The 55,910-nt window shown below is 68.8% G+C and carries 54 protein-coding genes and 1 pseudogene (1 of these 55 running past the window's edge); 29 read left to right on the forward strand and 26 right to left on the reverse strand.

Annotation, left to right across the window (positions count from 1 at the left end):
• From ACWGIG_RS04635 to ACWGIG_RS04650, 4 genes are all read right to left on the reverse strand, one after another.
• The coding region (locus ACWGIG_RS04635) for an ABC transporter family substrate-binding protein (RefSeq protein ID WP_453320043.1) at positions 1–1,678 on the reverse strand (1,678 nt) is incomplete at its 3' end.
• An 85-nt stretch (positions 1,679–1,763) separates the two neighbouring features.
• Positions 1,764–3,899, reverse strand: a complete 2,136-nt coding sequence (locus tag ACWGIG_RS04640; protein WP_453320044.1) for a dipeptide ABC transporter ATP-binding protein — start codon at positions 3,897–3,899, stop codon at positions 1,764–1,766.
• Entirely contained in the window at positions 3,896–4,795 is a 900-nt protein-coding gene (locus ACWGIG_RS04645) for an ABC transporter permease (protein ID WP_453320045.1), read from the reverse strand. Before ACWGIG_RS04645 ends, ACWGIG_RS04640 begins: the two co-directional genes overlap by 4 nt.
• A gap of 1 nt (position 4,796) precedes the next feature.
• The gene (locus ACWGIG_RS04650; protein WP_453320102.1) at positions 4,797–5,765 is read right to left on the reverse strand and encodes an ABC transporter permease; all 969 of its coding nucleotides are present in this window, start codon (positions 5,763–5,765) and stop codon (positions 4,797–4,799) included.
• An 875-nt stretch (positions 5,766–6,640) separates the two neighbouring features.
• On the opposite strand from ACWGIG_RS04650, the gene ACWGIG_RS04655 reads away from it, so the two are divergent.
• From ACWGIG_RS04655 to ACWGIG_RS04670, 4 genes are all read left to right on the forward strand, one after another.
• Entirely contained in the window at positions 6,641–7,120 is a 480-nt protein-coding gene (locus ACWGIG_RS04655) for an Hsp20/alpha crystallin family protein (protein WP_453320046.1), read from the forward strand.
• 278 nt (positions 7,121–7,398) lie between these two features.
• Complete coding sequence (locus tag ACWGIG_RS04660) at positions 7,399–7,572, forward strand: hypothetical protein (protein WP_453320047.1); 174 nt, start codon at positions 7,399–7,401, stop codon at positions 7,570–7,572.
• Between the two features lie 237 nt (positions 7,573–7,809).
• Positions 7,810–8,550, forward strand: coding sequence for an ANTAR domain-containing protein (locus ACWGIG_RS04665; protein ID WP_453320048.1), 741 nt, complete (start codon positions 7,810–7,812; stop codon positions 8,548–8,550).
• Between the two features lie 259 nt (positions 8,551–8,809).
• Positions 8,810–8,989: a hypothetical protein gene (locus ACWGIG_RS04670; protein ID WP_453320049.1), complete on the forward strand. Its 180-nt coding sequence runs from the start codon at positions 8,810–8,812 to the stop codon at positions 8,987–8,989.
• Positions 8,990–9,582: 593 nt separating this feature from the next.
• Here ACWGIG_RS04670 and ACWGIG_RS04675 read toward each other — a convergent pair.
• Positions 9,583–10,716, reverse strand: a complete 1,134-nt coding sequence (locus tag ACWGIG_RS04675) for an amidinotransferase (protein WP_453320050.1) — start codon at positions 10,714–10,716, stop codon at positions 9,583–9,585.
• Positions 10,717–11,227: 511 nt separating this feature from the next.
• On the opposite strand from ACWGIG_RS04675, the gene ACWGIG_RS04680 reads away from it, so the two are divergent.
• Positions 11,228–11,692, forward strand: coding sequence for a DUF4279 domain-containing protein (locus tag ACWGIG_RS04680; RefSeq protein WP_453320051.1), 465 nt, complete (start codon positions 11,228–11,230; stop codon positions 11,690–11,692).
• Positions 11,693–12,238: 546 nt separating this feature from the next.
• On the opposite strand, the gene ACWGIG_RS04685 is transcribed toward ACWGIG_RS04680, so the two are convergent.
• The 3 genes and pseudogenes from ACWGIG_RS04685 to ACWGIG_RS04695 all read right to left on the reverse strand — a co-directional run.
• Entirely contained in the window at positions 12,239–12,550 is a 312-nt protein-coding gene (locus tag ACWGIG_RS04685) for an NIPSNAP family protein (RefSeq protein ID WP_453320052.1), read from the reverse strand.
• Positions 12,547–13,032: a hypothetical protein gene (locus tag ACWGIG_RS04690; RefSeq protein WP_453320053.1), complete on the reverse strand. Its 486-nt coding sequence runs from the start codon at positions 13,030–13,032 to the stop codon at positions 12,547–12,549. Before ACWGIG_RS04690 ends, ACWGIG_RS04685 begins: the two co-directional genes overlap by 4 nt.
• A gap of 113 nt (positions 13,033–13,145) precedes the next feature.
• Positions 13,146–13,481 (reverse strand): annotated as a pseudogene (locus ACWGIG_RS04695) (alpha/beta hydrolase); the annotation flags it as partial.
• Positions 13,482–14,002: 521 nt separating this feature from the next.
• Between ACWGIG_RS04695 and ACWGIG_RS04700 the strand changes: the two are divergent.
• Positions 14,003–14,368, forward strand: coding sequence for a hypothetical protein (locus tag ACWGIG_RS04700; protein ID WP_453320054.1), 366 nt, complete (start codon positions 14,003–14,005; stop codon positions 14,366–14,368).
• Positions 14,369–14,402: 34 nt separating this feature from the next.
• Here the strand turns inward: ACWGIG_RS04700 and ACWGIG_RS04705 are convergent, their stop codons facing one another.
• From ACWGIG_RS04705 to ACWGIG_RS04720, 4 genes are all read right to left on the reverse strand, one after another.
• Positions 14,403–14,534, reverse strand: a complete 132-nt coding sequence (locus ACWGIG_RS04705) for a hypothetical protein (protein WP_453320055.1) — start codon at positions 14,532–14,534, stop codon at positions 14,403–14,405.
• A gap of 586 nt (positions 14,535–15,120) precedes the next feature.
• Entirely contained in the window at positions 15,121–15,324 is a 204-nt protein-coding gene (locus tag ACWGIG_RS04710; RefSeq protein ID WP_453320056.1) for a cold-shock protein, read from the reverse strand.
• A 294-nt stretch (positions 15,325–15,618) separates the two neighbouring features.
• Entirely contained in the window at positions 15,619–16,095 is a 477-nt protein-coding gene (locus tag ACWGIG_RS04715) for a carboxymuconolactone decarboxylase family protein (RefSeq protein ID WP_453320057.1), read from the reverse strand.
• 30 nt (positions 16,096–16,125) lie between these two features.
• Positions 16,126–16,956 (reverse strand): NmrA/HSCARG family protein, encoded by an 831-nt coding sequence (locus ACWGIG_RS04720; RefSeq protein WP_453320058.1) that lies wholly within the window; start codon positions 16,954–16,956, stop codon positions 16,126–16,128.
• 97 nt (positions 16,957–17,053) lie between these two features.
• Here ACWGIG_RS04720 and ACWGIG_RS04725 point away from each other — a divergent pair, with 97 nt between their 5' ends.
• On the forward strand, positions 17,054–17,713 hold the full coding sequence (locus tag ACWGIG_RS04725) for a TetR/AcrR family transcriptional regulator (protein WP_453320059.1): 660 nt from the start codon (positions 17,054–17,056) through the stop codon (positions 17,711–17,713).
• A gap of 1,430 nt (positions 17,714–19,143) precedes the next feature.
• On the opposite strand, the gene ACWGIG_RS04730 is transcribed toward ACWGIG_RS04725, so the two are convergent.
• The 4 genes from ACWGIG_RS04730 to ACWGIG_RS04745 all read right to left on the reverse strand — a co-directional run bounded on the left by ACWGIG_RS04730 (position 19,144) and on the right by ACWGIG_RS04745 (position 24,035).
• Positions 19,144–19,593 carry a hypothetical protein gene (locus ACWGIG_RS04730; RefSeq protein WP_453320060.1) on the reverse strand — a complete coding sequence of 150 codons (450 nt, stop codon included), beginning with the start codon at positions 19,591–19,593 and terminating at the stop codon, positions 19,144–19,146.
• A 350-nt stretch (positions 19,594–19,943) separates the two neighbouring features.
• A complete protein-coding gene (locus ACWGIG_RS04735; protein ID WP_453320061.1) occupies positions 19,944–20,951 on the reverse strand; it encodes a right-handed parallel beta-helix repeat-containing protein in 1,008 nt (335 codons plus the stop codon).
• Between the two features lie 120 nt (positions 20,952–21,071).
• Entirely contained in the window at positions 21,072–21,902 is an 831-nt protein-coding gene (locus ACWGIG_RS04740) for a chitosanase (protein WP_453320062.1), read from the reverse strand.
• Positions 21,903–22,778: 876 nt separating this feature from the next.
• Positions 22,779–24,035, reverse strand: a complete 1,257-nt coding sequence (locus ACWGIG_RS04745) for an MFS transporter (protein ID WP_453320063.1) — start codon at positions 24,033–24,035, stop codon at positions 22,779–22,781.
• 131 nt (positions 24,036–24,166) lie between these two features.
• Between ACWGIG_RS04745 and ACWGIG_RS04750 the strand changes: the two genes are divergently transcribed.
• The 9 genes from ACWGIG_RS04750 (at position 24,167) to ACWGIG_RS04790 (ending at position 38,693) form a co-directional block, all read left to right on the forward strand.
• Complete coding sequence (locus ACWGIG_RS04750) at positions 24,167–25,051, forward strand: winged helix-turn-helix transcriptional regulator (RefSeq protein ID WP_453320064.1); 885 nt, start codon at positions 24,167–24,169, stop codon at positions 25,049–25,051.
• 314 nt (positions 25,052–25,365) lie between these two features.
• Entirely contained in the window at positions 25,366–27,618 is a 2,253-nt protein-coding gene (locus ACWGIG_RS04755) for a bifunctional glycosyltransferase/CDP-glycerol:glycerophosphate glycerophosphotransferase (RefSeq protein ID WP_453320065.1), read from the forward strand.
• Between the two features lie 22 nt (positions 27,619–27,640).
• A complete protein-coding gene (locus ACWGIG_RS04760; protein ID WP_453320066.1) occupies positions 27,641–29,869 on the forward strand; it encodes a bifunctional glycosyltransferase/CDP-glycerol:glycerophosphate glycerophosphotransferase in 2,229 nt (742 codons plus the stop codon).
• Positions 29,870–29,920: 51 nt separating this feature from the next.
• Positions 29,921–32,164 (forward strand): bifunctional glycosyltransferase/CDP-glycerol:glycerophosphate glycerophosphotransferase, encoded by a 2,244-nt coding sequence (locus tag ACWGIG_RS04765; RefSeq protein ID WP_453320067.1) that lies wholly within the window; start codon positions 29,921–29,923, stop codon positions 32,162–32,164.
• A gap of 139 nt (positions 32,165–32,303) precedes the next feature.
• Complete coding sequence (locus tag ACWGIG_RS04770; protein ID WP_453320068.1) at positions 32,304–33,857, forward strand: hypothetical protein; 1,554 nt, start codon at positions 32,304–32,306, stop codon at positions 33,855–33,857.
• A 28-nt stretch (positions 33,858–33,885) separates the two neighbouring features.
• Positions 33,886–35,367, forward strand: coding sequence for a hypothetical protein (locus ACWGIG_RS04775; protein ID WP_453320069.1), 1,482 nt, complete (start codon positions 33,886–33,888; stop codon positions 35,365–35,367).
• Positions 35,368–35,461: 94 nt separating this feature from the next.
• Positions 35,462–37,513 (forward strand): N,N-dimethylformamidase beta subunit family domain-containing protein, encoded by a 2,052-nt coding sequence (locus tag ACWGIG_RS04780; RefSeq protein ID WP_453320070.1) that lies wholly within the window; start codon positions 35,462–35,464, stop codon positions 37,511–37,513.
• A gap of 47 nt (positions 37,514–37,560) precedes the next feature.
• On the forward strand, positions 37,561–38,013 hold the full coding sequence (locus tag ACWGIG_RS04785) for a hypothetical protein (RefSeq protein ID WP_453320071.1): 453 nt from the start codon (positions 37,561–37,563) through the stop codon (positions 38,011–38,013).
• Between the two features lie 56 nt (positions 38,014–38,069).
• Positions 38,070–38,693, forward strand: a complete 624-nt coding sequence (locus ACWGIG_RS04790; RefSeq protein WP_453320072.1) for an acyltransferase — start codon at positions 38,070–38,072, stop codon at positions 38,691–38,693.
• A gap of 35 nt (positions 38,694–38,728) precedes the next feature.
• Here the strand turns inward: ACWGIG_RS04790 and ACWGIG_RS04795 are convergent, their stop codons facing one another.
• The gene (locus tag ACWGIG_RS04795; protein WP_453320073.1) at positions 38,729–39,697 is read right to left on the reverse strand and encodes a glycosyltransferase family 2 protein; all 969 of its coding nucleotides are present in this window, start codon (positions 39,695–39,697) and stop codon (positions 38,729–38,731) included.
• On the opposite strand from ACWGIG_RS04795, the gene ACWGIG_RS04800 reads away from it, so the two are divergent.
• A complete protein-coding gene (locus tag ACWGIG_RS04800) occupies positions 39,599–40,234 on the forward strand; it encodes a GtrA family protein (protein ID WP_453320074.1) in 636 nt (211 codons plus the stop codon). The two genes, ACWGIG_RS04795 and ACWGIG_RS04800, sit on opposite strands and share 99 nt — an antisense overlap.
• Positions 40,235–40,327: 93 nt before the next feature.
• On the opposite strand, the gene ACWGIG_RS04805 is transcribed toward ACWGIG_RS04800, so the two are convergent.
• The gene (locus ACWGIG_RS04805; RefSeq protein ID WP_453320103.1) at positions 40,328–41,320 is read right to left on the reverse strand and encodes a Gfo/Idh/MocA family oxidoreductase; all 993 of its coding nucleotides are present in this window, start codon (positions 41,318–41,320) and stop codon (positions 40,328–40,330) included.
• Between the two features lie 41 nt (positions 41,321–41,361).
• Positions 41,362–42,459 (reverse strand): DegT/DnrJ/EryC1/StrS family aminotransferase, encoded by a 1,098-nt coding sequence (locus tag ACWGIG_RS04810; RefSeq protein ID WP_453320075.1) that lies wholly within the window; start codon positions 42,457–42,459, stop codon positions 41,362–41,364.
• A gap of 131 nt (positions 42,460–42,590) precedes the next feature.
• Here ACWGIG_RS04810 and ACWGIG_RS04815 point away from each other — a divergent pair, with 131 nt between their 5' ends.
• Positions 42,591–42,785 (forward strand): hypothetical protein, encoded by a 195-nt coding sequence (locus ACWGIG_RS04815; protein WP_453320076.1) that lies wholly within the window; start codon positions 42,591–42,593, stop codon positions 42,783–42,785.
• 62 nt (positions 42,786–42,847) lie between these two features.
• On the opposite strand, the gene ACWGIG_RS04820 is transcribed toward ACWGIG_RS04815, so the two are convergent.
• Positions 42,848–43,417 (reverse strand): DinB family protein, encoded by a 570-nt coding sequence (locus tag ACWGIG_RS04820; RefSeq protein ID WP_453320077.1) that lies wholly within the window; start codon positions 43,415–43,417, stop codon positions 42,848–42,850.
• A 407-nt stretch (positions 43,418–43,824) separates the two neighbouring features.
• Between ACWGIG_RS04820 and ACWGIG_RS04825 the strand changes: the two genes are divergently transcribed.
• Positions 43,825–44,049 (forward strand): hypothetical protein, encoded by a 225-nt coding sequence (locus tag ACWGIG_RS04825; protein ID WP_453320078.1) that lies wholly within the window; start codon positions 43,825–43,827, stop codon positions 44,047–44,049.
• A gap of 301 nt (positions 44,050–44,350) precedes the next feature.
• Here the strand turns inward: ACWGIG_RS04825 and ACWGIG_RS04830 are convergent, their stop codons facing one another.
• Entirely contained in the window at positions 44,351–44,920 is a 570-nt protein-coding gene (locus ACWGIG_RS04830; protein ID WP_453320079.1) for an EF-hand domain-containing protein, read from the reverse strand.
• A gap of 364 nt (positions 44,921–45,284) precedes the next feature.
• Here ACWGIG_RS04830 and ACWGIG_RS04835 point away from each other — a divergent pair, with 364 nt between their 5' ends.
• From ACWGIG_RS04835 to ACWGIG_RS04845, 3 genes are all read left to right on the forward strand, one after another.
• Entirely contained in the window at positions 45,285–46,676 is a 1,392-nt protein-coding gene (locus tag ACWGIG_RS04835) for a Mucin-2 (protein WP_453320080.1), read from the forward strand.
• A 236-nt stretch (positions 46,677–46,912) separates the two neighbouring features.
• Entirely contained in the window at positions 46,913–47,527 is a 615-nt protein-coding gene (locus ACWGIG_RS04840) for a calcium-binding protein (RefSeq protein ID WP_453320081.1), read from the forward strand.
• A gap of 190 nt (positions 47,528–47,717) precedes the next feature.
• Positions 47,718–49,166, forward strand: coding sequence for an SMI1/KNR4 family protein (locus ACWGIG_RS04845; RefSeq protein ID WP_453320082.1), 1,449 nt, complete (start codon positions 47,718–47,720; stop codon positions 49,164–49,166).
• A gap of 660 nt (positions 49,167–49,826) precedes the next feature.
• Here the strand turns inward: ACWGIG_RS04845 and rpsN are convergent.
• Together rpsN and rpmB are read right to left on the reverse strand one after the other, a co-directional pair.
• Complete coding sequence (gene rpsN, locus ACWGIG_RS04850) at positions 49,827–50,132, reverse strand: 30S ribosomal protein S14 (protein WP_453320083.1); 306 nt, start codon at positions 50,130–50,132, stop codon at positions 49,827–49,829.
• Positions 50,132–50,368 carry a 50S ribosomal protein L28 gene (rpmB, locus tag ACWGIG_RS04855; protein ID WP_453320084.1) on the reverse strand — a complete coding sequence of 79 codons (237 nt, stop codon included), beginning with the start codon at positions 50,366–50,368 and terminating at the stop codon, positions 50,132–50,134. The genes rpsN and rpmB overlap by 1 nt, the downstream gene beginning before the upstream one ends.
• Positions 50,369–50,438: 70 nt before the next feature.
• On the opposite strand from rpmB, the gene rpmG reads away from it, so the two are divergent.
• The 7 genes from rpmG to ACWGIG_RS04890 all read left to right on the forward strand — a co-directional run bounded on the left by rpmG (position 50,439) and on the right by ACWGIG_RS04890 (position 54,533).
• Complete coding sequence (gene rpmG / locus ACWGIG_RS04860; RefSeq protein WP_453320085.1) at positions 50,439–50,603, forward strand: 50S ribosomal protein L33; 165 nt, start codon at positions 50,439–50,441, stop codon at positions 50,601–50,603.
• A gap of 46 nt (positions 50,604–50,649) precedes the next feature.
• The gene (locus ACWGIG_RS04865; RefSeq protein WP_453320086.1) at positions 50,650–50,895 is read left to right on the forward strand and encodes a type B 50S ribosomal protein L31; all 246 of its coding nucleotides are present in this window, start codon (positions 50,650–50,652) and stop codon (positions 50,893–50,895) included.
• The gene (locus ACWGIG_RS04870; RefSeq protein ID WP_453320087.1) at positions 50,895–52,043 is read left to right on the forward strand and encodes a CobW family GTP-binding protein; all 1,149 of its coding nucleotides are present in this window, start codon (positions 50,895–50,897) and stop codon (positions 52,041–52,043) included. Before ACWGIG_RS04865 ends, ACWGIG_RS04870 begins: the two co-directional genes overlap by 1 nt.
• A 39-nt stretch (positions 52,044–52,082) precedes the next feature.
• Positions 52,083–52,364, forward strand: a complete 282-nt coding sequence (rpsR, locus tag ACWGIG_RS04875) for a 30S ribosomal protein S18 (RefSeq protein ID WP_453320088.1) — start codon at positions 52,083–52,085, stop codon at positions 52,362–52,364.
• Positions 52,365–52,496: 132 nt separating this feature from the next.
• Positions 52,497–52,667: a 50S ribosomal protein L32 gene (rpmF, locus tag ACWGIG_RS04880; RefSeq protein WP_453320089.1), complete on the forward strand. Its 171-nt coding sequence runs from the start codon at positions 52,497–52,499 to the stop codon at positions 52,665–52,667.
• Positions 52,668–52,673: 6 nt separating this feature from the next.
• Positions 52,674–53,858 carry a GTP-binding protein gene (locus tag ACWGIG_RS04885; protein ID WP_453320090.1) on the forward strand — a complete coding sequence of 395 codons (1,185 nt, stop codon included), beginning with the start codon at positions 52,674–52,676 and terminating at the stop codon, positions 53,856–53,858.
• 270 nt (positions 53,859–54,128) lie between these two features.
• Entirely contained in the window at positions 54,129–54,533 is a 405-nt protein-coding gene (locus ACWGIG_RS04890) for an FKBP-type peptidyl-prolyl cis-trans isomerase (RefSeq protein ID WP_453320091.1), read from the forward strand.
• A gap of 87 nt (positions 54,534–54,620) precedes the next feature.
• On the opposite strand, the gene ACWGIG_RS04895 is transcribed toward ACWGIG_RS04890, so the two are convergent.
• The 3 genes from ACWGIG_RS04895 to ACWGIG_RS04905 all read right to left on the reverse strand — a co-directional run.
• The gene (locus ACWGIG_RS04895; protein WP_453320092.1) at positions 54,621–54,788 is read right to left on the reverse strand and encodes a hypothetical protein; all 168 of its coding nucleotides are present in this window, start codon (positions 54,786–54,788) and stop codon (positions 54,621–54,623) included.
• Between the two features lie 199 nt (positions 54,789–54,987).
• A complete protein-coding gene (locus ACWGIG_RS04900; protein WP_453320093.1) occupies positions 54,988–55,365 on the reverse strand; it encodes a MerR family transcriptional regulator in 378 nt (125 codons plus the stop codon).
• Between the two features lie 22 nt (positions 55,366–55,387).
• Positions 55,388–55,910, reverse strand: partial view of an MDR family NADP-dependent oxidoreductase gene (locus ACWGIG_RS04905; RefSeq protein ID WP_453320094.1) — the 3' portion only. Its footprint extends 497 nt past the window's final position; the window shows 523 of its 1,020 coding nt (coding positions 498–1,020); its start codon lies beyond the right edge, outside the window — the gene reads right to left on this strand; its stop codon occupies positions 55,388–55,390.

A 55,910-nucleotide genomic window follows, 5' to 3' on the forward strand; every position in this document is an offset into this window, starting at 1 on the left:
ACTTCTCCCAGCCCACCGTCTCCGGCAGCGGGTTGTGGAAGATGGTCGCGCCCACGTTTGCCAGGCCCTTCTTGACGCTGTACGTCGACGGGCCGCTGAACATCGGGAGACGGGCGTAGTTCTGGAGGGCCTTCTGTTCGACCTTGTTCGCCGCAGCCGCCTGCCCGGGGAGATCGGCGATGTCTGCCGTGGCGCGGATCTCCTTGTCCAGCTCGGGGGATCCGGCCCCCGTGAGGTTGGAGTCGCGGTCCGAGCAGTAGATCTCGCACAGGTAGCGGGCCCCGAAGGGGTCCATGGAGCGGTTGCCGGAGAGGAAGATGTCGAACTTCCGCTCGCTGAGGATGCTGGAGAAATCCGCCACGTCGGCCTTCTTGATGGTGAGCTGTACGCCGATCGGCTTCAGCATCGCCGTGAGCGCGCCGGCGGTGGCCTTCTCCAGCGGGTCGTCACCCAGCAGCGTGTAACCGATGTCGAGCTTCTTGCCGCCCTTCTCCCGGATCCCGTCGCTGCCGGGCTTCCAGCCCGCCGCGTCGAGGTCCTTCTTCGCCTGGTCGGGGCCGTACTTCAGGACGGCCGACACGTTGTCCTCGTACCCCTTCTGGAAGCTGTAGAGCAGGCCCGAGCCGGGCAGCGGTTCCTTGTGGTCCAGGCCCTGGAACTGGATCTTCGCGATCTGGCTGCGGTCGATGCTCTCCTGGATCGCCTTGCGCACCGCCTTGTCCGCGAGGACCGCCGACTTGGTGTTGAAGTTGAGCGAGTACACGAACGGGCTGCCCCCGCTTCGGATTTCGGTGCCCTTGAGTCCCTTCACCTGCTTCAGGCTCTCGGCGTCGACCGCGGAGACGTAGTCGAGCTGACCGTTCTTGTAGGCGTTGATTCCCGCGGTCGACTCCAGGTTCACGTAGACGCGCTTGTCGAGCTTGCCCTTCTTGCCCCACCACTTCGCGTTGCGGACGAAGGTGACGTTGCCCGACTGCGCGTCCCACGTGCCGACCGTGTACGGGCCCGTGCCCCACTCGGGGTGCGCCTTCTTCACGTACGCCTTGTTGAAGTTGTCGGCCTCCGCCGCCTTCGGGTGCAGGAACGTGGTGAAGAGGCTGGACCAGGAGGCGTTGACGCCCTTGAAGGTGAGGACGGCCTGCTTGTCGTCCTTGCCCCGGGCGACCTCGGTGATCTGGTCGTAGCCCTCCGTGGCCCCGACCGCGTACGCCTTGTCGGAACCGTTGTTGGCCTTCCAGGTGGCCTGGATCGCGGTCCAGTCGATCGGCGTTCCGTCGTTGAAGGTGGCCTTCTCGTTGATCGTCAGGACGACCTTCTGGTTGCCGTCCTTGACGGAGACCTTCACGTCGCTGAAGTAGTCCGGGTTGTACTGCACTTCACCGGTCGGCGAGAAGGTGATCGCGACGGCGTTGTACCAGGCCCACACCCGGGACGACACCAGCGTGCCATTGACGTTGAACGGGTTGCCCTGGTCGTCGAACGTCCCCGCCGTCGTATAGGTCCCGCCGTCCTTGAGCTTGTCGTACGCCTTCGGGTTGTAGTCGGCGGCACCCGAAGCGGCGGCCGGGGTGTCCTTCGCGCTTGAGCCCGCGCCGTCACCGGCCGAGGACTGGCACGCGGTGGCGGTGACGGAGATGGCGGCTATGAGGGCGATGGGCAGGGCCAGTCGTGCACGCATGGGAAAGGGTCCTTGAATGGAAGGTGTGAGTGGAGGTGTGGCGTGGAGTGGGCATGGGCCGTCGGCGGGCCCGTGGGGTGCCGAATTACCCGGCGTGGCAGGCGAACTCGTGGCCCGGCTGCCCCGGCACCGGCCTGGGCGCGGGGCGCTCGGTACGGCAGCGTTCCCGTACGTCCTCGTCGGCGAGCCGGTACACGGGGCAGCGGTCGATGAACACGCAGCCGCCGGGAAGGTTCGTGGCGCTGGGCTGCTCGCCCTCCAGGACGATGCGTTCGCGGGTGCGTTCGCGCTCCGGGTCGGGTACGGGGACCGCCGAGAGGAGTGCCCGGGTGTAGGGGTGCTTCGGGTCGGAGAAGAGCTCTTCCGTGTCGCCGGTCTCGACGATGTGCCCCAGGTACATCACCGCAATGCGGTCGCAGACGTAACGGACCACGGCGAGGTCGTGGGCGACCATGAGACTGGCGAGGCCCAGTTCGCGCTTGAGCCGGCCGAGGAGGTTGATCACCCCGGCCTGGACCGATACGTCCAGGGCGGAGAGCGGTTCGTCGAGAGCGAGCAGCTTCGGTTCCGTGGCCAGGGCGCGGGCGATGCCGATGCGCTGGCGCTGGCCTCCCGAGAGCGCGGCGGGAAAACGGTCGCTCACCGAGGCGTCGAGACCGACGAGCGTCAGCAGCTCGTGGACGCGGGAGCGGATCGCGTCGCGGTCGCGGCCGACGACCCGCAGGGGTTCGGCGAGCAGTTGGTAGACCGGAAGGCGTGGGTCCAGGGCGCCCAGCGGGTCCTGCATGACGATCTGCACGTCGTGCCGCAAGGGGCGCACGCGCCCGCTGGAACCAGACGGAGTGGCAGTGGCGCCGACCGCAGGACCGGTGTCCGTGCCCTGCGTCGCCCCGACCTCCCTGCCCGCGATCTCGATCCGGCCGCCCTCCGGTCGTCTGAGCCGCAGGACCTCCATCAACGTCGTCGTCTTGCCGCTGCCCGACTCGCCGACCAGCCCGAGTGTCTCTCCGGTGCGCAGTTCGAAGCTGACGCGGTTGACCGCGTGCAGCGTTCCGACCCTGCGTTTGATGAACGCGCCCTTGGTGACGGGGAAGGTCTTGACGAGGTCCTCGACGCGCAGCACCACGTCGCCGTCCTCGGCACGGCCCGTGCCCACCTCCCGGTCCACGGGCGCGACACCCCCGGTGGGGTCCAGCGTGCCCTCGGCCGTCTCGGTCGCGCGCAGGCAGGCCACGTCGCCGTGTCCGGTCACCAGGCGCAGCTCTGGTTCCTCCGAGCGGCACGCGTCGAGTGCCACGGCGCACCGGCTGGCGAACGGGCAGCCGACCGGCAGGCCGGTCAGGGCGGGCGGCTCTCCGCCGATCGGGACGAGGGGGCGGCGGACCCCGCCGTCCACGGTCGGCACCGCGGCCAGGAGCCGGGCGGTGTAGGGCATCGTCGGTCGGCGGAACAGCTCGTGCACGTCCGTCTTCTCCACGAAGCGGCCCGCGTACATGACGGCGACGTCGTCCGCGTGGCCCGCGACGACGCCGAGGTCGTGGGTGATCAGGACGAGGCCTGCGCCGGTCTCCCGCTGTGCGAGGCGCAGTACGTCGAGGATCTGCGCCTGCACGGTGACGTCGAGCGCGGTGGTGGGTTCGTCGGCCACCAGCACCCGCGGACGGTTGGCGATCGCCAGGGCGATGACCACGCGCTGGCGCATGCCGCCGGAGAACTCGTGGGGGAAGGACGAGGCCCGGTTGCGGGGGTCGGGAATGCCGACGAGGTCGAGGAGTTCGACGGCCTGTTCCCAGGCCGCCTTCTTTGACAGGTCCTGGTGGACGCGCAGGGCGTCACAGAGCAGTCTGCCCACGGAGAAGATGGGGGTGAGCGCGGACAGGGGGTCCTGGAAGACCATGCCGATGGACTTGCCGCGTACGCGCGACAGCGCCCGGTCGTCGAGGCCGATCAGGTCCTGGTCGCCGAGCAGGACCTGGCCGCTCAGGGTGGCGGTGGGCGGCAGCAGGCCCATGATGCCCATCGCGGTGGCCGACTTGCCCGAGCCGGACTCGCCGACGATGGAGAGGGTCCGGCCCGGCAGCAGGTCGAAGCTGACGCCGCGCACCGCTTCGACGGGCCCGGCCTCCGAGGGGAAGGAGATCCGCAGGTCCCGTACGGAGAGCACGGGTGCGGCGCCGGTCGGCGGGGCCGGGTCGAGTTGGGGGGTGGTGAGTGTCGTCATCGTCGGCCTCCCGCCGCGCCGGTCACTGAGGTGGGGTCGAGGGCGTCGCGCAGCCCGTCGCCGATGAAGGTCATCGACACGGTGAGCAGGACGACGAGGCCTGCGGGAAAGGCGAAGAGCCAGGGGGCGCTGGTGACCGTGGCCGCCCCGTCGGCGAGCATCGTGCCGAGGGAGACGTCAGGGGTCTGGACGCCGAATCCGAGGAAGGACAGCGCGGTCTCGCTGAGCACGGTCGCCACGACTCCGAGCGTCAGGTTGACGATGAGCAGGGATCCGAGGTTGGGGATGATGTGGCGCAGGATGATGCGCAGGGGGCGGACGCCCATGAACTCCGCAGCCGTCACGAAGTCCCGTTCGCGCAGCGAGGTCGAGACGGACCAGATGACCCGGGCCGTGGACATCCAGCCGAACACGGTCAGCACGACGATGAGGACGCGCCAGTCACCGGCCAGGCGGTGGGAGACCAGGGCCAGGATGAGGAACGAGGGGACGATCAGCAGGAAGTGGATGACGGCGAGTGTCAGCCTCTCCACCCGGCCGCCGAAGTAGGCGGCGCTCGAACCGATGACGGCGGCGACGACGATCGTCAGGACGGACACGCTCACGGCGATGGCCAGCGAGCGCTGGAATCCGTGCACGGCACTGGCGTAGATGTCGTTGCCGCCCTGGTTGGTGCCGAACCAGTGGGCGTCGCTCGGTGGTTGGGTGAGGGCGGCGAAGTCGGCGTCGGTGTGGACGTAGGTCGTGAACAGGCCGCCGAAGGCGCTGAAGAGCACGAGCAGCGCGAAGATCACGACGCCCGCGACGGCGAGGCGGTTGCGCAGGAAGCGTCGCAGGTAGAGACGGCCGAGGCCGAGGCTCCTGCGCGGCTGGGCGGTTTCGGTCGCTGTCGCCATGTCAGCTCACCCGCACTCTCGGGTCGAGGAAGACCGTGGCGATGTCCGCGAGGATCGCGCCGATCGCGGTGAGCACCGCCGCGAACGCGGCCGTCGCGACCGCGCCGTGCACGTCGTTCTTGCTGATCGTCTGGACGAAGTAGCGGCCCATGCCGTTCCAGCCGAAGATCGTCTCGGTGATCATGGCTCCGGTGAAGATGGCGGGCACGCTGAACGCCACGGAGGCGGCCGTCGGGATCAGTGCGGCGCGCAGGGCGTGCCTGCGGACGGCCTGGCTGCGGGTGAGGCCGGTGGCCTGGGCCGTGCGGACGAAGTCGGCGTTGATCGTGTCGAGCAGCAGCGAACGCTGCGTCAGGTGGTAGCCCACGTAACCCATCAGGGTCAGGGTCAGCGTCGGCAGGATCAGATGGAGGAGACGGTCGCCGATCGTCGGGAGGAGGCCCTCGACGTTGGGTGAGCTCTCTCCGGCGACGTAGAGGAAGTCGAACCCGGCGTGCTGGTTGAGCCAGATGGCGACGAAGACCACGGCGAGCGCCGCGACGGACGTCGGGACGTTGAACACCGCGATGGATATCGCCTGCGTGATGCGGTCGGCCTTGCCGTACTGGCGGGCGGCGGTGTAGACGGCGAGCGCGACGCCGATCACGACGGACAGGACGGTCGCCGTGACGACCAACTGGGCGCTGATGAGGGCGCGGTGACCCATCTCGCCGTTGACGGTGACACCGGTGGGTGACTGTCCCCAGTCGAAGTCGGTGATCACCGACGTGAGCCAGTTCCACCACCGTTGCAGGAGCGGGACCCCGGGGTCGAGGTTGTACGGGGCGAGGGCCCGGGAGATCTGTGCCTCGCTGCGGGCGGGGCGCAGCTCCCGGTAGTTCGATCGCGGGTCCAGGAACCAACTGGCCAGGAAATAGGTGGCGTTGGTCGCGACCACGATCATCAGGAGCCAGCCGCCCGCCTTGCGCATCACATGGCGCACGGTGCGGACCGCCCCCTCGTCACACACGTGGGACGCGCCGGGACGGCGCCGGGGGAACAGGTCGAGTGCATGTGTGGTGGAGCTTTCTGCGGGCGTGCGGGTACGGAACGGTGCCACGAAGGGGCGAATGTCAGCTTGGTCCGTACCTAGGTGGCCGCACCAGGTCTTGGCCGGTCTGGCCACAAGGCCGCAATGCTGTCGCAAGGACCGCAATACTGCCGTAGCAAAATGATCTTCGATATACGGCAAACGTCCCATAGCAGGCATGTCCCTCGGTCACGACGAACTGGCTCTTCTGCCGGTGCGGCGCGTTCACCGGGGTCCACGCGTACACCGGGGCCGTGATCACGCTCATGCACACGCCGACGTGCCGTGCTCTTCGGCCGCAGCCGGGGCTCCTCGTCCGGATCCTCCGGGCGGGCGGCGAGTGTCCGGATCGGGCGGCAGCGGACCGGACGGACGGACCGGGACGGCTTCCGTCGGGCGCCGGACCGCCTCGGCGATCACTTCCGCGTCCTGGGTTCCACCGGTACGGCGTCACGCAGGACTGACGCGTATCCCGTCGCATCGCGCATCGCCTTCAGGTCGCCGACGAGTGCGGGCGGCAGGTACCGCGAGCACAGTGCCTGGACGGCCCGGCCGCGGAGGGTTGCGCCGACCGGGCCAGTCCCGCCTGACCCAGATGCAGAGCGATCGGGCCGCCCAGAACACGGCGGGTCCCCCAGAATGTCGGCGGCAGACCGGTGTGGGGGCGCGGTGGGTGGTTACCCGGACCGCAGAAGCCGGTCTGCTACGGCCTCCCTCCGGATCGGATCGAGACCGCCCAGCGGGCCGGGCAGCCACGAAGGAAGGGAAGTGGGGTCATGAGTCTTCCGGAACGGCACAGTGGCGGCGGCCTGGAACCGCGCCGCACCGGCAGGGGGTTGTGGGACTGGGACCCGATGAGCGAGTTCGAGAGTCTCTGGCAGCAGATGGGCCGGGTCTTCGACCGGCCGCCGAGCACGGCGTCCTGGCCGCAGGGTGGCTGGATGCCGCTGGCCGAGGAGGAGGAGGAGACCGACGACGCCTACCTTGTCCGCGCCGAACTGCCCGGCATCCCGCGCGAGAACATCAACATCAACCTCGACGACAACACGCTGGAGATCACAGGCGAGCTCACCGAGGAGCACCAGGACCGGGTGCTCTCCCGGCGCAGCGGGCGGTTCTTCTACCGCACGAGCCTGCCCGGCGGCATCGACAGCGAGAAGGTCGAGGCCGAACTCACCGACGGCATCCTGCGCGTACGCATCCCCAAGTCCGGCCCCTCCAAGCGGCGCCGGATCTCGATCGGAGGGACGGAGTAGTCCCGTCCGGGCGAGAGCGCCGGCCGACCGGGTACGGAGGCGTCTGCCCGCCTCGTTCCGCTGCGGTTCGCTGCGGTTCGCTGCGGTTCGCTGCGCGCCGGAAGGGAGCGGGCGCTGCCGGGCGCATCCCGCGGAGGGGGCCTCGCCTCGTCGGCGCGAGGTGGGACCTCCTCCGTCCCATCACACCCTTGAGTCAAGGCTTGTCAGCTTCCTTGCAGTGTGCTATGTAAATCGTTGCCGACTCCGTAACGCCGCAGCGTGAAGGAAGGAGAAGAGTGATGGCTGCCTTGGTGTGGCTGCTGATACCCGTGGTCGCCACGATCGGTGCCACGATCTGGTCCTGGTGCGCCGGGCACTCCCGCCCCGCGGACATCTGGACGGATGCAGAGCGTTACGACCGACTGCGCGCCTCCTTTGCCGACCTGGCCTCGGCGCGCCCCGACGCCCGTTGACCACGGCCACACCCTCAAATCGAACCGGCCTCACGGCTCATTGGCCCGGCGTGCCCGATCCGTCCCGGCGTCCCTCTGCCGAGGCTCGGCATGTTCGCCTCGCCCGGCGGCACGCCCGGCCTGGATGCACACAGCACTGCCCGCCCCAGGCACGCGGCACTGCCCGCCATCTGCACGCGGCGGGCCGCACTTCGAACCGCTGAACCATGGTCCCCCCGACGCGCACGAGGTACGGACATGTTCCCTCCGGAGCGTGAACCGCTGACAGCAGCGACATTGCTCGACCTGGCCGACGCTCCCGTAAAGGGCGAGAGCAACAAACACCTGCTGCGCCGCCTCACCACGGCAGCCGCACGCCTGCCCGGTGTCGACGCGGCCAGCTGCAACCTCACAGACGACCGGGGGCAACCACAGGCGCTGGCAGCCTCCACCGAACTCGCGGAACAACTGGAGCGCACCCAGGCCGAGTTACGGGAAGGCCCGTGCGTGGACAGCCAGAAGATCCGCAAACCCCTGGCCAACCTCATCATGACCCACCCGCACAGCCGCATCCGCTGGCCCCACTTCGCTCCACGCGCCGTGGAACTCGGCTACACCACCGTCACCGCCCTGCCCATTCACCATGAACGCAACACGCTGGGCGCGCTCAACCTCTACCTTCGGCACGGCACTCTGCCCCCGACCCAGGTGCAGGCAGGCGCGCTCCTCACCAATGCCGTCGCCATCGGCCTGTCCCACCGCACCCTGCTCGACCGGACGAAAGACCACGTACGCCAGCTCCAGGACGCTTTGAACAGCCGCGTACTGATCGAACAGGCCAAGGGGATTCTCGCCGAACGCCTCCACTGCACCGTCGACGACGCCTTCGACCTGCTCCGCCACCACGCCCGCAGCCGCCAGCTCAACCTCACTCACCTGGCGAAACACATCGTTGACAACCCGACCACCGGCGGCCCCTTCCCCTGCCCGCCCGACTGAGCAGAACGGCCGCGCAGGGAACACCCGAAAGCACCTCCGTGCATCGGGCAAGAGCGACCCGGTCAGGGCCACCAGAGCCCTGCCACGCGGCGGAGGGAGCCTCAGCAGGTCGTGCGCATGCTCCAAAAGCCGCCGCTGGGCACAGAGGGAGCTTCCAGGTCGCTGAACCTTCAGGCCAGGACGCCGAACCTTCAGGAGGGAGCTTCTGCCCGAGGGCGCACCACAGCCGCACCCGCGTGCACGGACATCGGACATCACGGTGGCGGCCGTTGCCGCCGCGCGCGCGATCGACCACCCCGCCGACGCCAGCGGCGTACATCCGAAGAAGCCGCTCGCCCCCGGCGTCTGCACGACGAGCGCCGGCCCGGCCATCGAGAGCAGCGCGCCCACGAGCACCACCGGACTCCGGTCGCCCACCAGCAGCGTCTGCCCCGGCTGAGCTCCCACGAGTGCGATCAGCGCCACCCGTGCGCGCCCGCGCGCCGCGGCCCGTGAAGCGCGCCGCCGGCCACGCCGCGGCCGCACCAAGAGCGGTCGCCATCGCCCGTACCGTCGTCTCGTCGGTGAGCGCCGGGTCGAGGGACGCCTCGGGCCCCTCATCCCGAAATCCCGAGCGGAGGCAGCACAGGTCGGCCGGCCGACGGCGCACCCCGAGGTGCACGGAGGAGGTCGGCGTACGAGTCCGGCCCGAGCCACGGCGCGGGCCGGACTCGTTGTACGGAGCGACCGCGGCCTGCGGATCTGCCTGCCGATGACCACGGCCCGCTCAGCACCCAGCAGGACGGGGTAGCGCTCCCGGCCCTTCTCCGTGGCGAGTTGCTCTTGCGGAGCCACCTGGAACCAGAACTGGCCCGAGCAGCGGAGCGAGTCCTCACAGCGTCGAGTTCGTGCACCCGTACGCCACCACCACGGGCAGTGCCCGGTCCTCCGGCGGAAGCTCCCCGTGATGATTTTGGTGAACAACCTCCTGGGAAGCGTGCCCAATCTGCCGGACGTGCTTCGTGGCAGGTCAGGTCCGGTGAACCGCACGCGTCAGCGGTAGGATTCCAGCCCGCCCCGCCGCCGCACATCCAGCGTCGCGCAGTGGAAGGAACCGCCGAACGGCGCGTAGTGCATCAGGTCGCAGGGAATGGGCTCGAACCCCCACCTCTCCAGTGCGCGCAGCATTCCGGTGTGATGCCGCTCCGCGATCACGCGCTTCTCGTCGATCATGAGGACGTTCATGCTGAGCCACTTCCCGCACAGGGAAGTGAGCTTGAGCAGGCGTTCGTTGATCGGGTCGGGTTCGGGTGCGACCAGGACGTCCCACGAACTCAGCGCCTCGGGCAGCCGGTCGACGTCGACGTACTCGGGATTGACCAGTACCTTGCCGGGTGCGAGCAGGCAGAGCGTCGTGTCGATGTGCATGGGGGTCCGGCAGCGGCTCTCGACCTCGTGAATGCGGTGGCCGGGGCCGAGGTGCCTGCGCAGCCAGTCGATTCCCATCCGGTTGGTGACGTTGCTGCGCGTGACGAAGAGGTCCCGGCCGGCCCGTACGAAATCCGCCGCGTCGAAGACCGGCTCGAACTCGGTGAGGAGGTGGCGCATCGGCTCGCCCGGCCCTGGAACGCGGAAGTCCGCATCGTAGAGCTCATCGGTGAGCTGTGGTTTCGGCGCCGATGTCCAGCGGGCGCCGCGCCGGAAGTAGTCCTTGAGTATCGGACGGTAGGAATGGGTCTCGAAGTACCGGCAGGGCCAGGCCATCGGCGTCTCGATGATCTCGTCGCCGACGACGAGCATGCTGTCGCGCGGGCAGGTGTTGCAGAACCCGCGCGACGACCAGTCGGGGGTGCCGAAACGCCGCCTGTGGTCGACGGCGTCCGGGCGTCTGACCGTGATGTCGAGCGACTCCAACAGGGCGACGAACCGGTCCAGTTCCTCCCGCGCCTGTTCGATCAGTGACTTCGGGTACCGGAACCCGGCGGCCATGCTCTGTAATCGGCCCGCCCACGGCGGAACGTTGACGAGAACCACCGGATGGTCGGAGGGGATCGTCGCACCGTCCAGGCGACCCACGATGATCTCTTCCAGGGGATCCCACTCGTTGTGCGAATTGACCGGCGAGACAAGGGTTTCCGCATCCTCCTCGGAAGAGGGTCGAGGTACGGATTCGTGCACCGCTGTCATGCTCCACCACCTTGGGTTGCGGAAACGTGCAAGCTGACGAACGAATGTAGCGAATCCGATATCTCCCGTGAATACGTGCGCGGGCGGAACCGCCGTTCTCGGACGGTGCCGGGCACTCGCCGCGGGTCGCGCGGACGAATGGCCTGGCCTCCGCCCGGGTCCCGCCCCGGCACAACGCGCCACGGGCGCGGACCAGGTCGAGGATCGCTACGCCAACGCCAAGGGAAGTGAACAAGGTCTACGTGAACCCGGACCGGGCCGTGAGAGCGACGGCCGGGCCCGCACGCCCGCACCACCTCCCACGCCGGCCAGGCGCACGCAGAGGACCCGCCATCGTCGACGTACAACGAGATGGTCGCCACGCCAGCGCTGTCCCCAACTGGCTCTCCAGGTGCGGACTCCGCCCAGTCAGCCTGCCATGCGAAGCCGGTCCGGTCGGATCCGAGCGTACGGAGAATGCACTCGCGTCCCGCGGGCTGCCCTACAAGGGTGAGGTGTGCCCGAGAATCAGATGAGACAGCCGGTCGCACCGGTCACGAAGTGGTCGGCCGGTTCGATCCGGATCACGAGCCGGACGGTCAGCGCCGCCGGTATCTCAGCGCGTCTGGGCATCGCACCGGACGAGCAGTTCGAGCGTGGCGGCCTGACGAGCCCCCGCAATCCGGCCGGCACCCGCCGGGAGGCCAGCGTCTGGATCAGGCAGAGCGGACTGCACGACGACAGCGGCCTCGCCGACCACGTCCGGACGCTGGTCGAACATCTCCGCGGGCGACGTGCGGAACTGACGGCCTTGTCCGCCGACTGCGAGCTTGAGCTGCACCTCGGCTTCGGCAGTGAGAACGGCCAGGGCAGCAGTGTCCTGCCCGCTCACCTGCTTGCCGAGGTCGGCGCCCTGGGCCTCGATGTCGTGCTCGACCTCTATCCGCCCGAATCGGTGCCCACGGTGGAGACTTCTGGTGGGACCGAGCCCGGGTAACGATCTCTCCCCCAACTCAATTCAATGCTCGCGAAATCAGCGTCTTCATGTGTAAGCACTTTCGGCGGGGCCGTCACCGCGTGCACGAACAGTGCCCGGTGAGCCGACGATTGGGTGGCGTGCACGCCACAGGAAGGGGCAGGCGCCGCGCAGTCGGCACACCCTCACGCCCTCACGCCCTCGGACGATCACCTCGCCTACGACGAGGTCCGGGCAGACCGCGCACCCGCCCGGACCACCTCCTGGCCACACGGGCCACAGCTCCCGGAAGGTACGCACCCACCTGCAAAAACGCGGTGTCCCCCACACCGTTCCCAAGCGCGTCGACCAGCGGGCGAACCGCCGCCGGAGCGGCAGCAACAGCGGCAGGTCGCCCGCCTTCGACAAGGACCGCTACACACAGCGCAACGTCGTCGAACGCTGCTTCAACGCGTTGAAGCAGAACCGGCCCGTCGCCCCCCGCTACGACAAGACCCGCGAACCCTGCGAAGCAGCACTGGCCTTCGCGTCACTCCTGATGTGGATCCGAACCGTTTGAAGACAACCCTAGGACAGGCCGTCGAGCGGCCGGAGGAAGCGGCGCTCGTACCGCTTGATGCAGCGTGTGTCACGAGCCAGTTCGAACGCTGCCTGGCACTCCGCGTCGGACATGCTGTCCGTGCGGTACTGCTCGTACGCGGCCAGGCTGGGAAAGGAGAAGAGGGCGTAGGCGATGTCGCTGTCGCCCTCACTCGGCAGGAAATAGCCGTGGTGCGTCCCGCCGAATCGGTTGACGAGCCGGACCCAGCGGCGACCGTATTCTTCGAAATCCTCAAGCTTGTCAGCGTCGATCTCGTACTTCAGATGAATAGTAATCATGCCTGCATGATGCCGTGTGACGGGTGCGGTCCAAAGGATGCCCGCTCCACCAGGCATCGCGGCGGATCGGATGGAGCGCGACAGCGCTGAAGGCGTGCTCGAAGTGGGTCTTTCGCAGGCCTCGGTGGCGGGCGCATCTCACGCCGGTGACCGCGACGGCCTGGTCGATGATTCCCTCGACACCAGCGCGGGCAAGTGGCCTGCCGCCTGCCCCAGTCGATGGTGGAGGCGGTGCGATCGAAACCGGTTCCGGCGTGCGATCGGGGCGAGCTGTTCAGCAGGACCGGGGTGATCAGGACGACGCCGAAGCACTTCTTCACGCCCACGATCAGCTCGGCGGAGGGGTAGCCGGAGTCGAGGCAGCGCTCGGCAGGCAGCAGGTTGCGGGCGGCGGGCATGCGGTGGATCGGCTCGGTCGTCTCCGCATCGGCCACCGTGGCTGTCACCGCATCGGCCACCGTGGCTGTCACCGCATCGGCCACCGTGGCGGTCTCCGAATCGGTCCGGCCGGCCGTCGCCGACCTGCTCGCCCCGGCGAGGGTGCCCCCACCAGGATGAAGTCGGGTTCGCGCTCGCGCAGGATCTTCGGCTCCGGTCACTGTGGCAGATCGGCGGCGAGGAATGGACCAAGGAGCGCGACCGATGCGTCGGGGCGGTCGAGGGGGATGATGTGGCCGCAGTCCTGGAGATGGTGTCCGACCAAATCATCGGCGGTGGGACGAAGTTGGCGTTCGAGTCCGGTGCCGACCGGGTGGGAGCCGACGGCCATGGTGGGCATGGTCGGCCGAGCCGTCGCGGCGGCGTCCTGGAGCTGCTGTGCGCTGGTGGGCAGGGCCCGGTAGCAGGAGAACGCGCAGCGCAGGGCCTCGCTCCCGGTGTGCGCGTGGACGAAGGCCGCGCGGATGTCGTCGGGCACTCCTCGCCCGAGCGTTCGCTGACTTCGGGGGCGGCAGCCCGTCGCGTACGCGGCGCACCGGATGGATCGGCGCGCACCTCGGCATGATGCGGGAGGGGCAGGGCGGGCTCAAGTGGTGTGCCCGGCACAGGTGCCCGGCCACCCAGTGCGGCGGACCGAACCGGCCGCATACGAACCGGCCACGTACGAACCAGCCACGTACGAACCGGAGTTGAACGAGGCGGACCGTGACAAGGGTCGCCTCCCGGAGGCGCTGCACCGGTGGCCGTGCGCAGCCGGCATCCCGACACCGGTTCGCGGCGCGTCACACCCCAACAGCACCCCAGGATCCGAACCCTTTCGGATCCAGAGCAGATCCCACCCGCGAATAGAGGGAATCCCACCGCCAAGAAATGCATTTATATGACATCTGGCGCCTTGCTCTGAGGTACCTCAACTCTTTCTCAGAAGTAGTTTCAGGAGGCCTCTCTCGTGTCAGAATCTAGGCTCGGAAGGTTTCACGGTGAAATCGAAACCAGGTGGAAAGGCTCTTCAAAATGGCAAAGATTCGCTTTGGTGCAGGGGTGGTTGCGGTGGCCATGCTGGCAATTCCGATGCTCGCGAGTACCGCCCAGGCGGCTTCAGTCGGTAAAGCCGGGGCTGCGCAGTCCTCCTGGGGGTGCGACACCAATCCGACCAAGAAGCGGTTCAACACTTCGTACACCCCGGGACACATCTCCACCACGGTCTACTTCAACAACCACTGTTCTCACAGCGTGAAGTGGAGCGTAACCATCTTCAACACAAAAGATCAGGTGAGGCGGATCGTGTGTGCCGGCTCCACGCCGGCAGGTGCATCAGGCAAAAAGAAGTTCAGCATGGGCCTGGTCGATAATTTCGAGCGCGTCAACAAGGGTTGCTGAACCTCACTCGATGACCAGGCGGTCCGCCATACGGTCAACCCCGGTCTCGCGTGATGATGACGGCCTTCGTCCCCTCCTCGACGCGGCTGCGGGCCCACGTGCGCCGTCGAAGGCGGAAGTCCGCGACGAAGGCAGGCAGCACCGGAATGGCGATGGTCAGAATCACCAGGCCCTCCCCCAGTCGGTGTCTACGTCGTCGACAAGGGTGACAAGCCCGTCACCATGACCTTCACGCCCACCTCCAAGAGGGCCCGTCCCCCGTCCTGGAAAGCTTCCTGACACACCGTCACGGCCGGGGCGCCACCCCTCGGCTCCTCACCACTGGCACGGCGGCCAGCTCCAGGACCTCATCAGCCCGGACGTGGCCGACCACATCCGTACTCGATCCGCGCGCACCTCCGGCCGCCGCCCTCGCCGACGGACTCGGCCTGCCCGACCTGTCCTGCGTCGACTTCACGCCCGCGCTGGGCACGCCCTCCGCCACGGTCCGGCGCTCCTGCACCGGACGGACCCGCGGCACGGGCTCCGCGACGGGAACTTCCCCGCGCTCGCGGCCTCGCGCACGCATCGTCGGCCCTCACGCCCTGACCCACGCCTCTCCGCGCTGCCCGCGACCGACCACGCCATGGCGCGTGGGCAGCCGTGTGGGAACCAGTGCTCCGGCGCTTGCTCCCCGTCCGCCTGCCCCAGACCTACGCCTGGGGCAGGCGGGCGGTGGCCGGCACGTACGGTCCCCCGACCGGCCGGGGGGATCAGGCGGGGGTGATGTTCTCCGCCTGCGGGCCCTTCTGGCCCTGCGTGACGTCGAAGGAGACCTTCTGGCCTTCCTGAAGCTCACGGAAGCCGGAGGCGTTGATGTTGGAGTAGTGGGCGAAGACGTCGGGGCCTCCGCCGTCCTGCTCGATGAAGCCGAAGCCCTTTTCCGCGTTGAACCACTTCACGGTTCCCGTTGCCATGCTCAATACCTCTCGCGCGGTGCAGGGCCCGCCCTGCGCAGGCCCAAAAAAGGATCATGCCCCGGCGGAGCCCGAAAAACCAGATCCTCCCCGCATCCGGACGATGAAGTGGGCTCCCTCCGCCACGAGCGTCGGTCGCTCCTGGCGGTCTTTGCCGGCCGGCCGGGCGGAGGACAGCAGCGGACCCAGCCGGCGGGACCTGAGTATCGGTCCGGCCCTCGCACGTACCCGGCCAAGATCCGCCGTCAGGGAGGGCGCTACGAGAAGCGCAGAGCCCTCCCGAGCGGAGCCGGCTCAGCCGAACCGGCCGGGCTGGTAGGTCCCGCCCTGCTGCCCAGTGATGACACCCAGCCGGTTGCTGGCGTTGATCAGCGAGATCAGGCAGGTCAGTGCGGCCAGTTGCTCCTCGTCGTAATGCTTGGCCGCGTTGCTCCAGACGTCGTGCGGTACCCCACCGGAGGCATCGGCTATCCGCGTGCCCTCTTCAGCCAGCTCAAGGGCAGCGCGCTCGGCTTCGCTGAAGACGCCGGCTTCACGCCAGACGGCAACCAGGGTGACGCGCTCGGTGCTGGTGCCGTCGTGGAGGAGGTCCTTGCTGTGGATGTCGGTGCAGAAGCCGCAGCCGTTGATCTGGCTCGCGCGCAACAGCACCAGGTCGATCGTCGCCCTGGGGAGCAGTCCGCTGTTGATGACGGCCATGCTCGCCGTGTTGATGCCCTTCATGGCCTTACCGGCGATCTCGCTGCCGAACAGGTTCAGACGCACAGTCATCTCGTGAACTCCTTGGTGTCGGAACAGTTCTCAGTTGTGGGCGATGGCGTTGCGGAGGAAGGTGTCGAAGCGCTGCAGCCAAGGGAAATCGCTGCGGAGGGCATCGAGATCGGCCTGGTAGCCGCTCTCGGCGAACCACTCGAACATGCGGTCCTGAATGGGCTGCGGCACCAGACGCGTCGGGACATCGGTGACCTTCTGGTATATCGCCGCGATCTGCTCGAAGGTCAGCGAGTCGCCTGCGATCTCAAGCTGCGCCCCGAGGTACTTCTCCGGCTGGGCGAGCACGGCGGCGGCGATGCGGCCGATGTCGGAGGTGGCGATCATCTGCATGGGCTTGCCGGGGTCGACAGGCAGTTCCATGAGGCGTTCCCCGGTCATGTCTGCGTACCCGAGGAGGTTGTTCATGAAGAACGTCGGGCGCAGGGTCGTCGTGGCCAGCGAGGTGGCCGCGAGGTGTCGTTCGATGCGGGCCTTGGTTTCGAAGTGGTCGATGCCGGTGGCGCGTTCGGCCCCGCCGACCGAGCTGTACACGAAGTGCTGCACCCCGGCTGCTGCGGCGGCGTCGGCGAGGGTGCTGCCGCGCCGTACTTCGGCGGTCAGCTCAGCGGGCGCGACGGCGAGCGGCTGCACGCTGAACACGCCGTAGACACCTTCCACGGCCCGTTCGATGGCGGCGGCGTCGTCGAGATTCCCGGGCGTGAGGACGGCCCCGGCCTTCGCGAGGGCGCGTGCGGCGACGGAGTCAGGGTCGCGCACCAGCGCGCGCACCTCCCAACCGTCGTCGAGCAGCGCACGTGCAGTGCCTCCGCCCTGATTCCCCGTCGCTCCGGTAACGAGCACGGTCCGGTTCTGCTTCATCGCTTCCTCAGCTCCTCCCCTTGTGCGGAGCGTTTTGCTCCGCACAACTTCAACCTAGCGCGGAGCGAAGCACTCCGCAAGGTCTATACTTGCGCCCATGGAGATGTCGAAGCAGCAACGGGCGCGTCAGGCCGAGGTCGCTCGCAACGATGCGGCGCTGCTGGAAGCAGCGCGGCGGGTGTTCGCACGAGACGGAGAGCACGCGTCGGTGGGCGCGATCGCCGAGGCGGCCGGGGTCGGCGTCGGCACGTTGTACCGGAGGTACAAGAGCAAGACCGCGCTCTTCGAGCGGCTGCTGGTGCTGGCGAACGAGCAATGGCTCACCGCACAGCAGAAGGCCTCGTCCCACCCCGACCCGTGGGAGGGCCTGGCGGGCCTGGTGATCGAGAGCGTCGAGTACGGACAGGGCACCCTCGCACCGTTGGGCCGCCTGGCCGTGATCCCGACCGAGCTCGCCGAAGTCTCCGCACAGGCCGACCGGGACTTCGCCGAACTGGTCGATCGCGCACGGCGGTCCGGCGGCCTGCACCCCGACGTGACGCCGACCGATGTCGTCCTGCTGATCGAGCAACTCGCAAGTTCACCGATGGTCGAGCAGATACGTGACCTCGGCGACGAGAAACTCTCGGCAGAGGCCGAGGCCGCACGCCGTCGGCTGATCACGATCGCGCTGAACGGCATGGCAGGCGACCGACCGCTCCCCCTTCCGGCGCCACCCCCGTCCGAACGCCTCCTCACCGCACGGTGGCGCACCTGATGGGTGCTTGCGATGTGGCGGGCGGCTATGTGCGAGTGGCCGAGACCGCGGCTCGCCACTGAATCCCTCGTGCCCCGGACGAATGTTGCCCCTCCCGACTCTCGCCCACATCGGCAACGTCGGCCACACCCGTGTCCGTCCGCGTCTGCACGATCTGCCGGCCGGCCGGACGGCGGAGCCCCCGTCCTCCGTCCTGCTCCCTCCGGATACGGACGGGAACAGAACGGCGGGCTGCCGGTCAACGACTGCATGCGGCCTGGTCACACTCTGGTGGGCGGTCCGCCAGGGCCGTCCCACGCCTCACCCCACTCCACCCAATTCCCAGGCTCAAGCCGTTGACCAGCGCTCCTGGGAAGCACGACTGGAGTACTGACCGACGGGCAGGCAGATCGTGTGGACCCTGACCGAGGCGGCGGTGGTCCTGGCGCTTCCGACGTGGGCGTTGTTCAGCCACACCTTCCACTGCCGGCCATCGGGGCGGTCGCCCTGGAACAGGGCGTAGGAAGGCGTCTTGACCTGCTGGTGCCCTCCGCCGACGATGCTCGTGCCCGACGGGCATGGGGGCCCGGCCTACTCCTTCGAGGTGTCCGCCGGGACTTCCTGCTCGGGCCCCGTCAGCCCCTGGGGCGGGCTCACCGGCCCTGCCGGGCCGCGGGAGCTGTCCTTGCCGTGGCTGTTGCGACGGTCGTACGCATGAAAACTGGCCCCTTCCTTCACTTCACGCCGGAACAGATCCGTCTCACCAATTCCGCGGCCGTGCGGGCACGCGAGCGGACGAGACTGGGCGAGTGACAGCGGCGACCCACGCAGCAGCAGCATCCCGGAACGCACCGGCCCAGCTGGAGCACTTGGACACGGGGCGGTTCACGCTGACCTGACGGTGGAGGAAGGAGCTGCCCCGGTGGCTTCAGGACCTCGCGTCCGCGTGGGGCGTGTCGGTGCCGCCGGCAGAGCGCCCGTCGCGGTCGTAGGTCCGGTGACAGATCGATGGGCCGGCAGGATTCATATCGCTCAGGAGCGTGACGCAAGGGTGGCCCTTGCGCTGTACGAAGTTGTCCGCCCCGGTACCCGCGGTCGAGGTCTCGGGCTCCGGGAAGCGCCGGACCCATCGCACCAACGTCGGCCTGCACACCCCGGACGCCGGAGTACGGGACGGGCGGGCACCTGCCCGGCCCGGCAATACCCGGCCACCGACTCGCCCTCGCGGCCCGTGGGACGGAGCCCCCGCACGCCTGGAGGAGCTGGTCCGAGACGTACACCGGCAGGCACCCGACGCCAGACACCGTCGGCGAGGAACACAAAAGAAGGAGAGCCTCCCGCACTCCTTCCGGCATGGAACAGACGGCCTCCCCACCCACCAGGCAGGGAGGCCGTCACTGCCCCACACACGGCTCTCCACACGAACAGCCGCTCACTGTGCCGGACATTCGTCAGCAGGTGATGGGAACGTCCAGGGTCACCGGGCTGGAGGGATAGCCGAAGGCGGATGAGGTGAACTCGGCGTGGACGGTCGAGCCGCAGGAGACGGCGCCGCCGACGCCACGGACCTGGGTGGTCGTGGCTTGGAAACGGACCGGCTGCACCAGGTGGCCGAGGGAGGTGCCGCCGATGGCGTTGCCGGTGAGGGTCGTGGTCAGGTCCTTGACCGGGAGCGTCGAGCCCGGGCTGGGCGGGCCCGCCAGGCTTATCTGGCCGTACAACTGCACGCTGTTGCCGGTCACTTCGGCGCACACCTTGGTCGACAGGCCCACCCGGAGAGCGGACGGACCGCATGTCACGGTGGTGGCAAGGGTGGTGGGGGCGTGTGCGGCGGTGGCCGGGGCCGCACCGAATAAGGCCAGGCCCACGGTCGCGGTGGCGAGCAGAGCGATACGAGACATGAGGGTGGTTCTCCCTGTTCAGAGGCGTCGTTCAGAGGCATCACTGGCGCACTCAGGATGCAGTTGCAATGTGACATTGCACTGAACATCAGTATGTGTGGATGCGACGTGAAGGTCAACTCCCATATCTCCATGAGGACTTCGCGCCCTCACCTTCCCCCTGCCCCGCCGAGTTGGCCGATGGCGGCCTTCGCACCGGATTCCACCCGCGCCGTGCGAGCTGCTCCCCACGCACGCGGGAAGCAGCTCTCCGGGATCGGGAACGGCAGGAAGGAGATTGCGGTGAGGCAGGAGCCGCTGCGAGAGGCGCCGAGGGCTTGACCGGGGCCCACCTCGTCGGGGTCCGCGGCCTACGGCGTCACGGGGATGTTCGTGAGCCCCTTGCCGCCGGTCACCGTGTTGTCGCGGTGGACCGTCGTCCGGCAACTCGCGCTGCTGTTGGTGACGTTGATGGCCAGTTGGGTCTTCCCGGACGCGCCCGCCAGGTTGGACCTGTTGCCCCGGAACACCGTCCCGCAGCCCCAGCCGGGCTTCTGGGTGTGGGTCTGGTATCCGTCGTTGGTGGAGTTCTTGCCGGTGTTGTTCTCCACCAGGACGTCGTTGCCCTTGACGTCGACCCAGGAGTCGTCGTAGTTGGCGCCGGTCAGGCCGGTTCCGTCGAAGGTGTTGCCGATGATCCGCGCTCCGGTGGTGCCTTCCTTGATGTCGATGCCCTCGCCACCGACGCCGGGGCCAATGGTGTTGCCGACTATCTGCACGTTGTCGCTCTTGTCGCTCAGGGTGTTGGCGCTGCCCACGTACACGCCCTCGCCCATGCCCGAACCGTCGCTGCCGGTGTCGTGGATCCGGGAGTTTCTGATGACCCCGTCGGAACTGGACTTGCGGAAGTGGACGCCCTCCATGGAGAGGTGATGGACCTTCACACCGTCTACGACGACTCCGCGGGCGGTGTCGATCATGATGCCCTTCTGGCCGCCGGTCACGGTCAGGCCGCTGACGGTCCAGTACGAGGCACCATCGAGGTGGAGGCCGTAGCCGCCGCGCGCGGTGAGAACGGCCCTGGTCGAGCCGGTGAGCTTGATGCGGGAGTCGGCGGTTGCCGCTCTGGTGGCCTTGAAGTTGCCGGTGTACGTGCCGTCGGCGAGGTGAATGGTGTCGCCGGGCACCGCCGCGGCGAGCGCGGCCTTCAGCTGGGCGGAGGTGGACACCTCGACGGTGGCGGCGCGGGTCGCGGCCTGGGAGGGGCTAGTGAGGAGCGCGAGGATGCCGGCGCTGAGGGCGAGGGCGAGTGGCGTGCGGGTGCGCGTGTGCACGGGGGCGCCTTCCTGTGAACCTGAAGTGGACGGGCGGAGCGTCATTCTCGGTATGGGTTCTCGGTCCTGGCGAGGGACGCCAGGACCGCGGGGTCGGCGGACCTGCGGCACCTGCGTCCCTCTGCGGCAGCGTAATTTCGGCGGATCAGCCGATGTGGAGGCGGATCAGCCGATGTGGAAGCTGTCCCCGTACACCTTCCAGTCCAGCGGGGTGTTGAGGTCGAGGTTGCCCTTGTTCAGGAAGACCCGCTGCGCGGTGTCGACCCGGCTGGTGTCGCTGTGCGCCTCCTCCTGCTGCATCGCCCAGACGCGGGCGTCGAGGAAGGCGTGCAGGTACGCCGTCTCATCGCCGCCCTGGGCCGGCGGCTTGGCCTTCTTGAGGGCGCGCTTGCGTATGTTGCTGAAGGCGGTCGGGTCGGTGCCGTCACCGTGCATGACGAGGGAGTCGTAGTACGCGAACTGGCCGAGCGCGCGCAGGCCGTCGGCTTTCGCCTGGGAGACGGCGGGGTTGAAGTAGACGCGGTCGCGCTCGTCCCTCTGGGCTTTCTGGAAGGCGCTGTCCTTGGCGGCGGTGGCCCAGTCCTTCGTGAACTTCGGGTCCAGACCCGCGTGCGAGTCGGTGCCGTCGACGTCCTCCAGGGCCGGGAGGTACTTGGCGAGGAGGTTGCCCGGCTTGCGGTGGGTGTAGAGCCGTACCAGGTCGAGCATGTCGCCGGTGCCGGAGCAGAAGCCGATGATGCCCGCCGTGTAGCCACGGCCGTCGCCGATGTCCTCGATGTACTTGTACTGGGCCTTCCAGTCGAGCGAGGAGTTCTCCGCGCTCGACACCAGCTTCATCGCGACCTCCTTCTTCGCCGGGTCGTCCAGCCCCGGTGCGGCCGCGTGGGCCTGAGGCACGGCCAGGAGTGAGGCGGAGACGAGGGCTCCGACCAGTCCCAGTGCGGCTCGGCGTGAGACGCCGCGCGAGGAAGTCGAGTTGATGGTCCGTGACGCCATGAAGGGCTCCAAATGAGCTCGTGGGGGCAGTGGTTGGCGCTCCGCCTTCTTGTTAGGAAGGTTTCCTATCAGGTGGATTTGCATGCGCGGAACCTGTCGAACCGAGTTTTTTTGAAGCGCTGCGACGGGTTTGAAGCGGCGGGCGAGGCTCGGCGGCCCGTTCGGAATTTGCTGTAGCGCTGCCGCGAAGCAGGCAAATTCCAGCCTCGCCCTCGCGGCTGCGCGGAGCGGAATCCGCCTGTCCGGTGGGCGGTGCGTTCGACAGGCCGACCGGGGCAGGTGCGCCCGGCCCGCTGCCGGGGCCGCCGGACCGAGTCGGCGCGCGCGACCGACGGAGCGGCTGTAGGAGCAGAAATACGGGCTGTCGCCCATGGGAGGCATGGCGAACAGCCGGAATCCCGGTCCTCCCGAGAAGACCTCCAGGGGCTGTGCACGTGCCCCACAGACACCCGGCGGCACTCGTTCCAGGCAGGTACGGCGGGCCTCGGCGTCCGCTACCCGAACGCAGCTCAAATTCCTTGTACGTAACCGTCATTAGCTGCCGCGCATCCGCGAAGACCATTCCTCATAGCGGTTTCTCTCCGCGCGGCCCGCCTCCCCGAACTCCGGTCCCGAGATGCCCGGCCCACTGACGCCGCCCTGTCCGCCTGCTCGCGGAACCCCGGGAACGCGCACGCGAGCCGCACGCGCTCAGTCGTTGAGCACGATGCCGATGTGATCGGTGAACTCGTCGTCCGTTTGAACTGGTGGAGCAGGGCGAAAGTCCGCTCGACGACGGACGGACGCGAACCGTCCCGTGCTCAGGCGTTCCAGCCCAACGCCCCACCAGGGCGACGGAACGTTTCCGAGGGGTACAGCTCTTGTTCCGGGGCTGTGTCAGGCGAAGTCCCGGCGGCGGCCCACCGGGACCGCGAGCAGGTACAGCGGCGGCAGGAGCGCGGCCGTGCACACCGTCCACAGGGCCGCGTGCGTCCCCGCGTACGTGGCGAGCAGGCCGGCGGTGAGGGCCCCGAGCGGCTGGGCGCCCCAGGACACGAAGCGGACGGTGGCCATGACACGGGAGAGAAGCTCGGGCGGGGACTCGGTCTGACGGTAGGTGCGGGTGGTGATCGACCCGATGACGACACCGAAGGCGAAGCCGGCGTTGCCCAGGGCGAACCAGTAGGCGTCGGCTGCGGACGTGGTCAGCGGGACCAGCAGTGCGGCAGCGCCGCCGGCGAGCACGGCCCCGACGACCCCCCGGGCGGTGCCGAACCGCCTGGTCAGTCGGACCGCCACGGTGGATCCGGCGAGTGCGCCGATTCCGTCCATGGCGAGCACCAGGCCGAGTTGTACGGGCGTCAGGCCGGCCTCACGGACCAGGTAGAGCGGTGTGAGGGCGACCAGGGCGGCGCAGACGAAGTTGGTGGCGGTGGCCCAGAGCATGCAGGGCAGCATCACCGGGTGCCGCGTGACGTACGTCCAGCCCTCGCGGATCAACCGGAGTGCGCTGGCGCCGGTGCGGGCGGCGGGACGGCGCTCGGGCAGGGTGTGCAGCAGCACGGCGGAGAGCAGGTAGCTGGCCGCATCCACGAGGAGCGCGCCTACCGGGCCCGCTGCGTGCACGAGGAGGCCGCCCACGGAGGGCCCTCCGGTCTCGGTGACGGCATGCGTGCCGGACATCAGGCTGTTGCGGGCGGCGAGCTGTCGGTCCGGGACGATGGCGGGCAGAAAGGTCGAGTTGCCGATGTCGAAGAGTACGGTCGCGGCGCCGGTGACCAGAGCGGCGAGCAACAGGTGCGGGTAGCTGAGCCGGTCGAGCCACCAGGCGAGCGGGAGAGAGGCGACGGCGGCGAACCGTACGAGATCGAGGGCGACTTGGAGGCGGCGGAGGGGGACGCGCTGGGCGATCACTCCGGCCGGGAGGCTGAGCAGCAGCCAGGAGATCTGTCCGGCGGCAGCGAGCAGGGCGGCCTGGAGCGCGGTGGCGTCGAGGACCGTGAGGGCGATCAGGGGGAGCGCGAGGGCGGTGACGGCGGTGCCTGCGTTGCTCACGGTGGCGGCGGCCCAGTAGCGCCAGAAGACGGGCGGAGGCGAGGTCGCGTGGCGGGTGCTGCGGCGATCGTCCTCCGGGACCGTCGGTGTCTCGCTCATGTGACGCCTGCCTTCAGTGAGTCTCTTATGGGAACTTACCTGGTTGCGATAGAGTTCCTATCCGGAACTGACGGCATGGCGCAAGATGGTTCCGAAGATTGGACGCTGCATCCGGAGAAGAGAGGCGACCCGTGGTCAGGTCGGTGCCCGAGCGGGACGCCGCCTGTGCGATCGCGCAGGCGGCTGCGGTGGTCGGCGACTGGTGGAGCCTGCTCCTGGTACGGGAGACCGCACGCGGCCACCACCGGTTCGACGCGCTCCAGGAGGAACTGGGCATCTCCCGCAAGGTGTTGACCGAGCGCCTTGCACACCTGGTGGGGGCGGAGGTCCTGGAGAAGGTTCCGTACCAGAGCGGCCCGGTGCGGTACGAGTACCGCCTGACGGAGAGCGGGCGGGGGCTGCTGCCCGTGCTGCTCTCGATGCAGGACTGGGCGGACCGTTGGCTCCTCGGCGACGGCTCGCTGAACGGCACGGCCGACGAGGAGAGTGCGGAGGCGCTTCGGGTGGCGGGCCTGGTGGGCGAGTCGCTGCCGCGCCTCGAACTGCCGGGGCACCGGGACGGGGAGCCGCTGGACCCGGTGGCCGAGGCTGCGGCCACCGTCCTGTTCTGCTACCCGGCGACCGGTCGCCCCGGCCCACTGCCGGACGGCTGGGCCGATATCCCCGGCACCGTCGGCTGCACGCTGGAGAACCGGCTGTTCCGGGACGCGTACGACGAATTCCGTGCGGCGGGCGCCGAGGTCCACGGCGTGAGCACGCAACGCCCGGACGAACAGCGGGTGTTCGGGGTCGAGGAGGGCATCCCCTTCATCCTGCTCTCAGACGTCGACCTGCGTCTCGCCGCCGCTCTGCGGCTCCCCGTGTTCCGCGCCGGGCAGGCACTGCGGCTGAAGCGGGCGGTACTGGTGGTGGACCGCGAACGCGTGGTGCGGCACGCGCGCTTCCCGGTGACGGACATCCCTGGAGCAGTGCGCGAGGCGCTGGCGGTGGTACGGCGGGTGACGGCGGGAAACTGACGAGCGCGGGCGCGGCGAGGGCCCCTGGCCTGCACGCCGCGTCCGTGACCGCGACACCCGCCGGCCGCCCCCGGAGTTGTTCCGCGCCCGACGAAACCTGCCGTGCACCCTGATCCTTGCAGCCCCAGTACCTGCACAGGAGCCACACCCGTTCAGGACAGCGCACGGTGGGATCCCAGTCGCTCCACCCTCGGCAGGGTGGGTCGAAAACCCCCTGATCACCCAGGTGTCCCTCGTATGCCGTATCCCGCGTAACTTTCGCATGCTATCGATCGTTTTCGCGCAATACGCCTCTGTCGACCCATGGATGCACATTGCCACGGTTCAGTGTGATTGTCCCCGCCTACATGGTGCAGGCATATCTGCACGAATGCCTTGAATCCGTCTTGGAGCAGCCCTTCACCGATCTTGAGCTGATCGCCGTCGACGACTGCTCACCGGACGGCAGTGGAACGATCATCGACGAGTTCGCGGCCCGCGATCCGCGGGTGCACGCCATCCACCTGACGGAGAACACAGGTCTCGGCCGAGCCCGCAACGCCGGGCTCGCACGCGCCACCGGCGAGTATGTGATCTTCCTGGACAGCGACGACTCCCTGACCCCCGACGCACTGCACGCGATCTCGGACCGGCTCAAGAACACGGACAGCCCCGACGTCCTGGTCTACGACTACGTACGGTCGTACTGCACCGGCAGCACGGCCCCCAAGGCCGTCGCGGCCCAGCTCAGCGAGGAGGGCCCGGCGGCCTTCACGCTGGACGACAGACCAGGGCTGCTGAGAGTCCTGCACGTCGTCTGGAACAAGGCGTACCGCCGTGAGTTCCTGGAGCGTGCGGACTTCACCTTCGCTCCCGGCTACTACGAGGACGTCTCCTGGACCTATCCGGTGCTGGTGACCGCGGAGTCGATCGCGGTGCTCGACAGGGTCTGCGTGCGGTACCGGCGGCGCAGACAGGGAGCGATCACCTGCTCCCCCGGGCCCAGGCACTTCGAGATCTTCGACCAGTACGACCGGGTCTTCGCCCACCTGGACGCACACCCCGAACTGGCGCGCTGGCGGCCCCTCGTCTTCCGCCGGATGGTCGACCACTTCAGCACGGTGTTCACGGCCCGCGACCGGCTGCCGCGCGGCAGCCGCGCCGCGTTTCTGCGCCGGGCCCGCACCTACTGCCGCCGCTACCACTGCCCCGGCGCAACTCCCCCCACGCGCACCAGAATCCGGCACGCCCTGGTGCGGCTGGGCGCGCATCGCAGCTACCTCGCCCTGTGCTTCGCACGAGCTCTCCAGCGAAACGCCCTCCGCGCCGCCGTCGCCGCACACCGTGCCGTCAGGGCAGCCGCACTCCAGATCCACTACCGCATCCAACGGCTCCTTCCGCTGCGCGAGAACGACGCCGTGTTCTCCGCCTACTGGGGCCGCGGCTACGGCTGCAATCCGGCGGCGATCGAGGCGAAGGTCCGCGAACTGGCGCCCGGCATCCGCACCGCCTGGATCGCCGGCCCCGCGCACCACCACACGGTCCCGGCGGCCACCCGCCGCCTCACCCCCGGTTCGGCCGCGTACTGGACGGCGCTGGCCCGCTCCAAGTACCTGGTCAACAACGTCAACTTCGACCGGAGACTCGTCAAGGCCCGGGGACAGGTGTTCGTGCAGACCCAGCACGGCACCCCGCTCAAGCGCATGGGCCTCGATCTGCTCGACCGGCCTGCCGCCTTCGGCGACACCGACGTCGGGCGGATGCTCGCCAACTGCGACAAGTGGGACTACGTCCTGTCCGCGAACCGCCATTCCACGCTCGTCTGGGAGCGGGTCTACCCCGCCGGTTACACCACCCTCGAATACGGCTATCCGCGCAATGACATCTACCGGCACGCCACCGGCGAGGACGTGGCCCGGCTGCGCGAGAGCCTGGGCATCCCCGGGGATTCGGTCGCGATCCTGTACGCCCCCACCCACCGGGACTACCGCCCCACCCAGCGCCGGTCGATCGATCTGGAGCGCATGCTGCGCTCACTCGGCCCCCGCTACATGGTGCTCACCCGCGCCCACCACCTCTCCGGCACTCCGCTCGTGGACAAGGGCTCGTCCCGGCTGGTCGACGTCTCGGACCACCCCTGCGTCGAGTCCCTCTGCCTGGCGAGCGACGCGCTGGTCACGGACTACTCCTCGCTGATGTTCGACTACGCCAACCTCGACCGCCCGATCGTCGTGTACGCCGACGACCGGGAGGCCTACGAGGCGACCCGAGGCACCTACTTCGACCTCCGGAACTTCCCGCCCGGTGCGGTCGCCACCGGCGAGGACGAGCTGATCGACATCTTCGCGACCGGCGAGTGGCGCAGCCCGCGCTCCACCGAGCAGCGGGCCGCGTTCCGCGAACGCTTCTGCCCGTACGACGACGGGGGCGCCGCCGAACGGGTCGTGCGGCATGTCCTCCTCGGGGAGACGCCGGGTCTGCCGCCCGTCGTGCCGTGGGAGGAGCGGCAACCGGCGGCGGATTCGGCGGCGCCCCTTCCGCGGCAGGCGCCTGAGGCGCCCGTGACACTGCCTACCAGCGCCGCTTGAACGCCCACCGAAGGAGAGTGTGTTGCCCCGCTTCAGCGTTGTCGTTCCTGCCCACGACGGACCGGGGCGGCTGCCCGACTGTCTTGATTCGGTGCTCGGCCAGGCCTTCGCCGATGTCGAGCTGATCGCCGTCGTCGGCGACCAGGAAGCGCTGTGTGCCTCGATCGTGGCCGCGCACGCGGACCGCGATCTGCGGATCAAGGTGGTGCACTCGCCCCCGGGCGACGGCCTGCCGGGCGCGCGCAATGCCGGAATCGCCGCCGCCGAGGGCGAGTTCCTGCTCTTCCTCGACGGCGACGACACGCTGGTGCCCGGCGCGCTGGGAATCCTCGACGCCCGGCTCACCGAGTCCGAGGAGCCCGATCTGCTGCTCTTCGACCATGAGCGGGTGCACTGGTTCGACGGCAGCAGGGGGGCGACGCTCGAACGGCTGTGGCAGGGTGCCCCGGCCGAGCCCTTCACGGTGGAGCAGCACGCCGCGCTGCCCGATGTGCTGGTGCCCGCATGGAGCGCGGCCTATCGGCGCGGCTTCGTGTCCCGGCACGAACTGGCCTTCGTACCCGGCATGTTCACCGACACGGTGTGGAGCGTGCTCGCCGCGCTGCGAGCCGAGCAGATCGCGCTGCTCGACCGGATCTGCGTACGACATCTGCTGCGCCGCCAAGGCAGCCGGAACCAGATCCCCGGCCCCCACCACATGGATCTGCTCGACCAGTTCGACCTGGTGATGCGCCGGGCGGCGGAGCTGAAGCCGGACGCGGCGCTGCTCGGCAGGGTCTTCCACCAGTTGGTGTGCGGGGTGCTCAAGACCGCGGCATCCCCCGGGCGGCTGCCGAGCCCGGCGCTGCGGCGACAGTACTTCCGGCGGGCCGCCCGGCTCTACCGTCAGCACCGCCCCGCGGGCCACCGTCGGCCAGGAGGCAGCGTGGGGCTTCAGCACGCGTTGCTGGCTTCCGGCTCCTGGACGGCATTTCGTGCACTGCGCGGCACAAAACGTCGGCTGGGCAGGGTGGCACGGCCTGCCGGACGGCTCCTCGGAAGACTCCGGAAGCGGAGCAGCAACCCGTACAAGTCCTTCCTCAGGCGGCCGGTGGACGAGAACCTCGCTGTCTTCTCCTCGTACTGGGGCCGCGGCTACGCCTGCAACCCCGCCGCCATCCACGCGGCGGCGCGGCGCCTGGCCCCGCACATCAAGACGGTCTTTCTGACGACCGAGGACCACGCGCGGCAGATGCCCGACGACGTGGAGGGCGTGGTGATCGGAAGCGCCCGCTACTGGGAGGTGCTGGCCACCGCCAAGTACACCTTCAACAACGTCAACTTCGAGATGGCGGTCAGGAAGCGCCCCGGCACCCTCCATGTGCAGACCCAGCACGGCACCCCGCTCAAGCGCATGGGCGTGGACCAGGTGGAGTTCCCGGCGGCGGCGGCCACGGCCGGCTCGCTCGGCAAGCTGCTGCAGCGCGTGGACCGCTGGGACTTCAACCTCTCGTCGAACCATCACTCCACCGAGGTCTGGGAGCGGGCCTACCCGGGTGCGTACGAGAGTCTGGACGTCGGCTATCCGCGCAACGACGCGTTCTACCGGTCGACGGCCGAGGACGTGGCCGCGATCCGGCGCCGCCTCGGCGTCCCAGGGGACCGGATCGCGGTGCTGTACGCGCCGACCCACCGCGACTACCGCACGGAGTTCCTCCCCCAGCTGGACCTCGTCGCGTTCTGTGAGGCGCTCGGCGAGCAGTTCGTGGTGCTGCTGCGGGCCCACCACTCCTACGAGGGGTCCGCAGGTCTCGAAGGGATGCTGCGCTCCGGCGCGTTGATCGACGTGACGGAGCACCGTTCGCCCGAGGAGGTGTGCCTCGCCGCGGACGTGCTGATCACGGACTACTCGTCGATCATGTTCGACTACGCCAACCTCGACCGTCCGATCGTCGTGTACGCCGACGACTGGGACGTCTACCGGGAGACACGGGGCGTCTACTTCGACCTGCTCGCCGCGCCGCCGGGCCCGGTGGCCCGTACCCAGGACGAGCTGGCGCGGATCTTTTGCAGCGGTGAGTGGGACGGCGAGGCCGCGGCCCGGCTGCGCGGCGAGTTCCGTGAGCGGTTCTGCGAATTCGACGACGGTCTGGCCGCGGAGCGGGTGGTGCGCCGGGTGCTGCTCGGTGAGCCGGCCGAAGCGCTGGCGCCGGTCGTTCCGCTGGGCCAGCGCGTCCCGGCCCCGGCCGCCGCCCGCGTCCTGCGCCACTGACCCGTCAGAACCGCACGCCCGCACCCATCCCTCACGACCGTGGAAGAGCCCGTGCCTCGTTTCAGCGTCATCGTCCCCGTCCACAAGGTCCAGGGCTACTTGCGCGAGTGCCTCGACTCCATCCTGACGCAATCCTGCACCGACATCGAGGTCATCGCGGTCGACGACTGCTCACCCGACAACTGCGGCAGCATCATCGACGAGTACGCGGCGCTCGACGCACGTGTCAAAGCGGTCCACCTGCCGGAGAACGTCGGCCTCGGCCGGGCCCGCAACGCAGGCGTCGGCCACGCCACCGGCGACTATCTGCTCTTCCTCGACAGCGACGACAGCTACACCCCGGGAGCGCTGCGGGCCATCGACGAGCGGCTCAGGGTCACCGACGACCCGGACGTTCTCGTCTTCGACCATGTGCGCACGCACTGGTGGGGCCGTGGCGGCCGGAGCATGACGGCTGATCTGCTCGCCTCCGCGGGCACGGACACATTCGACATCGTGAGCAGTCCCTCGTACCTGCATCTGTTCCTGGTCGCCTGGAACAAGGCATACCGTCGCGACTTCTTCACCGGCCACCAATTCACCTACCAGCAGGGTCTCTACGAGGACGCCCCGGTCACCTATCAGGCGTTGTTGTGCGCCCGCCGCATCGCGTGTCTCGACCGGGTGTGCGTCGCGTACCTGCAGCGCAGGCGTGGTGCAATCACCCGCACCCCGGGGCGCAGGCACTTCGACATCTTCGCGCAGTACGCGGGATTGTTCGCGTTTCTCGACGAACACCCGGAGCTGGACAAGGCGAGGCCGCTCCTCTTCGAGCGGACGATCAACCACTTCCTGGCGACGATGCCGCTCAGCGAGCGAGTGCTGCCCGAGGACCGGGCCGCCTTCCACCGGGAGACGGTGGAGTTCTACCGGCGCTACAAGCCGGCTGGTTTCACCCCGCCGGACGATGCCTACCGCACCCAGTGGCGCCTGCTCCCCCGCAGCCCCTACCCGGTGTTCCGGGCCTGCATGCTGGCCGCGCGGCTGCGGAAGGCGTCCCTCCGCAAGAAGCGCGAGGTGCGCAGGGCGACCACCCGGCAGATCAAGCGGGCCATCGGCCGTACCCAGCGCCGACTCCCGCTCGATCCGAATCTCGCCGTGTACTCGGCCTTCTGGCACCGCGGTGTGCTCGGCGATCCGGCGGCCGTCCACGACGCGGCCCGGATGCTGGCCCCGCACATCCACGCGGTGTGGGTGGTGCGGCCGGAGGACGTGGAGCGGCTGCCGAGCGGCATCGACCACGTCACCCCGGACACACCGCGCTACCACCGGGTGATGAGTCGCGCCACGTACTTCGTCAACAACGTCGACTGGGCACACGGCCTGGTGAAGCGCCCGGGGCAGATCCATGTGCACACCCACCAGGGGACGCCTCTGGGGCACATGGGCGTCGACCTGCTCGGCCGGCCGGCCGCGAAGTATCACGTCAACGTCCGTGCGATGCTCCAGCGCGCGGACCGCTGGGACTACAGCCTGGTCTCCAGCCCGTACACGGAGCAGATCTGGGACCGTGCCTATCCCTGTCGCTTCACCTCTCTGCCGACCGGCTCCCCGCGCAACGACGTGCTGGTGAGGGGGGACGTGTTGCGGACGGTCGCCCTGCGCAAGCGGCTCGGTATCCCGGACGGCAACACCGTGGTGCTCTACGCCCCGACCTGGCGCGCCCACCGCAAGTCGTACGTGCCGCGGCTCGACTTCGAGCACCTGGCGCGGGGCCTGGGGCCGAAGGTCACCCTGCTCGTCCGACTGCACCCGAAGGACGCCAAGGCCGAGACCCGTGATCTGCAACTGCGCGACCTCCAGCGGCGCGGGCAGCTCCTCGACGTCACCGACGAGCCCTCGGTACAGGACATGATGCTCGTCTCCGACTGCCTGGTGACCGACTACTCGTCCCTGATGTTCGACTACGCCAACACGGACCGCCCGATCGTCGTCCACGGCGACGACTGGGCGACGTACCGGGCGGCCCGCGGCGCCTACTTCGATCTGCCGGCCGAGCCGCCGGGCCACGTCTCCACCAGCACCGACGAGTTGACGGATCTGTTCGCCTCCGGGGCGTGGCAGGACGCACGCTCCGCCGCTCTTCGCGCCGCCTTCAGGCGACGGTTCTGCGCGTACGACGACGGGCACGCGGCTGCCCGAGCGGTCTCCCTGATCATGCTCGGCCGGGAGTACCCCCCGTCGGCCGTTCCTCAGCAGCACGCACGACGGCTCCGCGACGACGCGCACCCCGCCCTCCCGGACGGAATGCGTTGACCGCCCTCTCACCTCTCGCTCGCCGCTCCGGTACGAACGCCTCTCGCTCGCCGCTCCGGTACGAACGCCTCTCGCTCGCCGCTCCGGTACGAACGCCTCTCGCTCGCCGCTCCGGTACGAACGCCCAGGAGATCTCCGCATGTCAGACGTCCCACCCCCTTCCCGGCCCCCTTCCCCAGCGGCGGCTGTGAGGCTCCAGGACCTGTGGTCGCGCGTACCGGAGGCGCTGCGGCTGCCGCTCGTCGTCTACCTCTCCTGCCAGGTCTGCTACCTGCTGTGGTGGGCGGCCTTCTACCCGGGTCTGATCGACTACGACGCGCTCGCCTACACCTGGCAGGTCACCACCGACCACTGGATCTCCAACCACTCGGTCCTCTACAACTCCCTGCTCTGGCTGTCCCTCAACGCCACCGGGGGCTTCGCGGCGTTGACGCTGCTGCAGACGATCGCGATGTCCGCGGTGCTCGGCTACACGTGCGCGAGCCTGCGCACACTCGGCGTACGCGGACGGTGGAGCGCACCGGCCGCTGTGGCCTGCGCGGCGGCTCCCCCGCTCGGGTCGTTCACCGTCTACGTAGGAAAGGACGTGCTGTTCACGGTCTGTGCGGTGCTGGTGTTCGCCGTGACGGCACGACTGGTGGGCAGACGGCTGCAGGGGAGCTGGAACGGCCGACTGCGACGCTCCGAAATCCTGCTGCTGTGCACCGCGTTCCTCGGGATCGGCCTCTTCCGCAACAACGGCTTCCCCGTCACCGTCATCGCCGCACTGGCCCTGCTCCTCGCACTTCCCGGAGCCCGGCGCCTGATCGCCGCACTGGTCACCGCCACCACGACCGTGACCTTGACGCTGATGCTCGTGGTCTATTCGGCGGTCGGCATCCAGAAGCCGCCCAAGACTCTTGTCTACAACCTCCACTACGCCGACCTGGCGGTGACCTACGCGCAGACGCCAGGCCTGTTCACCCCGGACGACCAGCGGCTGATGACCCGGGCGGCGCCCCTCTCCGACTGGCGTGCGGCCGGAGCCAGTTGCTTCGCCTCCGACCCCATGTACCAGAAGCTGAACACGCACGTCACCGACCCACTCACCGAACCCATCGTGCAGTTGTGGTGGCGCACCCTGCGCAAGGCCCCCCAAAAGGTGATGGCCGCACGGATCTGCCGAGGACACATCGCCTGGGCCGTCTTCCCCGGGCCGCAGGATCAAGGCGGCAGGACGTACAACTCCCTCAACAAGGTGCCCCCGACGTTCCTCAGGTGGCACCCGGACATGAAGTCGAGCCCGTACCTCCGGGCGGCCCGGCCCCAGCCCCTGTCCGAAGCCCTCGGCCACGTCGGCAACTTCGCGTACGAAGCCGCCCACGTTCCCCAGTTGGAGTGGATCCTGTGGCGCGGCGCGATCTGGTCCTACGCCACCTACGTGCTCGTCACCCGGTTCACCCGGGCCCGCGGCTGCCGCCCCTTGCTCGCCCTGGCAGGCGTCACCCTCGGCATTCAGCTCACCGTCTTCGTCGCGACCCCCTCGCCGTGCTTCCGCTACATGGCGGCCCCCATGTTCATCGGCGTGCTCTGCCTGTCACTCGTTCCGGCGCTGCGCGGTGCCGTACGTCCCGTCGTCCCGCCCCCGGCGTCCCGAACGACGTCATCCACTACCTCATCCACCTCACCGAAGGACGTGGAATACGTCCCGTGAAAAGCGCGCGCAGCAGCTGAACCGCTCGGTGTCCGACGCCCAGGAGATCTCCGTCCATCCCCCACAGCGAGTCCGGGCCCTCTGGGCGCGCGTACCGTCGGAACTGCGGTTGCCGCTCGCCGTCTTCCTCTTGTGCCAGGCCTGCTACCTGCTGTGGTGGGCGGCCTTCTACCCGGGTCTGATGAGTATCGACTCGGTGGTCTACACGTGGCAGGTCACCACCGGCCACTGGCGTTCGGACCACTCGGTGCTCTACAGCGCGCTGGTCTGGCTGACCCTCACCGTCACGGGGGACTTCGCGGCGTTGACGCTGCTGCAGACGATCGCGATGTCCGCGGTGCTCGGCTACACGTGCGCGAGCCTGCGCACACTCGGCGTACGGGGGCGGTGGAGCGCACCGGCCGCTGTGGCCTGCGCGGCGGCTCCCCCGCTCGGGTCGTTCACCGTCTTCGTGTGGAAGGACGTGCCGTTCACGGTCTGTGCGGTGCTGGTGTTCGCCGTGACGGCACGACTGGTGGGCAGACGGCTGCAGGGGAGCTGGAACGGCCGTCTGCGACGCTCCGAAATCCTGCTGCTGTGCACCGCGTTCCTCGGAATCGGCCTCTTCCGCAACAACGGCTTCCCCGTCACCGTCATCGCCGCACTGGCCCTGCTCCTCGCACTTCCCGGAGCCCGGCGCCTGATCGCCGCACTGGTCACCGTCACCACGACCGTGACCTTGACGCTGATGCTCGTGGTCTATTCGGCGGTCGGCGTCGAGCGGCCGGGCAAGGCGCTCGTCCACAACCTGAACTACGCCGACGTCGCGGTGGCCCATGTGCGTGCACCGGGCCTGTTCACCCCGGACGACGTGCGGCTCATGACCAAGGTGGCGCCGCTCTCGACCTGGCACGCTGCCGGCACCAACTGCTACACGTCCGACGTGTTCTACTACAACGCCTCGATGAACCGGACAGTGGCCGGTCGGCTCAACGCACCGCTGATGCGGTTGTGGTGGCGCGTTCTGCGCACGTCGCCCCAGCAGATCTTGGGCGCGCGGCTGTGCCGAGCACACATCGCCTGGGCCGTCTTCCCCGGACCGCAGGAGAAGAACGCCAGGACATGGACGTACGGCACCTCGATCCCCGCCGACGTGTGGGGGTATCGCGGGATGCAGCACAGCCCGTACCTGCCGGTGCTCAAGTCCCGACCGCTGTCCCAGGCCCTCCACCACGCCGCCGTCTTCGGCCGCTCCGCCTTCGGCGTCCCACAGCTCGAATGGCTCTTCTGGCGTGGTGCCACCTGGTGCTACGCCACCTATGCGCTCGTCGCCCTGCTCACCCGGGCCCGCCGCTGCCGGCCCTTGCTCGCCCTGGCGGGCGTCACCCTCGGCGTGCAGCTCACCGTGCTCGCAGCCAACCCCGCGCCGTGCTTCCGCTACATGGCAGCACCCCTGTTCATCGGCGTGCTCTGCCTGTCGCTGATCCCCGCCCTCACAGGCCACCGTGAGCGGTCTGTGCCAGTCGGATGAACCTCGATCCGAATCGATCGTGTCGATTCTTGCGCGTGGAAAAGTAACGCACAATTGCGCCCACTGCGGTTTATCCGAAAGGGCATCATAAGATATGGCATACGACCCTCAGCAACGCTTCTTGAGCTTGGTGCCCGGCGGAAACGGAATTCTGTACGCGATTCAGGCCGACGGAAATCTGTATTGGTATCGGCATATCAACTGGACAACGGGCACCCCGGCCACCTGGGCAAACTCTGGCGCCCCGCGACTCATCGGCACCGGATGGCAGAAATTCCGATTCGTCCTGGCCGCCGCCGACGGACAGATCTTCGCATTCATGCCGAACGGGGACCTTCTTTGGTACCGATACATCCTGTCCAACATCAACACCGGCGCCGGGAGCTGGCACTCAGCAAGCGGCAGTCGCATCGGTACCCAGTGGAACTTCCCACGTGTCATCGGCGGGTGGAACAACGTCTTCTATGCGCAGGACGGCAATGGAGACCTGCGCTGGTACAAATATACCGGCACCAACGGCTCCTTCAGTTGGGCGGCGAATTCGGGCGCCAAGATCGGCTCGCAATGGCAGGCCTACACCCAATTGTTCGCCGACCCGAACGGGGTTATTTTTGGAACACGGCACGGTCGCGCACTCAGCTGGTTCCGCTATCTCAGCTCAACCGGATCATTCAACTGGGCGAACGGTGGCGTGCCGATGGACACCACCATGTTGGGGCCGTTCGAGAGGGGGCTCTTCTCCAACGGTTCCGGTTCCATCTACAAGATCAGGACGAGCACCACCAACCCGCCGGGCACCGACAACCAACTCCAGTGGTACCGCCTGCTCAACTCCGAGACCGTCCATACCAGCGGCGTTCAGTGGGCGGGCGGGTCCGGCGCTGCGGTCGGCTCGGGTTTCACCCGCGAGCATTCTGCGGCGTTGCAGGGCTATCCGACGTCGATCTCCACTGCACAGGGATCGAGTCTCGGCATCCATGTGTCCACGACGTTCTCCTCGTACACGTCGTCCACCGTCCGCCTTGCTCCTGCCTCCGGTGCCCCCGTCACGGTCACCGCGCCCACCACTCGAACCGGGCAGTTCCAGCTCCTGAAGAGCGGATATCACAGTGCAGGGTGCGGGTGGAATCCGTCCTTCTCGGTATCCGTCGGGACCGGGACAAACTGGCCTTCGGGCGTATACGCATCACAATTGAAATCACCCCAGGGTAAAGAACACCACGTGATGTTCGTCGTGCGGCCTTCATCACCACAGCGGCAGATCGCTGTACTGATTCCGACCAACACGTACAACGCCTACAATTTCTGGGGCGGGCACAACCAATATACGACCGGCCAATCCGGTGCGCAGCGGACCGTCTCCATGCAGCGCCCCAACATGGGAACCTCATGGGACAACTCCTACGTAACAGCAACCGGAATCATCGACCATCTGCTCCACAGTGACCTGCTGCTGTTCCGATGGATGAGCTCGCAGAACATCCCGTACGACTGCTATGCGGACAACGACCTGCATGCGACAGGTGCCTCCTGGCTGCGGACACCTGCACAGGGCGGGAATTACAAGGCGCTGGTGCTGACCACCCATCCCGAGTATTTCACGCAAGCCGCGCGTGACAACATCGCCGCATTCCAGAACAACGGCGGCCGTATCATCTACTTGGGCGGGAACGGCCTCTACGAACGGGTGCAGTACACACCGGACGGCCGCGCAGTGATTTTTCGGCGACCCGACGGCTCACGAGATGTCTTCGCAGATTCCGGACAGTCCGAATCGCAAATCCTGGGCGTATCGTACTTCCCGCCGACGTACATGTCCTTCGCCCCGTACGAGGTGCGCGACACCGGTAACAATCCTTTTACGGCGGGAACCGGCCTGAGCGTGGGAGACACCTTTGGCAGCGTCGCCTACGACATCGCTGCCAGCGGCTGGGAAGTTGACCGTCGACAGGCCGCCGTGCCCGGATCCGTACTCGTCGCGGAGGGGCGCAATACCTCGGGCGGGGCCGAGATGCTCTACGTGCCGCCCATTTCCCCCAGGGGCTGGGTGTTCTCGGTCGGCTCCCTCTCCTTCACCGGCAGCATTCCGTTCGACACCGCGATCCAGAAGATCCTGTTGAACGTCTTCACGAGAGCGGTGGCCTAACGTCCTGACACAAGATCAGGTACCGCCGAACGGAGAGAAGCGAGAACATGAAGGAAATGTCACGCCGCACCGTACTGGTCGGCGCCGCGGCTGCGGTGACTGCGCTGGGCCTTCCCGCCTCAAGTGCTGGTGCGGCGCCCGTACAAGAGAAGCCGCCGACCACCGCGAAGGAGAAACGGTCGGCAACCGGCACCTGCGGAATGCTGGGCAGCACGGAAATCTGCGTCACCGCACGAGAGGTCCAGGATGTCACCGGCCTCCAGTACGTCCTCGCCAACGGCGGTGACCAGCCGATGACCTACACGTTGTGGTACGTGGATACGAACGGAGGGCCTGAGTCGGGCAGGGTCACGGAAACGGTGCAGGCAGGGAAGACCGTCACCGGCTACTTCTACGGCGCCGTCCAACACTGTTTCACGCTGTACGTGTGCGAAGAGGCCGGGAACGCATGCCTCACCCTCGGACCCGTCTGCGGCGAAGATCCGTCAGACTGGGAGTAGAGACCGAACGGGTCAAGTCCCCGCACCCGGAGACCCGTTGGGTCGTTCCACAGCACATGAATCAGAACAGTGAAGCATCGCTCGCTCCGGTCCGGATCGCGGCCGGGGCCCAGGTCGACGAGTCGGTCGCGCTGGGCCCCGGCACCGCCGTGTGGGAGCTCGCCCAGATCCGTGAGCAGGCCGTGCTCGGCGACAACTGCGTGGTGGGGCGGGGCGCCTATGTCGGCCCCGGTGTCCGGATCGGCGACGGGGTCAAGATCCAGAACCACGCCCTGGTCTACGAGCCCGCGGAGCTCGCCAACGGCGTCTTCGTCGGTCCGGCCGTCGTGCTGACCAACGACCACAACCCTCGCTCGGTCGACCCGGAGGGCCGGCCCAAGCGACGTGACGACTGGGAGCCCGTGGGGGTCAGTGTCGCCGAGGGCGCGTCGCTCGGCGCGCGATCGGTCTGCGTGGCCCCGGTCCGCGTCGGCCGCTGGGCGATGGTCGCCGCCGGTGCCGTGGTCACACGGGACGTGCCGGACTTCGCCCTGGTCGCCGGAGTCCCGGCCCGTCACATCGGCTGGGTGGGCCGTGCTGGCCGGAGACTCCGCGAAGTGCCCGGTTCGGCCGGGGTGTGGGAATGCCCGGAGACCAGCACCCTGCACACCGAGGATGACGGCGTTCTCACGGAGGTCTGAGGCGAGAGCCGCACCGGGGCGCGGCTGCGGCGGACTCATCCGGAGACAGGGATCCCGACGGCGGCGGCTCGGCGGTCCGGGCTCTCCTGGATGTCGAGCATGAGGGCGCCGACGAGAAGGTGAATCCCGGTGAGGATCGGCATGGTCGCCAGCAGGACACTCCCTGCGCTGGCACTCGCAGGCCCGAGCGTGTGGATCAATACCCAGGTACTCACCGCGCCACCGAAGGCGATCAGGAAGAATCCCGCCAGGAGCAGGAGAGCGATCGGCGAAAAGGAGAAGACGACGTACTTCAGGAGGACGCGTCGCCCGGACCCGCGAGCCAGCTGGCCGATCAATGCCGGAATGACCTTGTGCATCCGCATGGTGGACACCTCATTCCCGTAGACCGCGGGAATCGGGACGTCACAGGCCGGGATCCGAAGGATATTCAGATTGATCAGCAGGTCGTTCTCGAACGAGTAGTCCTGGGCCACACGGTCGAGGTTCAGCCGTTCCAGCGCTGCCCGGTGGATCGCCGTGTACCCGTTCTGAGGGTCGAACAGGTGCCAGTACCCGGATGCCAGCTTGGTCATGAAGGAGAGGATGACGTTGCCGAGAATCCGGTGTTTCGGCATTCCACGGTAGGAGTCGCGCGAGTAGAAGCGGTTCGCCTTGGTGAAGAGAGCGGTCCCGTCGCAGATCGGAGCCAGCAGGGCGGGAAGGTAGGCGGGGTCCATCTGCCCGTCGCCCGCCATGACCACCGAGACGTCACACTCCAGCCGCAATGCCTCCTTGTGCCCGTCGCAGACCGCTCCGCCGACTCCGGTGTTGTTCTCGTGCCGGATGAGCACCACCCGCGGGTCGCCCGCGTCGATCGCCTCGACGGCCGTCGAGTCACTGCTGGCGTCGTCGATCACCACGATATGGTCGACGAAATCTGGCGTGGTATTGATCGTCCGAGCGATCAACTTTTCCTCGTTGTACGCCGGCACCACAACCGCGACTTTCATATTTTGATACACGGAGAAAAGACCTCTCACGGTTCTTCGACTGGAATTCATCTGCGACGATGTGCGGGAGCAGGGAGGAAGGTACCAGAAATCGTCACAAAATTAAGGCACGCCGTCCGTCGCTTTTCCTCGACTCATGCGACAAGGTTCCTTCTTGTCGGAGGGCTGTGCTACGCGATCGATGTGGGGACACTGGTCCTGCTGCACGGCGGACTGCGTATGCCGTTGGCCGCGGCCACCTCACTGGCTTTTGTGACCGTACTGGCGGTCAATTTCGGCCTCAACAGAGCCTTCGTATTTCGCAGCGGCACACTGGCCGGACCGGCCTTTGCCAAATACCTCGTGCTCGTCGGACTGAACTACTGCGCAACCGTGGCAACGGTCACCGGGCTGACGGCTCTGGGCCTGTCGTACGTAGCGGCGAAGACGACGTCAACCGTCGTCAATGCGGTGGTGAATTACGGTGCGTTTCGGTGGTGGGTCTTCAGGTCACCCGGTGCGCGAAGCACCCGCAGTCCGGGCAGGCCCGCGCCGACCCCACTGCCGTGACCGGCAACCGCGTTTCGCCGACCACGCCCGCGCGGCACCTGAGTGATCGTTCTGCAGGGAGAACAGAAATGATCACTCAGGGCCGCGGGCACCTCACGACCGCTGGGCGACCGCCGCCGGACTCCGGGGGTGCGGGCTCTGCAGCGGCAGGTACGCCTTCCGTCGTGCCGAGTCGAGGACTGCCTCGGCGACCTCGACCGTCCGCAGCCCCTGCTCAAGGGTGACGATGTCCGTGCCCTTGCCCTCCACCGCATCGCGGAAATGCTCGTGCTCGACGAGCAGCGGCTCGCGCTTGGGGATGGCAAACCTGACCATGTCGCCCTCAGCGGCTCCGCGGAAGGTGCTCAGCGCTTCCCACTCCGTGGCGACGGCGCCGTTGGCATGGAAGGTGAGGTCCGCGGTGAGGGTGTCCGCGACGAAGCAGCCACGCTCGCCTGTCACCGCCGCGAAGCGCTCCTTGAGCGGGCTGAGCCAGTTCACGAGATGGCTGACCATGGTGCCGTTGGTGAGCTCACCGACGACCGCGACCATGTCCTCGTGCGGGCGGCCGCTCTTGGAGAGGGTGCGGGCCGCCACGGAAGCGTACGGGCACCCCGTCACCCAACTGGTGAGGTCGATGTCGTGGGTCGCCAGGTCCTTGACGACGCCCACGTCCGCGATGCGGTGCGGGAAGGGCCCCTGCCGCCGCGTGACCACCTGGAACATCTCACCCAGCTCGCCCGCCTCCAGGCGCGAACGCAGGCTCTGCAACGCCGGGTTGAAGCGCTCGATGTGCCCGACCCCGGCGATCAGACCGGCCCTCTCGAAGGCGTCGACCAGTCGTCGGGCCGCAGCCGCGGAGTGGGCGAGCGGCTTCTCGATCAGCGCGCACACGCCGTCCGCGGCCAGGGCGAGGCCGATCTCCTCGTGCAGCGCCGTGGGGCAGGCGACCACGGCGTAGTCGAGGCCGAGCGCGAGCAGTTCGGGCAGAGTGGCGACGACCGGGGCGCCACGAGCGGCGCCCGCGGCGTCTCCCGCCGGGTCCATGACGCCGACGAGTTCGACGCCGTCGAGCGACGAGAGCACCCGGGCATGGTTGCGTCCCATCGCGCCCAGTCCGACAAGTCCCGCACGCAGGGTCTGCTTGCTCACAAGGCGCCTCCGGCGATGCTCACGGCCCGGGCGATGCGCTCCAGTTCGCCCTGCCCGAGGGTGGGGTGGACCGGCAGCGAGAGCACCGCGGCGGCAGCGCGGTCGGTCTCGGGCAAGGGAGGGCCGGCCGGGTGGCGGTACGGCTTCAGACGGTGGATCGGCGTCGGGTAGTACACCGCACTGCCGATGCCCTGCCGTGCCAGTTCCTGCTGTACGGCGTCCCTGCGCCCGCCGGGGACGGCGACGGTGTACTGGTGGTAGACGTGCCGGGCGCCATCGGCCACGTGCGGCACGGGCAGCCCCTCGATGCGGGAGTCGAGCACCTTGGCGTTGGCCCGCCGCTGCTCGGTCCACGCCGGCAGCTGCTTCAGCTGCTCACGGCCGACGGCCGCCGCGACGTCGGTCATCCGCATGTTGGCGCCGACGATCTCGTTCTCGTACCGCTGTTCCATGCCCTGGTTCCTGAGCAGCCTGAGGGTGCGGGCCACTTGGGGATCGGCGGTGCTGATCATGCCGCCTTCGAGCGCGTGCATGTTCTTCGTCGGATAGAAGCTGAAGCATCCGGCCTGCCCGAACGTTCCGACCGGCTGTCCGTGCAGCGCGGCACCGTGCGCCTGGCAGGCGTCCTCGACGACGGCGAGGCCGTGGCGCGCGGCGAGCGGCATCAGGCGGTCCATGTCGGCGGGGTGCCCGTACAGGTGCACCGGCATCAGCGCTGCGGTACGCGGACCGATCGCCGCCGCCGCCGCGAGCGGATCGAGACAGTAGGTGCCGGGGGTGATGTCGGCGAAGACCGGTTCGGCGCCCACCAGGCGCACCGCGTTGGCGGTGGCGGCGAACGAGAAGGAGGGCACCACCACCTCGTCGCCCGCCCCGATGCCGAGCGCCATGAGGCTCAGCTGCAGCGCGGAGGTGCCGGAGTTGACGGCTACACAGGTACGTTCGGCGACCAGCTCCGAGAACTCCTCCTCGAAGGCGGCCACTTCAGGACCCTGGGTGACATGGCCGCTACGCAGGACGCGTACGGCGGCTTCGATCTCGGCTTCGCCGATCACGGGTCGGGCGGCTGGGATGGACAGGCTGGACCCGCTCACGGGCAGCCTCCGTTCGAGAGCGAGGGACTCGGCCTGCCTATAACCGCGGTTCCGTATCAGGAGTTTCTGATGTCACTGCCTCTCAACCCGAAAGGCAGTATGCGTATGATGAGGCTATTTGTCCTCATAGGGTGCTCCGCCGCCTCGACACGTCCGCCGAGCAGGCATGTGCGGCCCGGGACACGGCCGTGCGGATCGGCGCCGTACCACTGCGGGAGGCGCTCAATGCCTTGGTACGACACCGCCGTCTCGCCGCCGCACCGGCCGCCGGGGAGCGGATCGCCGAGCTGACCGCAGTGGAGAGCGAGGTGCTGCGCGATGGCTGACAGCCGCGGAGCGTCACGGAGTTCACGTAGGTTCCGTAGCTGGCTCGCCGGTTACCGGAGAGTCATATGCGGCCCGGTACGGCGCCGTCCTGCCCGCGGTAGAGGTCGCGCAGCAGGGAAATCTCGGCGCCGTGATGGATCAGCTCCCTGTTGACGTGCAGGACCATGCCCTCCATGGGAAACCGCTCGGGACCCACAGCGGGCGGATTCTCCAGGTCGGCGTCCGAGAGCCCGCGGACCCCCGCGTTCCATCTCCCGTACATCTCATCGAGCTGTTTGAGCGCCTCGTCAGCGGTCCCCGCGTAGGCGAATGTCTCGGAGTCGACGTCCTGGCCGCCGAAGTGCCATCCGACCCGATAGCCCAGGCAGGAGACGATGATGTGCGCCAGCCGCCAGGCAATCGTGGTCACCGGCGCCGGCGTCGGCACCAGGTCGGGGGACGCGTCGTCCAGCCTCCACTCCCCCGAGCCCTCCGACATCGGTGCGGCCGACGTGCCACGCGGGCGGATGCTCCAGCAGCCACGCACCGGCTCCCAGAAGTACTCCTCGTCGGTGAGACCCTCCAGCCCCGGCCGCAGGTTCTTGCGCCAGTACCAGTCCAACTGGTCCGCGATTCGCTCGCTTCTTGTCATTTCCGCACGCTACCTATGACATGACGGGTGATCAAGACTGCGGTGTCCGGCCCGAGATCAGCATGAATATCCCGAGCGAGCGCCACGCCAGAGCCTCCGACCTGCATGTCGATCCGGCAGTCGTGCGGGAGGTTCGTACTGCGCGAGGTGTCCGCTCTCGACTACGAGGAGATCGCCGAAGCCATCGGCAGGAGCCCGGCTTCCGTCGAGCTGGTCCAGATCAACGGCGCCCCGGGGGCGGCGCAGGCAACGGGGGACCACAGCCAGATGGGCGGGGGTCAGGTCATCGCCGTGACCGCATCGGGCAGGACGCGGATCGCGGCCGGGCGTGCGGCCGTGATGGTCGGTGCGTGCTCGCTGCGGGCTGCGGAGCGCGCTGAAGCTCTCGATCGCGGAGAAGGCCGGGGGTGCTCCTGCTCCGTGTCCGTGACCTCTGCCGTCAACGGCCGGCCTCCGACGGAGCGTACGTACCGTTCCACGACTTCGCCCTGGAGGAGGAGTTCGGCCAGGCGCTCGCCGTGCCCAGCCCGGCCGGTGCGGTACGGCGGCTGCTGGCCACCGCATCCCGGTGGGCGCCTGAGCGGGCGGACCACGCCACCGTTTTCGTCACCGACCTGACCGGCGGCCGGTGACGGGCGGAGGGTGGTCACATCCGCTCGGGATGCGCCACCCTCGTGGACGTCGCGCTGGAAGTCGCGAGCCCTTCCCTCACACGGCTGTGCACGTGGCGCAGCAAGCACTCTTGTCTCCTCCGCAACCGGATCCACCGCCCCGGCGGTCCACGGTCCACGCTCATGGTTCTCCTGGCCCAACAGGGGGCGGCGGTAACGGAGTTCACTGCGGTGCTGGAACGGCAGGCGCGGTCCGCCGGCCGCGCCCCCGTGCAACCCGTATCCGGAACGACCCGCCGTGCGGCAAGCTGTCGCAGCCGACTCAGCCGTGCGAGGACGGGTGGTGTCCCATCCACCAGTTGCCGGTGGCGCTGGGGTCCGGGCTGGACCAGAACTCAATGACCGCCTGGGTGAATTCGGTGGGCGACAGCACTCCGTCGCCGTCGATGTCGAGGTGGCTGAATGCCTCGGCCGCCATCGCCTCGGTGAGCTGAGGGAAGTGCCCACGCTGGAACGCGAGGAACTCGTCAGGACTGATCTGGCCGTCCTGGTCGATGTCGGCGATCGCCAGGTAGGTTTCGGCGATCCCGCCGAGAGCGGCCCTGGCGGCCTCGGGGTCCTCTGCCAGCGTACGGGTCGAGGCGACGAACTGACTCTTGGAGATGCCCTGACTCCCGGCCGGGACGAAAGGCGCATGCACGTCCCGCCAGATGGCCGTGTAGGCGCCGATGATCCGATCCGACTGCGGGGAGCCTTCGACGTGACCGAGCGAGGTCGCCACCCGGCGCCCCATCTCCACGTGGTCGTCCTCGGTGAGGATGCCGTTGCCGCTCACGTCGAGCTGATCGAAGCCCTGTTCGATCTTCGATGTGAGGAAATCCTGGCCGGTCATTGCCGCTCCTTGCAGGTAGGCGAACACAAGTGACAGGGCATCAAAAGGCTGCTGTCGCATCGACGTTACTTACCGCAGGAAGTGCGGGGGCGGTCTTCGCCTGTCTTACACCTACGAGTGGAACGAGGCGAGAGTCCGTACGGGTCAACTGGTTGTTTCGGGGGCGGTGACGACCAGAACAGAAGCCTCCCCCGGAGGACCGCCTCGCACGTACGGGGTGCACCGTTTGGAGCTGAACGTGCCGGACTTGATGCTGAGACCGTCGCCGCTGCCCCCCATGAGCGCTCACCGTCGTCCGTCGCTGGACTCAGGCGTGGGGCATCGTTGTCAGAGGACATCGGACCGAAGAAGACATGGGGGGATCATGGTCGCGTTCCACGCGTCCGCGTTGGACGGAGTCGCCCGCAACCCGGCGCTGCCGACACCGTTGCTGCTGCGCCTGCTCGCCTTTGACGGCGGCGGTGACGGTCCGCCCCGTAACGCCGTCCAGCGGGCTGGACTTCCCGAGTCGGCCGTCGTGGTGATCCTCGCTCACCCGAACCCGGCCGCTCGGACCGCCTTCGCGATGAGCGCCAGAGCCGAGCCTGTGCAGCGGGCCCGGCTCGCGGACGACGACTCCCCCAAAGTGCGGGCCGCTCTCGCTCACGGACCCGAGTGGTGGGAGCCACGTACGACGGTCGCACCCCTGCCGGACGACGTGTGTGCCCGCCTGCTCGACGACCCCGACCCTTCCGTACGGGCGGCCCTGCTGGACTCGCCCTGGCTGGTGCCGTCGTTCGTGGCCTCGCTGGCCACGCACTCCGCTCCGGCAGCGCGCCGGAGAGCGGCGCGCGCGTGGCAGACACTGCCGGGCGAGCGGTCGGCGCTGCTCACCGATCCCGACCCCGAGGTGCGGCAGGCCGCCGCGCTGGGGGCGTGCCGCCGGGACGCGGACGTCACCGCCGCACTCCTCCGCGATCCGAAGTCCGCCGCCGAGGCGCTGCGACACGGGCTCCTGCACCGCGCCGTCGCCGAACGGTGTGCCGCCGAGCGGTCGCACCTGGCCGCCCTTGCCGAGAACCCGTCGCTGCCCACCGACCTCGTGGAGCGGCTCGCCGTCGACCCCGACGAGGCCGTACGGCTCGCGGTCTCCCTCAGGCCCGAGCTGGACGAGACACGGCGCATGGCGATCGACTTCACGGTCGGAGACCTCGACAGGGGCGACGGCGTGCAGTGGGTACGGGACGGACTCGCCGACCCCGAGGTGCTGCGCCGGGCCGCGACCTCCGCCCACCCGCTGCTCCGGCGAGCCGCCGCCCAGAGCCCTCACCTGCCGCCCGACCTGCTGCGCCTGCTCGCACGCACCGAGGATCCGGTGGTGGAGAACCGCCTGGGCATTCACCACCCCGATACCCCGGAGAAGGTCCTGATGCGTGTGTACGCGAGGCTCGGCGGGACGTTCTCCGCCTGGATGGCGGAGACGCACCCTCGCTTTCCCCGCGAGGGCCTCGCCGCCCGCTACGCGGACCACCAGGACGGCGACCACCGCCGACTGGCCGTCCGGGACCCGGCCGCCACGCCCGCGCTGATCGAACGGCTCAGCCATGACCCCGAGGTCTGGACGCGCCAGGCGGCGGCCGGCGATCCGCGCCTGCCGCTCCGTCGGCTCCGCGAAGCACTTCGCGTCCCTGAACTGGCCTCCAGCGCGGGCGCCAACCCGGCGCTCCCCGTGGACGCGATGGCCGCCGTCCTGGACAGGGCCGGCGTCTGCCCCTGACCGCCGGGCAGAACCGCCCCCTCGGGGGGGGCAACCATTCCCGTGGCCCAGTGGTCACATCCGGCGCCATCCGCGTATCGGGTGGGCCTTCTCAGCTCCGCCCCGGGAACTTCCTGGGGCGCTGGACCATGGGGGAACGCCTTCATGTATCACCGCACCGCCGCGGCAGCCTTCGCCGGGGCACTCGCCCTGTCCGCGATGGCGATGCCGAGGGCCGCCCAGGCCGACGAGGTCTGGTGACCGCCACGGACGACTCGGGCATCGAGACGGGAAAGACCTTCCCGGTCATGTGGCACGGCCCGATCCACAAGCCGACGGGCGACAGCTACGGTCTCGTGGTCGCCCATCCCGCCGAGGGCAGGTGCGTGACCCCGATACCCACCACGACCACCTGCACCTACACCCTGACGATGAACCCGCGCATCCACCCCCAGGACAACACCACGGCCGGAACCTGGGCCGTGCGCGCCCACGCCCTGGCCAACGACGGCGACTACATCGGCAAGGACTCCGCCGCCACGGTGAAGGTCCTGCGCAACTCCGTGCTGACGGTCAACGCCTCGCCGGAGCCGGTGAAGAAGAACAGGACGATCACCGTCACGGGCGCCCTGACCCGCGCCGACTGGAAGACCTACAGGTACGGGGGCCATGGCAAGCAGCCGGTGAAGCTGCAGTTCATGAAGAAGGGCACGGGCACCTACAAGACCCTCAAGACCGTCACGACGGACAGCAAGGGCAACCTGAGGACGACGGTGAAGGCCACGGCCGACGGCTACTTCCGCCACTCCTTCCCCGGTACGTCCACGACATCGGCGCTCTCCTCCGCGGCGGACTACGTCGACGTGAAGTAGCCCCGCACAAGCCGGCGCCGCCAAACAGCAGGAAGCTCAGGGCAGTTGACTTCTGCCCCGGGCTCTTTCACGCACACCTCGGAGGTAGGAACCGGCAGGTGGGCGGAGTCCGCCCCACCACGCGTCCGTCGTGCCCCGCCGACAGCGTCCTGGCGGCGGCATTGTCAGTGGCAGATCCTAGAGTCACCGCATGGTTGATCAGAGACTCACTTCTGCGGGGCTGCACGACTTCGCCACCTGGGCCCCGGTGTTGCGGCTGCTGCGCGACCGCGGCACCGGTCAGCGCTCCGATGCGCTCGCGCGCGCGACGGGGCGCATAGGACGGGGCAGTTGGAGCCTGCCGCTGAAGCGGTCGCGACCCGGGCCCGGGAGCGCCGTGCAGGTGGAGGACCACCAGGAGGAGTTCGATGCGGGGGGGGGGCGGGTGCACGACGCACTTGAGGCGGCCGGGGTCGACGACGTGTCCTTCTCCGTGGAGTTCGCGCCGGCCGGGCGGACGAAGCTCCGCGTGATGGGACCGGGCCCTGCCGTCGAGTCCGGCATAGGCACGGCGCTGCCGGGGGCGTTGATCCTGGTCGACGGCGCGGTGCCCGAGCCCTGGCGCCGACTGCCCGATCCGGCTCCCGGAGCGGTGCCGGCCCCGACGGCGGACCCGGCGCTGGTGGCCCGTACGGTGCGCGAGCGGGCGCCCGATGCCGTCGGCGCGACCGAAGCGGAGATCGCCGCCACGGAGGCGCGGCTCGGCATCGTACTGCCCGAGGAACTGAAGGCCCTCTACCAAGTCGCCCACCCGAAGTGGGAGCACGGCGACGAGACCGGTGCGTCGGCCGCGGAACAAGCAGAACACGCAGAACAAGCAGATCAGATCGACAGGGCGCTCGATGGGGAGCTCTTCCCGCTGGACTCCTGTTACCTGGCCGACGCCGCGTCACGTCCCTCCCCCTGGGACCACGGTGCCATGGAGGCGGTGGTCACCGGGCCGGAGGCCCGTGTCCAGGGCCTGGTCGGCTCGCCGGGCTGGATCGTGTTCGGGGACAACGGCGGGGGCGACCGTCTTGCGGTCGACCTGACGCCGGGCCCGCGCGGACACGTCGGACAGATCATTCTGATCGGTCATGAGGAGTACGTCGGCGCCCAACTCGTCGCGGACTCTCTGGCGGACCTGGTACTCGGCCGGCTGCATGACACACCTCGGGGTGGGCACGGCGAACAACCGCCGGTCGTGGCGCACGTCAACATCCGTCGCATCGCGAGTGTCGAGGCTGCTGCCCATTCCGGCCTGGAGGTGCTGTCCATCGGCGTGTGGGACGAGGCCCCCGTCAGCCTCGCCCCGGTCGTCGGACTGCCACGGCTGCGCACACTGTGCGCCTACCCCGGCACGCTCGTCGACCCCTTGGAGATCGCCCGGCTCAGCGGTCTCGAATTCCTGCGGCTCGGCCCGCAGGAGTGGCGGGTACTGCTCGACGCGGGGGCGGTCCCGCGCACCCTGCTGGCCGCCTCCCTCACGCATCACGGCCAGCAGGATGTGCTGCCGACCGTAGACCTGGCCAACGAGATCCTGGCGCTGTGGGACCGCCCGCAGATCGTCCGTACCGTGATCACGGGCGACCTCGGACCCGCCGTACCGGCCACCGACTGACGGACCCGGGCGAGCCTCGGCAGCAGCTCGTGACCCCGGCCCTCTCCCCATGCTTCGGCCGTGGACGGAGATCAGGGCCTGACAGCATTGGTGGCGGAGCCGCTCGCTGCCGGGCTTGAGGACGCGTGCCGCCTCACCGAGGATGCGGGCTCGGCCCCGAGTCGTCACGGCGCTGGTTTGATCACCGCGTCAGCCTCGCGCGGACTGGTCGAGCTCCTTCGTGAAAAGTACAGCGGCTGCCGACGGGATCTCGTTCGCCTGGCGCAACTCAGCTTCCCCCTCCCCGAGTTGGGCCAGCTCGGTCCGATCGGCGGTGGGTGGTCAGCAGATCAGACCTGTCGCCCTTGTCCGGCTCGCTCACCTGGCGCGGCATCGGACCCGTGGTCTCCCCTCCGCCGAGGCGTGCCTGCTTTCAGGGCCGCCACGCAATCCGGTTCGGCACGGGCGGAGCCGTGCGGGCGCCTCGGACGTATCCGAAGCGCCCGCGAACCCCCGAACGACCGTCGTGCACCCGCGAGTGCGGGTCGGTCGCAGGCGAGGTGATCCGCGCACGTACCGACCGACGTCGCACAAGCCGCGTGGGCGGGGTCGGACAGACTCGGCCCGTTCTTCCGTGCGGGTCTGCGTCCGGGCGCCCGCCCAGGGGTCAGTGGAGTCCGGTCACCAGGAGGACTTGGTCACTCCGGGCAGGAAGCCGGCGTGCGCCTGCTGCCGGGTGCGGACCCTGGAGAGACCGAACTTGCGCAGGTAGCCGCGGGGGCGGCCGTCCACGCTGTCGCGATTGCGCACCCGGGTGGCGCTCGCGTCGCGCGGCTGCCGGCGCAGCTCCGTCAGTGCGGCCCGGCGCTCGTCCCGGGTCGCCGAGGGGCGACGGACGACCTCCTTGAGCTCGGCCCGCCGGGCGGCGTACCGCTCGACGATCTCCTTGCGCTTCTCGTTCTGCGCGATCTTGCTCTTCTTCGCCATCAGACCTTGCCTCCGCGCGCCCGGATCCGTGCCACGGCAGCCTCGATGCCGATCACGTCCACCGCCTTGATCGCCCTGACGCTCAGGGTCAGACGGACATTGCGTCCCTCGCTCGGGAGCCAGTAGCGCTTGTGCTGGATGTTCGGGTCGAAGCGGCGCGAGGTGCGCCGGTGCGAATGGGAGATCGTGTTGCCGAAGCCCGGCTTCGCGCCGGTCAGTTGGCAGTGGGCGGACATGGGTGTTACCTGCCTCTCTCTGCGACCCCTACCTATTTGGCAATGGGAATCATTTCCATATACTAGCCTCATGGCACGCAACGAACTCCGCCCGATCATCAAGCTGCGCTCCACGGCCGGCACCGGCTTCACCTACGTCACCCGCAAGAACCGCCGCAACGATCCCGAGCGGATGGTGCTGCGCAAGTACGACCCCCTCGCCCGTCGGCACGTCGATTTCCGCGAAGAGCGCTGACCTGCCCCTCACCCGAACGCTCCGCCCAGAAAGGCCCGCCCCAGCCATGAAGCCCGGCATCCACCCCGCCTACGGCCCCGTCGTCTTCCGCGACTCGGCCTCGGACCACGCCTTCCTCACCCGCTCCACGATGACCAGTGACAAGACGATCGAATGGGAGGACGGCAACACCTACCCGGTCGTCGACGTCGAGATCTCCTCCGTGAGCCACCCCTTCTACACGGGCACCGCCCGCGTCCTGGACACCGCCGGACGCGTCGAACGCTTCGAGCGCCGCTACGGGAGCCGGTGATGGGACAGGACTCGCGCATGCCCGTCGTTCTCGTCGCCGGGCTCCACGCCGACGCCCGCAGAGAGGTGGTCGACCGGCTCCTGCGGGCGATTCCCGGCAGCGTCGCCCTGCACCACGACCTGTCCGGCGCGGGCAACGGGACCGTACGCCGCCTGATCCGCGACGCCTCAGGCAACCTCTCGCAGGGCGAGACGCCGCTGGTCAACGACTGCGCGTGCTGCGCACTGCGCGAGGACCTCGTCCCCGAGCTGGAACGGCTCGCCGCCGCAGGCTCGACCAGGCTCGCCGTCGTCGAGCTGTGGGACTCGGTCGAGCCGCAGGCGATGGCCGAGGTGATCGCAGCCCACGAAGGCGACCTGCTCCTCACGAACGTCGTCACCGCGGTGGACCCCGCACTCGTCCTGCCCTACCTGGCGAACGGCGACGACCTTGCCGAAGCGGGACTGGGAGCCGCCGCCGGCGACCGGCGCACCATCGGTGACACCTGGGCACGCCAGCTGGAGTACGCACCCGTCCTCGCCCTGGTCGACAGCGAGGAAGCAGACAGTGCGGACCACGCGCTCCTCACGCAACTGCACCCCACCGCCCGCCGGATGACGGTGGGCTCCGGTGAACTCGTCGAGGCCGTCCTCGCCGGTTTCGACGTGGAGGCGGCGGCCTCCGCCCAGCATCCGGCGTGCGCACTTCTGCCTCAGGAGGCCGACGAGGCCGGGGTGACCACGCTCGTCTGGCACCGCAGGCGGCCCTTCCACCCCGAGCGGCTTTACGAGGCGTTGGAGGACCTGTGCTGCGCCGCCGCGCGCAGTCGTGGACGGTTCTGGCTCGCCGACCGCCCCGACACGCTGCTCGCCTGGGACGCCGCGGGAGGTGCGCTGTGCGTCGAAAGCGCCGGCCCGTGGCTGGCCTCTCTGCCCGACGCGGCCTGGGAGATGGTCCCTGCCACGAGGCAGGCCGCCGCATCGCTGGACTGGCACCCCGAACACGGCGACTGCTGCCAGCACCTCGTCTTCACCTCTCCGGGCCTGGACCGGGAAGGACTTGAACAGCTCCTGGATTCTTGCCTGTTGACGGATGCCGAGTGCGCCGCCGGCCGCGAGGCGTGGAAGCACCTCCCCGCCGCTTTCGACGCCCTGCTCGACCCCGTCTGATCCCCTTCGGAAACTCCCCGCACTCAAGGAGCAGCACCCATGGCACGCCGTCCGGAACCCCGCAAGCCCGCCAAGACGCGCCCCAACCGGCTCGACGCGGCCAAGATCACGTACATCGACTACAAGGACACCGAGCTGCTGCGCACATTCCTCTCCGACCGGGGAAAGATCCGCAGCCGCCGCCTCACCCGTGTCACCTCCCAGCAGCAGCGCCGGCTCGCGGCCGCCATAAAGACCGCCCGCGAGATGGCGCTGCTGCCCTACGCAGGAAACCCCAGGGCCCGCGCCTCGACCGTGACGCCCTCGGCCCCGGCACCGTGACGAGGACAGGGCACCGCGTGTAGTCGAGGACAGGGCGCCACGGGCAAAGGAAAGCCACGCCCGTGCGGCTTTCACCGGCGTCGCCCTCCCCTCCGGAAACGTCGAAGACCCCCAGGAAACAAGGAGACCGCCATGGCAGTTCCCAAGCGGAAGATGTCCCGCAGCAACACCCGTCACCGCCGCGCCCAGTGGAAGGCGAGCACCCCGCCGCTCGTGCCCCTCACGGTGGACGGCTCCACCTGTCTGGTGCCCCAGCGGCTGGTCAAGGCGTACGAGCGCGGCCTGCTGCGTCCCGAGAGCTGAGCCCGCATGAACCACCACCCCCTGCCCGTGACCGTGCTGTCCGGATTCCTCGGCGCGGGCAAGACCACCCTGCTGAACCATGTCCTGGAAAACCGGGACGGGCTCCGTGTCGCGGTGATCGTCAACGACATGAGCGAGATCAACATCGATGCGGCCCTGGTCCGCGGCGGCGGGGCGGCCCTCTCCCGGACCGAGGAACGCCTGGTCGAAATGACCAACGGCTGCATCTGCTGCACGCTCCGCGACGACCTGCTGGAAGAGGTCGACCGCCTGGCGCGGGAGGGCCGCTTCGACCACCTGCTCATCGAGTCCAGCGGCATCTCCGAACCGATGCCGGTGGCGGCCACGTTCTCCTTCGCCCGGGACGACGGAGTCGCGCTCGGCGAACTCGCCCGGCTCGACACCATGGTCACCGTCGTCGACGCGGCCAACTTCCTGCCGGAACTGACCGGTGGGGACGGCCTCGCCGAGCGAGGGCTGGGCCAGTACGAGGACGACGAGCGGACCGTCAGCGATCTTTTGATGGACCAGATCGAGTTCGCCGACGTCATCGTGCTCAACAAGCTCGACCTCGTCGCCGCCGAGGAAGCCGACCGGCTCAGGGCTGCTCTTGCGCGACTCAATCCCGTCGCGCGCATCCTTCCGGCGGCCTTCGGCGCGGTGGACCTGCGTGAGGTGCTCGGTACCGGGCTCTTCGACGTCGAGCGCGCTCAGCAGGCGCCGGGCTGGGTCAGGGAACTCAACGGTGACCACGTCCCGGAGACCGAGGAGTACGGCATCTCCTCCACCGTGTTCCGTGCCGAACAGCCCTTCCACCCGGGCCGGTTGTGGAACCTGGTGACCGAGCAGCTCGACAGCGGTCGCTTCGGTCAGGTTCTTCGTTCCAAGGGCTTCTTCTGGCTGGCCGGTCGGCCGCGAGTGACGGGACTCTGGTCGCAGGCGGGGGCTGTCGCGCGCTTCGAGCCGTCGGGGGCCCGCGACGCCGACACCTCGCAGGGGCAGGAACTGGTCTTCATCGGGACCGCACTGCGGGCCCGGGAACTGCACGCGGCCCTGGGCGACTGCCTGCTGGCAGACGGCGAGCCGGTCCCCGGGAACGATCCCTTCCCGGCGTGGGAGACGTACGGCATTGAGGAAGCGTGCGAGCACGGACGACCCGCGACGGCGCCCGCCGAGGCCGTTCGCGCCTGAGACCGCCACGAAGGGCGCACCCTCGTCGGCACCGCCGACGAACCGCCGATCGAGGACCGAGCCACTTCCCGCAGCTTGGGGCAGACCAACCGCGACCTCTCGCAGCGGGGTCACGTCCCTCGGCCATCTGAAAGATCGTCACATGGACCCGCGGGACGTGGTGTGCGCCGGGGGCCGGCATTCTCGGTAGCGTGGCCGTCTGCCGCATGGGGTGACCATGTGTCCGGCTGGTCCGTGCGAGGACTTCCGGCGGAGAGTGATGAGGCTGCAATGAGTGAACCGACGAAGCCCGAGGTCAACGTCCCGGAGGGTGATGCTCCCACCGAACTGACCGTCCGGGACCTGGTCGTCGGGGACGGGGCCGAGGTGAAGCCGGGCATGGTGGTCAGGGTCCACTACGTCGGGGTGACCTTCGAGTCCCGGAAGGAGTTCGATGCCTCCTGGGACCGGGGCCAGCCGTTCAAGTTCGCTCTGGGCAGCGGCAAGGTCATCAAGGGCTGGGACCGGGGCGTGAGGGGGATGAAGGTCGGTGGTCGGCGCGAGATCATCGTTCCCCCGCGCCTCGGCTACGGCAAACAGTCGCCCACGCCGCTGATCCCGGCGGGCTCGACCCTGGTCTTCGTGGTGGACCTGATCGACTCCTATTCCAGTACAACTGGCTGGAGCAACCCCTAGGTCGTGTCCGACGGGTCGCGTGACGCTTCCGCTCCTCGCTGCCGCTCCTGCTTCCGCAGCATCCGGACAGTGCCGCCGCAGTGAGGGTCAGCTGTCGCCGGGCCCGCCGATGAAGGCGGCGCAGGTCTCCGCCATCCGCTCGACCGCACAGGCCGGGTCGAGCAGCGCCTCGGGGGTGTGGATGCCCGGTGTGACGGCTTCGCCGCGCAGCCCGAGCAATCGCTCGACGCCGAGGGCGATGCCGGTCGCGGTCAAGGGGCGCTGCCCTGCCGGGTGGACCGGGTAGCGGCTCGTACTGCTCGGTGCACCCCCTCGGCCGATCCTTCGAGGTCGATCCGGGCTTCGAAGGAGGCGGGTTCGCCGCGGCGTCGGCCCGCGGATTCGCCGACGGCGAAGTCGAAGCGGACGTGGGGCGCGTCCGTCGCGAGGGCGAGGCTTGGTACGTCGAGGGCCTTCAGTCGAAGCCGAAGCGGTCGGCCATCCGGGACGTCAGTTTCTCGCGGAGACGTGTCAGCCGCTCGATGCGTTCGTCGAGTTCCGCGAGCCGCCGCATGCCCACCTCCCCGATCTCACAGTGCTCCGCTTCCCCTTCATGATCATGACCGTCGGCCGAGAGCGCCCCCTCCAGCACGTGGGCGAAGCTTCTGACGTCCGCGACGGTGAGGCCCGCCTCCAGCAGTTCGCGTACGGTTCGCAGCCGCCGGACGTCCTGGGGCCCGTACTCCCGGTGACCGGACGGCGCGCGTCCGGGCATGAGCAGGCCCTGCTGCTCGTAGTAGCGCAGCGCCCTCGGTGTGAGGCCCGCCGCCGCTGCCGCATCGCCGATCCGCATACACAGCCTCCTGGATCCGAGGTCAGAGCTCGACCAGGACAGCACCGACGTGCCGACCTTCGAGGAGCTCGCAGAGTGCCTGTGGGGCCCGGTCGATGCCCAGCAGGCGTGCGTGCGGAAAGGTCAGGGTGCCGTCCCGGAGCCCTCGGCCGAACTCATCCTGCCACTGCGGGAGCGCGTCCAGATGGTCGGCCCCCGCGATCCCTCGCAGAGTGATCCCCCGCGAGACCAGAGCGAACGTGTCGATCTCGGTGGGGGTTCCGACTCCCCCCGACACCTGCCCGGACAGGCCTCCCACCAGGGCGATCCTCGCCTCCCTGCGGGCCAGCGCCACCGAGGCGCGCAGCTGCTCGCCGCCCACGTTGTCGAAGACCGCGTCGAGACCGTCCGGCGCCGCTTCGCGCAGTTGCTCCTCCATGGTGCCTTCGCCTTCCGTCCGCAGTACGACGGCGTCGTAACCCAGCTCTTTCATCAGGTACGCGCCCTTGCGCCGCGTGCTCGTACTGCCGATGAGCCGCCCTGCGCCGCGCAGTCGGGCGAACTGG

Source organism: Streptomyces sp. NPDC054863 (assembly GCF_053610825.1).

What these genes read in the sequence shown, in the direction of transcription:
- ACWGIG_RS04640 (WP_453320044.1), bottom strand. Translation starts at nt 3,899, where the DNA reads ATGACGACACTCACCACCCCCCAACTCGACCCGGCCCCGCCGACCGGC.
- ACWGIG_RS04645 (WP_453320045.1), bottom strand. Translation starts at nt 4,795, where the DNA reads ATGGCGACAGCGACCGAAACCGCCCAGCCGCGCAGGAGCCTCGGCCTC.
- ACWGIG_RS04650 (WP_453320102.1), bottom strand. Translation starts at nt 5,765, where the DNA reads ATGCGCAAGGCGGGCGGCTGGCTCCTGATGATCGTGGTCGCGACCAAC.
- ACWGIG_RS04655 (WP_453320046.1), top strand. Translation starts at nt 6,641, where the DNA reads ATGAGTCTTCCGGAACGGCACAGTGGCGGCGGCCTGGAACCGCGCCGC.
- ACWGIG_RS04660 (WP_453320047.1), top strand. Translation starts at nt 7,399, where the DNA reads ATGGCTGCCTTGGTGTGGCTGCTGATACCCGTGGTCGCCACGATCGGT.
- ACWGIG_RS04665 (WP_453320048.1), top strand. Translation starts at nt 7,810, where the DNA reads ATGTTCCCTCCGGAGCGTGAACCGCTGACAGCAGCGACATTGCTCGAC.
- ACWGIG_RS04675 (WP_453320050.1), bottom strand. Translation starts at nt 10,716, where the DNA reads ATGACAGCGGTGCACGAATCCGTACCTCGACCCTCTTCCGAGGAGGAT.
- ACWGIG_RS04680 (WP_453320051.1), top strand. Translation starts at nt 11,228, where the DNA reads ATGAGACAGCCGGTCGCACCGGTCACGAAGTGGTCGGCCGGTTCGATC.
- ACWGIG_RS04685 (WP_453320052.1), bottom strand. Translation starts at nt 12,550, where the DNA reads ATGATTACTATTCATCTGAAGTACGAGATCGACGCTGACAAGCTTGAG.
- ACWGIG_RS04700 (WP_453320054.1), top strand. Translation starts at nt 14,003, where the DNA reads ATGGCAAAGATTCGCTTTGGTGCAGGGGTGGTTGCGGTGGCCATGCTG.
- ACWGIG_RS04710 (WP_453320056.1), bottom strand. Translation starts at nt 15,324, where the DNA reads ATGGCAACGGGAACCGTGAAGTGGTTCAACGCGGAAAAGGGCTTCGGC.
- ACWGIG_RS04715 (WP_453320057.1), bottom strand. Translation starts at nt 16,095, where the DNA reads ATGACTGTGCGTCTGAACCTGTTCGGCAGCGAGATCGCCGGTAAGGCC.
- ACWGIG_RS04720 (WP_453320058.1), bottom strand. Translation starts at nt 16,956, where the DNA reads ATGAAGCAGAACCGGACCGTGCTCGTTACCGGAGCGACGGGGAATCAG.
- ACWGIG_RS04725 (WP_453320059.1), top strand. Translation starts at nt 17,054, where the DNA reads ATGGAGATGTCGAAGCAGCAACGGGCGCGTCAGGCCGAGGTCGCTCGC.
- ACWGIG_RS04730 (WP_453320060.1), bottom strand. Translation starts at nt 19,593, where the DNA reads ATGTCTCGTATCGCTCTGCTCGCCACCGCGACCGTGGGCCTGGCCTTA.
- ACWGIG_RS04735 (WP_453320061.1), bottom strand. Translation starts at nt 20,951, where the DNA reads ATGACGCTCCGCCCGTCCACTTCAGGTTCACAGGAAGGCGCCCCCGTG.
- ACWGIG_RS04740 (WP_453320062.1), bottom strand. Translation starts at nt 21,902, where the DNA reads ATGGCGTCACGGACCATCAACTCGACTTCCTCGCGCGGCGTCTCACGC.
- ACWGIG_RS04745 (WP_453320063.1), bottom strand. Translation starts at nt 24,035, where the DNA reads ATGAGCGAGACACCGACGGTCCCGGAGGACGATCGCCGCAGCACCCGC.
- ACWGIG_RS04770 (WP_453320068.1), top strand. Translation starts at nt 32,304, where the DNA reads ATGTCAGACGTCCCACCCCCTTCCCGGCCCCCTTCCCCAGCGGCGGCT.
- ACWGIG_RS04780 (WP_453320070.1), top strand. Translation starts at nt 35,462, where the DNA reads ATGGCATACGACCCTCAGCAACGCTTCTTGAGCTTGGTGCCCGGCGGA.
- ACWGIG_RS04785 (WP_453320071.1), top strand. Translation starts at nt 37,561, where the DNA reads ATGAAGGAAATGTCACGCCGCACCGTACTGGTCGGCGCCGCGGCTGCG.
- ACWGIG_RS04790 (WP_453320072.1), top strand. Translation starts at nt 38,070, where the DNA reads ATGAATCAGAACAGTGAAGCATCGCTCGCTCCGGTCCGGATCGCGGCC.
- ACWGIG_RS04800 (WP_453320074.1), top strand. Translation starts at nt 39,599, where the DNA reads ATGGTCGACGAAATCTGGCGTGGTATTGATCGTCCGAGCGATCAACTT.
- ACWGIG_RS04805 (WP_453320103.1), bottom strand. Translation starts at nt 41,320, where the DNA reads ATGGGACGCAACCATGCCCGGGTGCTCTCGTCGCTCGACGGCGTCGAA.
- ACWGIG_RS04820 (WP_453320077.1), bottom strand. Translation starts at nt 43,417, where the DNA reads ATGACAAGAAGCGAGCGAATCGCGGACCAGTTGGACTGGTACTGGCGC.
- ACWGIG_RS04830 (WP_453320079.1), bottom strand. Translation starts at nt 44,920, where the DNA reads ATGACCGGCCAGGATTTCCTCACATCGAAGATCGAACAGGGCTTCGAT.
- ACWGIG_RS04835 (WP_453320080.1), top strand. Translation starts at nt 45,285, where the DNA reads ATGGTCGCGTTCCACGCGTCCGCGTTGGACGGAGTCGCCCGCAACCCG.
- ACWGIG_RS04845 (WP_453320082.1), top strand. Translation starts at nt 47,718, where the DNA reads ATGGTTGATCAGAGACTCACTTCTGCGGGGCTGCACGACTTCGCCACC.
- rpsN (WP_453320083.1), bottom strand. Translation starts at nt 50,132, where the DNA reads ATGGCGAAGAAGAGCAAGATCGCGCAGAACGAGAAGCGCAAGGAGATC.
- rpmB (WP_453320084.1), bottom strand. Translation starts at nt 50,368, where the DNA reads ATGTCCGCCCACTGCCAACTGACCGGCGCGAAGCCGGGCTTCGGCAAC.
- rpmG (WP_453320085.1), top strand. Translation starts at nt 50,439, where the DNA reads ATGGCACGCAACGAACTCCGCCCGATCATCAAGCTGCGCTCCACGGCC.
- ACWGIG_RS04865 (WP_453320086.1), top strand. Translation starts at nt 50,650, where the DNA reads ATGAAGCCCGGCATCCACCCCGCCTACGGCCCCGTCGTCTTCCGCGAC.
- ACWGIG_RS04870 (WP_453320087.1), top strand. Translation starts at nt 50,895, where the DNA reads ATGGGACAGGACTCGCGCATGCCCGTCGTTCTCGTCGCCGGGCTCCAC.
- rpsR (WP_453320088.1), top strand. Translation starts at nt 52,083, where the DNA reads ATGGCACGCCGTCCGGAACCCCGCAAGCCCGCCAAGACGCGCCCCAAC.
- rpmF (WP_453320089.1), top strand. Translation starts at nt 52,497, where the DNA reads ATGGCAGTTCCCAAGCGGAAGATGTCCCGCAGCAACACCCGTCACCGC.
- ACWGIG_RS04885 (WP_453320090.1), top strand. Translation starts at nt 52,674, where the DNA reads ATGAACCACCACCCCCTGCCCGTGACCGTGCTGTCCGGATTCCTCGGC.
- ACWGIG_RS04890 (WP_453320091.1), top strand. Translation starts at nt 54,129, where the DNA reads ATGAGTGAACCGACGAAGCCCGAGGTCAACGTCCCGGAGGGTGATGCT.
- ACWGIG_RS04900 (WP_453320093.1), bottom strand. Translation starts at nt 55,365, where the DNA reads ATGCGGATCGGCGATGCGGCAGCGGCGGCGGGCCTCACACCGAGGGCG.